A 57,671-nucleotide genomic window follows, 5' to 3' on the forward strand; every position below is an offset into this window, starting at 1 on the left:
CCTAATGATCCTGCACTTGGTGTGCGCTTCCCAGATATGTCGACCGCCTACAGTCGCCGCCTGATCCAGGTAGCGAAGGAAACGGCAGCTCAGCAGAATTTCGAGTTCAAAGAAGGCGTATATGCAGGTCTATTGGGACCTTGCTACGAAACGCCTGCTGAAATCGTAATGCTTCGTACACTAGGTGCCGATGCTGTGGGCATGTCTACTGTATCGGAGACCATTGTTGCTCGTCATGCAGGTATCGAGGTATTGGGCATCTCCTGTATTACTAACATGGCCGCGGGAATCCTGGATCAACCTCTCAATCATGAAGAGGTGATGGAAACTGCAGAACGTGTGCGTGAACGTTTCTTGAAACTGGTCTTAGGCTTTATTCCGAAAATGTAATTTCGGGCACTGCATTTTGAATTACTGGGAGGTCATATTTATGACACAAGTGATTAAATTTAAGCTATTGACGCATGAACAGGTAGTTAATTTAACTAAACCAAAATATATCGGATTTGCTCGCGCAAATGTCCGTGAAATGCAGGTGTAAAATGAGAGCTGTCGACATTATTCAGAAAAAAAGAGACGGTGGAGAGCTGAGCCGTGAGGAAATATCCTTTCTAATTCAAGGCTATAGTAAAGGTGAGGTTCCTGATTATCAACTTTCCGCTTGGGCCATGGCGGTTTATTTTCAAGGCATGAACGCACGGGAGACCGGTGATCTAACGATGGAAATGGCGATGTCCGGTGATCAAGTGGATCTGAGCCCAATCGCAGGCATTAAGGTTGATAAGCACTCCACAGGTGGAGTGGGAGATAAAACCACCGTGGTGCTTGCACCGTTGGTAGCCTCTGCTGGAGTACCGGTAGCGAAGATGTCCGGCCGCGGACTTGGGCATACAGGAGGTACACTTGATAAGCTGGAGTCGATCACTGGCTTTTCTATAGAGATGGATCGCGAGCGTTTCTTTGATCAAGTAGGGGAGATCGGAGCTGCCGTGATCGGCCAGTCGGGCAACATTACACCCGCTGACAAAAAGCTGTATGCCCTTCGGGATGTAACAGCAACTGTTGAATCCATCCCTCTTATTGCAAGCTCAGTGATGAGCAAGAAGATTGCAGCGGGTGCAGACGCCATTGTACTGGATGTCAAAACCGGCAGCGGTGCTTTTATGAAGACGCTTGATGATTCTATTGCGCTTGCCCAGGCTATGGTGGATATCGGCACCCATTTGGGTCGTAATACCGTTGCGATCATCAGTGATATGGATCAGCCACTGGGTTACGGGATCGGAAATGCGCTGGAAATTAAGGAAGGAATCGAGACCTTGAAGGGTCACGGTCCTAAAGATTTGCAGGAAGTCTGCCTTATTCTGGGCAGCCAGATGCTTGTTCTTGGCGGTAAAGCCAAGGATGAAGCGGAGGCTCGTTCGATTCTGATGACACATATTGAAGATGGCACAGCGCTGGAGAAATTCAAACAGATCGTGAGTGCGCAAGGCGGAGATGTTTCGCAAATCGATGATCCGGAGAAACTCCCTGCTGCTAAACGGTTCATTGAAGTGAAAGCGAAGACTAAGGGTTACATTGAGGGCATTCAAGCAGAAGAAATCGGCATTGCTGCTATGCTGCTTGGTGCAGGACGTGAAACCAAGGAATCTGTAATAGATTTGGCTGTAGGTATTCAACTCTCTAAAAAAGTTGGAGATGCTGTAGAGATTGGTGATACACTTGCAGTATTGCATATCAATGATGCCAGTGATAAGAAAGTAGAGGAAGCTGAGGGTAAGGTGTTAGAAGCTTACCGTATTACTTCTGAATCGGTTCCAACATTACCACTGGTATTCGCGCTTGTTACGAAGGATGGAGTAACACGGTACTAGCCAAGGAAATGTAATTATTGTCATGACAAAGACCTGAAATAGACAGTACAATAGCGAGCCTCCCGTATTAGGAGGCTCGCTATTTTGCGTTTTTGATGGAGCAGCTACAAATGCTTATCGATAAGATTGAAAATCTGAGAAGCCCCGCTGCTTGTATTACATAATACGACCACAGTCTCTCCACTAGCCGGATAGATAGCCGATCGGAAGGAAACACCGGGATCGTAGCCCATAATGTGGAATTTGAACACTTTTTCTTCTCGGAGGGTGATCCATACACCATAACCATAATATCCTTCACCATTCACATGTATGTGGGGAGTAAGCAACAATGAAGTGAGTACTGGACTCAAAAGGGTATGGTTCATTAGCCCGTTCCAGAATAACTGCATGTCGGGAGCAGTTACGAAAGCTCCACCGTCAGCGCCTCCTTTTACCGGGATTGAATAGATGTTGCTTCTCCAGCTACCGTTCTCTTCCTCTATGTATCCTAGTGCACAGTTGGCTGGTAAGGCATCTAACGTAAAGTAACCGGATTGCTCCATTCCGCAAGGCTTAAAGATGTGAAGCTCCACATAATCGGAAAAGGACATTCCACTCAATTCCTCCACCAGAAGACCTAGCACGATATATCCGGCATTGTTGTAGTGAAAACGTTCACCAGGGGTCCACATCATGGGGAGGTTTCTAAACATCGGTACAAAGTCTTCCAGTTGCCGTAAAGTGTACATAGGTTGTGTCTTCCACAGTTCTTCGAAGTCATCCATGATTGTTTCATCAAAATAATCTGGAATCCCAGAGCTATGCGTAAGTAACTGATGTATGGTGATTTCAGAACTAAAGAGAGGGAACTCTACCTTCTTCAGATAGTCTGATAATCTGCTTTCGAAAGAAATCAATCCCCTTTCGACCAGTTGACAGACGGCAATTGCTGTAAATATTTTACACCCGGAAGCGATCCCGAACCGAGTATGAATATTGTTTTCGCGCTTATCCGACTTATTGGCATAACCGTGACAGCTGCTGGCGGTTTCTTTATCATATTGTTTTGCTAGTACTACACCTGAGAAATCGTTCTGTTTTGCTTCTGTCTCAATATAAGTTTCAAGTGGGTTCATTCGTATATTCACTCCTCTGTAAGACAGTATAGGTTCTTAGTTAGCATTCGTTGAAAGTCTACGATTTACCTTTAAAAGTCCTAAAATGAGAGCTAAAAAAATGGAAATACTTTAAATTTGAAATATTATTTAATCTCCCCTATAATAAAAATGCTCTGCAACTGCTGCTGGGCTTTTTTTAATTGATGACATCCTTACTTCTTGAGATAAATAATTGTGGTTATTTCCTTAAAAATGGAATAATTTTCACCCTTTCTGACGAAACTGGAATACAGTACCTGTGATATGAAGGTTAACGTTCAGGAGGGGAACCATTGTGAGAAAAATGCGTTTTGCTGTGCTTGTGCTCTGTATCGCTGTATCGGTTCTAGGACCTATGTCAGGCGCTTATGCAGAAGAAAAAACCAAGGACTCTGGCAGTAATGCTGCCGCTGTAGACCTCGCACCGGGAGCACGTTCTGCTATTTTGATGGACGCTGGTACCGGAACTGTTATTTATGAGAAGAACAGCCATGATAAGCTGCCTCCCGCAAGTATTACGAAGATTATGACGATGTTACTAACGGTGGAAGCGCTGGATGAAGGAAGGCTGCAGCTGACTGATAAGGTGCGAACAAGTGAATATGCGGCTTCTATGGGCGGATCGCAGATTTTTCTGGAGCCTGGTGAAGAAATGTCGGTAGACGATATGCTTAAAGGTATCGCTATGGCTTCTGGTAATGATGCTTCTGTGGCGATGGCGGAGAAAATAGCTGGTTCAGAGAGTGCTTTTGTCGATCTGATGAATAAACGTGCAGAGGAACTGGGTCTAAAAGATACCCATTTTGCCAACTGCAACGGTCTTCCAGCCGCCAATCACTATTCCTCAGCTTACGATATTGCGGTCATCAGTCGTGAGCTTTTGAAGCATGATCAAATTATCAAATATACCGGTTCCTATCAGGATTACTTACGTAAGGATTCAACCAAACCGTTCTGGTTGGTGAACACGAACAAGCTAGTGCGTTTCTACACTGGTGCTGATGGTTTGAAGACAGGTTATACTGCTGAAGCAAAATTCTGTCTGTCCGCTACAGCAGCAAGAGATGGCCTACGTGCTGTCGCTGTTGTGCTAGGCGAGCCGAACACAAAGACGCGCAATAGTGAAGTGTCAGGCATGTTCGATTATCTGTTCTCGCAATATAAAGTACACACGATCCACAAAGAAGGGGATGCCATAGGCACCCTAAAGATTGAAAAGGGCGTAAAATCCGAGTTGCCGATAACGGCCAAAGAGACGTACAGTGTTCTTTTGAAAAAAGGTGTGACTCAAGAAGGCATTCGCCACGAACTAGTATTGCCGGAAAGCGTAAAGGCTCCAGTAGCTGAAGGTCAATCTGTGGGCAAGCTAGTGGTCTACCAAGGAACCCAAGTGATTAAGGAATATGAATTAAAAGCAGGGGAAGCTGTGCCGAAAGCAGGCTGGTGGAAGCTCTTTAAGCGCACAACAGGCTCGATGTTCGGCGTAGATTAAAAACAGTTTTTTTGTAGATTACCCCCATGTACTCTGTAGATTCATAGGGGTTTTCTTCTAGTTTTGTCGTGAGGCAGGATTCCTGATTTGCCGCGTAGAAAACCTTGTCCTTGAAGGGAATAGGTACTGTCTTTCAAGGTCAGTTTTCAAAGCAACGAAGAGGAGAGTGGCAAGCATGAATTCTCATGTGGAGATGGAGCATCACAGGGGTGTGTTGATTGTCCGTTTATCAGGGGAGTTGGATCATCACGCAGCCGATTTTGTAAGAATGGATATGGATGAAGCGATTATGCGTGGTCAGGTATCGCATTTGGTTCTTAGTCTTAAGCATCTGCAGTTTATGGACAGTTCAGGCCTAGGCGTGATCCTGGGAAGGTATAAACTGATCCACAGTAAAGGTGGAAAAATGGTTGTGTGTGACGCAACGGCACCTGTGAAGCGGCTGCTGGAAATGTCAGGCCTGTTCAAAATCATGCCCCTATATGACGACGAGAGTACTGCACTCTCGGATTTGGAGGTTGCGTTATGACAAATAGTAAGGCTGGTAACTTCATGAACGTGCAGTTCGCTGCACGCTCGGAGAACGAATCGTTCGCACGTGTAGTCGTAGCGGCGTTCGTTTCCCGGCTTGATCCTACGATGGACGAGCTGAATGATCTGAAGACAGTCGTGTCGGAAGCGGTCACCAACTGTATTATTCATGGGTATGATAGTGATCCGGAAGGTATTGTGACCATTTCGGCATCGCTGGACAACGAAACGGTACATCTAACCATTGAGGATCAAGGACGGGGCATTGAGGATTTGGAGCTGGCGCAACAGCCGCTGTATACCTCTAAGCCAGAGCTGGAGCGGTCGGGCATGGGCTTTACTATTATGGAGAATTTCATGGATGAATTTGAAGTCACTAGTGAACCGGGACACGGTACTTCTATCTCAATGAAGAAAACCATCGTCTCGAAAAAAGCTTTATACAATTAGGGGTTGGAGCCATGGATGCAGAGTCAAAAAAAGCTCCGCCGACCTATTTGGACGATGCGGAGGTCAAACGTCTTATCGCGCTCAGTCAGGCCGGAGATAGTCTTGCCCGCGACACGCTTGTAAGCTGTAATATCCGACTGGTCTGGTCGGTAGTACAGCGGTTTATGAACCGCGGGTATGAGCCTGACGATTTGTTCCAGATCGGTTGCATTGGACTCCTGAAGTCCGTTGATAAATTTGACCTCAGCTATGAGGTCAAGTTCTCCACTTATGCGGTGCCGATGATTATCGGTGAGATTCAGCGTTTCCTTCGTGACGATGGCACCTTGAAGGTCAGTCGTTCCCTTAAGGAAATGGCTAATAAAGTTCGTAAGATGAAGGACGAAATGTCTAAAACGCTTGATCGTCTGCCTACGATTGGTGAAGTTGCGGAAGCGCTAGGGGTTACACCCGAAGAAGTGGTATTCGCTCAAGAAGCCAATAAACCACCGACCTCTATCCATGAGACAGTGTTTGAGAATGATGGAGATCCGATCACGCTGATTGATCAAATCGCTGACGAATCACAGGAGCGTTGGTTCGATAAGCTGGCATTAAATGAAGCTATCGGAGGTCTCAGTGAACGTGAACGTCTGATTGTTTATCTTCGCTACTATCGTGATCAAACGCAGTCGGAGGTCGCCAGTCGTCTAGGGATCTCTCAAGTGCAGGTATCCCGGCTGGAGAAGAAAATATTGCAGAATATCCGTGAGCAGATTGCTCAGTAGGATAAAGTTATTCATGTAATGACGCTTGTGAAATAGCGAATTAGAACAAAAAGCCGCCCCGAAAAGGGGGGGCTTTTTATGTGGAGGTGATCTCAATATGCATTCACTCGGTGACGAGAATGTGATCACATGGTCTATGGATATGGAAGAAAATCTGTTGACGATGTCGAGAATTTTAGAGGAATGGGCTGGTTGTACAAGTAAGACTAAACCGCACAGCCCTAGTTTTTTACGGGAACTTGTGAATGTAGTAGATCGTGATCGATATGATGCCTACATGGAAAGATTAAATGCTGGTCATATCAGTAATCTTGAGTATCGGATGCAATTACCTACTGCAGGACTGAAGTGGGTTCAAAATATCGGCACGCCTATCCTAAATAAGAAGAACAAGGTCTGCCGAATAGATGGAATTATGCTGGACATTACTGAACAAAAAACGGCACAAATTCAATTAGAAAGCACATTTTCTTTGTATCAACAGATGTTCTCTAATCTAGATGTGGCGGTTTGGTCTTACGATTACGTATCTAAGAAAGTGTTATTTATATCGGATGCCATTCTCAATATCACCGGTTATTCCGTTGAGCAGGCGAAAGAGGATGATTTTTGGCTTCGTATTGCTTATAAGGAAGAAAATCCCTTGATTCAAGAGATCATATCATCAGTTGGTCAAGGGATTCCACAACTTAGTGAATATCGAATTATCCACGCAAGTGGTGAGCCTCGATGGTTACAGGTTAGAATCATACCCAGTCTAGATGAATCCCAAGCGGTAGTTCGGCTAGATGGGATCTTGGCAGATATCACTGAAAGAAAGTTAATGAAGGAGGCATTACTCAAAAGTGAACAGCGCTATAAATCCTTATTTGACTATAACTCAGACGTCGTATGCGAGGTGAATCTGCAAGGTAATATTTTGGCAATCAATTCTGCAGCAGAGCAAATTACTGGAGAAGCTTTAAATATGGTCGGAGAGAACTTGTCCATCATGAATCTATTTGGAGTAGAAAATATAACGAGGATGTCGGATTATTTCGGAAGAACAGTACGGGGATCTGCTCAGCATTATGTTGTGGCCTCTTCGCGTAAGGATGGATCAGTGAGCCACTGGACTATGAAAAACATCCCAATTTATGTGAATAGTCGTATTGTGGGTGCTTTTGTTGTCGCTAAAGATATAACATCAACAGTAGAAGTAGAACAAAAGCTGGCACAGCGAGAAGCAGAGTACAGACTAATTATTAATAACATGAAGGATATGATGGGGGTTCTGGATCAGAAAGGAAACTTCATTGTAGCCTCCCCCTCCTGTGAGACCCTAATCGGTATTCCTGTAGGTTTAATCAAGGACACTACCATCTTAGAGTATATCGATCCAGATGAGCAAGAAAGCTTGCGTGAACAAATAACTAATATTTTTCGGACAAAAGCAAGTAAGATGTTTTACAATCGTTTTATTCACACAAAAGGTTATATCTTAAATTTAGAATGTCTTGCTACTCCCGTTCTAGGTGAGGATGGAGAAGTAATGAGTATCGTAATTGTAGCAAGAGACATTACCAAGAGAGTCCAAATGGAACAAGAATTAAGGGAAAGCGAGGAATTCAATCAGCAGCTGATCAAGATGTCGCCTGAAGCGGTCGTTCTGCATAGCGATTATAAGTTTGTTTATGTAAATTTCTCTTGTCTTGGATTATTTGGAGTTAGCGATGAGAGTCAATTGATCGGTAAAAATATTTTCAATTGGGCGCATCCGGAGTATCTGCCGCTGGCGAAAGAACGCATGCGTGAGATCTATAAAGAACCCTATAAGATCTTAGTTCCTATTGAACAAAAGGTCGTACGTTCAGATGGGACGATTATCGATGTAGAGGTAACAGCTAGCTCCATTTTGTACAAAGGAAAAGTCGCATGTATCTCTATATTTAGGGATATTAGTGATCGAAAAAAAGCAGATGAGGATAGACAACATACAGAGCAGATTATTCGAGAGAGTGAGGAACGGTATTTTCACCTGCAAACGAGTCTCGATCAGTTCTCCCAAGATCTTTTTGGTGTGATGAAGATTAGTCATATGGAACAGCGGTTACTTAGAGAAGTCAGAGAAACTCTGCAGATAACAAATATAAAATTTATCGCAGTTGAATCTAACCATGATAAATTATGTGAAATTATCGAGACGGAGCAAGGGTATTCACTCAAGATCGGGGAGTCCCGAGGAAAGAGCTACTTGCTATCGATTAACGAGAAGACGCTTTTACTAGAAATCGGCTCTATTCGAGTGTGGCTGGAGACGATTACCCGTTATGTCAGTGTTCTCTTTGATCACTTTTTGCTTATCGAAGATTTAACGAAGGATCTTGAGCTAGCGGCTTCTAAGCAAGTGGCCCCTACATGGCTTCTTCGCTTTATGTTTAATTTATCCGAGAATGAGCGAAAAAGACTTGCTCAGGACTTACACGACTCAGCGCTTCAAGAACAGATTATCTGGTATCGTAAGCTGGATTTTCTCTTAGGTGAAAGGTCCATTAATGGGGAACTTAGAGAACAACTAGAACAGATCTCAGAAGGTTTACTTGATGTTATTTATCAACTGCGGATTATTTGTAACGAGCTCCGACCTCCTGCATTAATCAATGAAGGTCTTATCTCCTCGCTGGAGACGTTGTTTGAATTTACGCAGCTACGTACCAACTATCAGATTTATTTCGAGTCTGAAGGATTCACGCATAAGTTAGATGATGAAGTGCTTATAGGTCTGTACCGTATTGTGCAAGAGCTTTTAGCTAATGCAGCAAAGCACTCTTTTGCGACAGAAGTCCACATCACCTTAGCTAGTGAAGACAATCATATTCATTTGGATTATAAAGATAACGGAATCGGAATGAATTTATTTGGTGAGGATTCACTTACAAGTATGGGGATTTATGGGATGAAGGAAAGGGTTCGAAGTATGGATGGGTCAATAGTATTCCGATCGCCAGATAAAAAGGGATTAGCGGTCAATATATCTATACCTGCAGATTAATCATGCGGCATAACAATTGGATAGAGGGGTAGTCATAGGCATGATTCAAATATTGTTAGTGGATGATCATCCATCTGTTATGGAAGGGACTAAAATGATATTAGAGCAAGAGGGAGACATGAAGGTTACTCTAGCTAATTCAGCGAATGAAGTGCTTGAAATGGTGAGTAGTCATTCCTTTGACGTAATGTTATTTGATCTTCATATCGCGGATGTGAATGGGATTGATTTGGCGAAGCAAGTATTAACAATGAACGCGGATGCGATTATCTTAATCTACACCGGATATGAATTTACTAACAAATTTAACCTGATGATAGAATCGGGGATCTTTGGGTTTATCTCAAAAACAACCAATAGAGAGCAGTTGATTACAGCGGTACGATGTGCATTAAGAGGGGAAGTCATTCTGCCGCGGACCTTAGTCAAGCAGTTAAGAAAAGTACCGCCTAAAGGATTAGAAATCAATGATGAACAAGCAACCTCCATGATTAGCAAAAGGGAACATGAAATGCTGACGGAAATCGCAAAAGGAAAAAGTAATAAGGAAATAGCGGAGATTGTGCTTATGAGTCAGCGGTCACTAGAATATAGTTTAACGAATTTGTTCCAAAAGCTAAATGTGAAATCTAGAATTGAAGCGGCTATAAAAGCTAAACGGCTCGGAATATTGAAGGAATCAGATTTTACTAATTCATTGTGAAAATACGTAACAACCCTATAGATTGAAATCCCGATCACTAGATAGTGAGGCGGGATTTTTTGTTTTGCGCGTCATTGCGGAGGTACGCAATAATTTTGCGTGATCACGCTATTTATTTTCGGTTACCATATTCTTCTTACCGTTTATGATGAAATAGTTCCTAAGAATTACTAAAAATTGACTAACGTAATGAGGTGCAGAAGGATGAAATGGTTTTATAATTTGAGAACAGCAGTGAAGCTAATCTCAGCATTTGTGTTGGTATCAGTCATTTTATGCTTTGTAGGATTCTATGGAATAAGTAATTTGAGTAAGATGGATGAGTCCATCGAGGATATGTATAAAAATCGCTTAACACCGATTGCCTATCTCGGTGAAGCGAATGAACTTTTTTTAACGAATAGAATAAACATCCGGGATATAAATACGATGGCCCAAACCGAGGTGAAGAAAAAAGAATATCGGGATAAATTACATAAGAATGTCCAAAGCATTGAAGACATCATGAGTAAATATAGTAAGACAAGATTGAGAGAAGAAGAATTAGAGAAAATGAAGGATTATCCTGAGATCTGGCAACGCTATACCACCAGCGTGGATCATGCAATTGAATTGGATAAGAAGATCATTAGTAATGAAGAATATACGAATTATTTGCTGACAGGAGATTTACAGTTGGCCACTACGGAGATGACCGATTTCTTGCAAGGTTTAATTGACATCAATATGAAGCAAGCACAGGAATCCAGTGATAACGCCAATGAATTATATCAATCCTCTCGGTTGATTACCTTTAGTGTTACTATCATTGCACTTTTAATCAGCGTGGGTTTTGGCTATCTAATCTCGCAAATTATAGCACGGCCTCTTAATCAAGTGATGCGCCTGCTAGGTAAAGTAGCTAATGGAGACTTAAGCGAAACTTCGAATCTAAATTCTAAGGATGAGATCGGAAAACTTGCGAATTCTGTGAATGAAATGGTTCTGAACTTAAGGCATACTGTGGGGGGGATTTTGTCCTCTGCGGAAAGTGTCTCGGCGGCAGCACAGCAAATATCAGCAAGTACTGAGGAAGTAGCTAGCGGCAGTATGAGTCAAGCCACTGCAGCGCAAACGATGAATGAGTTGTTCCGAGAATTGTCTGAAGCGATTAATTCAGTAGCTCAGAGTGCAGAGCAAGCCTCAGAGCTGTCAGATCATACGATGCGTATTGCTCAGGATGGAGGTGCGGTGGTTACTGACTCCATTCAAGGGATGACGTTACTTAACAACCAAATGTCTAGACTAGAAGAAGGCTCAGATAAAATTGGCGAGATCATTGCGGTCATTGATGATATTGCAAAACAGACCAATCTGCTGGCTCTTAACGCAGCTATAGAAGCGGCTCGTGCAGGTGAACAGGGCCGAGGTTTTGCCGTTGTAGCGAATGAAGTAAGAAAGCTAGCAGAGCGGAGCAGTGAGGCTACTAAGCAAGTCACGGACATTATTAAAGAAATGCAGAAGAATACGCAGCATAGCGTGAAGGCTGTAGTCGAAGGCGTAGCTTTTTCACAAAAAAATGGGGAAGCCTTTGATCATATTCTCTCTATGGTGAACGATACCGCTCATAAAGTAACAGAAATCGCTGCTGCCAGTGAAGAACAGGCCGCGCAGTCATCAGAGGTGTTGTACTCGATTGAGAGCATATCGGCAGCAACGGAAGAAATGGCGGCAAGCAGTAGTGAAACGGCAACAACGGCTAATGCATTAGCACAGCTCGCGGAGGAACTAAATGCACTCGTATCTATTTTTAAAGTTAAATAAACTGTGTCATGGGGATCATCATTGATAGGAGAGGAGAAGTAGTGCAAAAGTTAAAGGTGCTCGTTGTAGCTACTTCAGTAATGATGCGTAAACAGATCTCGAACCTTATTGCGGAGGATTCAATTATCGAGGTCATTGGAGCAGCTCGAAATGCATCCGAAGCGGTTAGTATGGTTCAAGAACTCAGGCCTGATGTCGTGACGATTGATATAGAAGTGCCAGAATTGAATAGTTTAGTAGCACTCTCTAGTATTATGTCACAACGTCCAACCCCTATCCTTATCCTAAGCTCGGGATCAAAGGATGGAATAACAGCAACCATCACAGGTCTACAGAACGGAGCAGTGGACTTTATATCCAAGCCAACTCAGTTACATGGATCTGATTTATCCCAAATAAAAGACGAGCTAATATTCAAGCTTAAACAAGCTGCTCAAATTCCTTTGAGAACCCTTATCCTTAACAATATTACTGTTTCGAAAGTGATGACAGGACAACAGGCAGAAGACAACTCTAAGAACGGTGGTATGGAAGAATTCGATCAAATCGTAGCCATAGGATGTGGAGTTGGTGGCCCGAAGGCGCTTGAAATCGTAATTAGCTCGCTCCCGGCAAACTTCTCATATCCTTTGTTAATCGTTCAGCATATGCCACCCAAGTATACGAAAGTATTAGCAGAACGATTGAATCGATTCTCAAGTGTACGGGTGGTTGAGGCGAAAGATGATCAATTGGTACATGGCGGAACGGCATATATCGCACCTGGTAATTGTCATATGACCGTAGTTCAGCAAGGGCAAGTATGTAGAATCAAACTTCACAAGAAAGCTCCTGTGAACGGATACCGTCCATCCATTGATGTATTGTTCGAATCGATTACTGGACTGAAAAGCTTGAAGCAGCATTTGATTCTAATGACCGGAAGGGGAAACGATGGCGCGAGAGGCATGCTGAATGCCAAACAAGCTGGCGCCCAATCTACCCTTGTAGAGTCGCAAGAGACTTCGATTGTAAATGAAATGCCTGAAGCGGCGGGTGAGCTCAAGTGCGTGGATTATGAAGTTCCTTCATTTTTGTTGGCCTCGAAGATTATGGAGGTTACGGGGATGTTGGACGAACAAATTTGATGAAAAATCATTACCATAGGCGTTGGTAGGAGGAAAATCCACCAACGCTTTTTTATGTAAACCTAGGGTTTCATCCCAAGTGGGGATAAAATTCCTATAGATTTATTCCATGTTGACACCTCCAAATGATAACGATTATCATTTGAGTTGTGAATGGCTTTATTTGTATTGGCGAAGAAGGAGAGGCTTTGGATGGCTTTAAAAATATTGAATTTGGAGATTCATGATCTTTTTGAACAATTTACAGAGCGGATAGAAGGGCATGTTGAGCACAACCAGTGGGAACAACGTCTTATCATACCCTCGCATATCGGTCAGGGAAGCATTACACGTACGCGGATTCGTCCAGGTATGGAGATCATGTATACGGATATAACTTACGAACAAGATATGAAGCTCTACATTCAGGAAGCTTGTCCGTTATTCGAACTAAGCTATAACGTGAATGGAGAAATCTATTGCGAATGGAACGGCAAGGAAAGTCACACGGAGAAACAAACAGGCAATGTTCTTTTTTTAGAGGATGTTCAGGTGTATGAAGAGAAAAAAGCTGGTGTCTCCAATCAATTGTTAGAAATACGGCTAGCTCCTAGCGAACTGCTGTATTATGCCGGAGATCTAGCGGAGAAACAACAGATGGAGACCTGGCTTAAACATCATCGTGGAAATATTGACCGTTATCCTGACACTGCGGCGATTCGAAAATGTGTCTTTGAAATGATCCATTGTACTTATCATGGAACATTGAGACGATTATATATGGAGAGCAAAGCGCTTGAATTTATCGCTTTATTTGGGGAGTCCGATGGTTACGGCTCTATGAGCGGGAGTATGACGTTCCGGCCTGATGATATTATTAATCTAAAGCGGGTACATGAGTTGGTGCAAATCCATTTCGAACAACCGCTGTCCATACGTGAGTTAGCCAAGCGGGTAGGCATCAATGAATTCAAGTTAAAAAAGGGTTTCCGTGAGTTATTTGGCATGACGATCTTCGAGCTTGTTCGTATAAAGCGGATGGAGAAGGCACTTTGGTACATGGAGGTAGAAGGTTTGAATATAGGAAAAACAGCCGTTTCGGTCGGATATAGTAATGTCAGCAATTTCACGACAACCTTCCGTAAGCACTATGGCTGCAATCCAAGCGAGTACTTAAAACGTATCGAACAACAGAATTTGGAGCGAAATAGGATCTAGAAGGATTTGTACTTACAGATGGCTTCATGCAGTAGAACATAGGGTTCGGAATCGAACACTATATTCTGCCTGTTTGAGGTTTTTTTGTGTTTGCTCCCTTATCAAGGAGTAAACCTCCCTTAACAGGTAGAGAAAAAGACTATTCTAATTGATAATCATTATCATAGATTTCATGAAGAGGTGGTAATACAATGCAAGAAGTTGATTCGAGACGTTGGTATGCGCTATGGGTTATTCTACTTCCAACATTACTCATTTCATTGAATACTTATATGATTCAAGTCGCTCTTCCATTAATGCAAAATCGCTTGAATGCGAGCTTCTCTGAAGCACAGCTTATCGTCACCGGATTTTCGCTAGGATTAGCTGTGGCGTTGATCATTAGTGGTAAACTTGGGGATATACACGGCAGAAAACGGATGCTGATTATCGGAGTGAGTGGATTTACGATTATGGCAGTGTTGGGTGGTTTGACCTCAGATCCGACACTTCTGATTGTTATTCGCATCATACAAGGTATGGCAGCTGCGCTTATCCAGCCTCAGGTTTTGTCTACACTTCAGGTCAGCTTTCTGCCAAAGGAAAAGGGGCTTGTTTTCGGTATTTATGGTGCAATGATTGGCATTGGATTCGCTTTCGGATTTATTCTCGGAGGCACTATTGTGAATTGGAATCCGTTCGATCTTGGTTGGCGAACGGTATTTTTTTTCAATGTGCCCTTCGGACTTCTCGTCCTGCTGTTAATGCCGATTGTTCCTGAAACAAGAGCCGAGCAGACGCACAATATTGATTGGACGGGAAGCTTCCTACTGCTGATCGGTTTGTTTCTGCTGATCTATCCGTTATCTGAGGGACAAAAACAAGGATGGCCCTTGTGGATCTCAGGCTGTCTAATTATAGCTTTATTCGTGTTGTTTACATTTATCTGGGTTGAAAATCGGAAAGGAAAGCAGGGGAATTGTCCATTAGTCGATCTGTCTATTTTCAGACATAGAACATTTAGTATAGGTCTGGCGACCGTGCTTGTCCTTTATCTAGGCATGTTCTCCTTCTTTTTTGTTTTAAGCTACTATATGCAATTTGGCTTACACTATAATGTTCAAGATACAAGTTTGGTTTTTTTGGCTATAGGTATAGGTTTTTTTCTGACTTCCCTGATATCATCTCGAATGGTCAGAAGATGGAGGATGAGTGTACTTAAAATAGGTGCACTGATAATGGGATGCTCTAGTTTATTACTTATATGGGAGCTAAATGTGGATGCGACGCATCTGCTGGGCGCACGAAATATTTTAATATTATTGATATATGGCTTCGGTCTCGGCATGGCTACTACACCATTAGTCAACGTCACGCTCAGTTCAGTACCAGCAAGAATTACGGGCACAGGGTCAGGTCTGATCACTACATTTATGTATTTAGCAAACTCGTTAGGGGTGGCTCTAATCGGTATTTTGTTCTCCACTTCGTTGAAACATTCTCTTTTGGAAGCAGATTTATCGGATTATGTAAGGGCGTTTTCCTTCTCACTGGCAGCTATCGGAGGACTTGCTTTTACTGGTTTTGTTTGTCTTTGTTTCTTACGAGAGCGGAAATGATAGAGGAGGAATCAAGTTTTCTTGTTCTGTGAGCAATCTAACAACCGTTCTCTTCACTTAGTTTTATAGTATTTACAGGAATAACATAATTCCATTTAATGTTAATCCGCCAAGCTATGAAGGGGACGGTGCGAGCATGCCTATTCTAGAGGTAGAGAATCTCTCAAAAGAATATAAAGGCAAGGGCAAAATGAATGTGTTTCGGGCGCTAAACGGCATAAGCCTGAATGTGGATAGCGGAGAGCTTGTTGCGATTATGGGGCCTTCGGGGAGTGGTAAAACGACGCTGCTAAACATCCTTAGCGGGATCGACACGGAATATAGTGGGGTAGTCCGGATTGCAGAGACTAGTATAAGCGAGATGTCTAAGAATGAGCTTGCACTGTTTCGCCGGCAGCGAATGGGGTTCGTTTTTCAAGATTACAATCTGCTGGATAGCCTGACCCTACGGGAAAATATAATGGTGCCCATGGTTCTGGATGACCAAGAGGTAGACGACATCAATACCAAGACAGATGAGACGTTATTGCTCTTTGATCTGGGCGAGGTGAAGGATAAATATCCGTATATGGTTTCAGGAGGACAGCAACAACGAGCGGCGATTAGCAGAGCGATTATTAATGATCCGGAGGTGATCTTTGCGGATGAGCCGACGGGCAATTTGGATTCCAAATCCTCAAGTATAGTAATGAAGACCTTCGCCAAACTGAATGCTCTGAAAGGAGTAACAATTGTGATGGTCACGCATGATCCTTTTGCGGCCAGCTATTGTAATCGCGTGCTCTTTATCAAGGATGGGAAGACTCTATTAGAGATTACTAGGGACAATAAAGAACGGAGAGCATTTTTTGATAGGATTCTGGAGAGTCTGGCCTTCATTGGAGGGGGAGAAGATGACCTTTAGGAGAATGGCTATTCAGATGTTTAAGGCGAACCTTAGAAGGTACTTGTTATTTTTCCTATGCAGCAGCTTTACGATTATGGTCTTTTTCGCCTTTTACTCCCTGTATATAAACCCTGATTTTAATGACCCCTATCAAGTAAATGGAATGGTGTCTGGTAATTTATATGCTCCTTTCTTGGTTATGAGAGTGTTTGCTGTTCTATTTATTGTATATGCACAAATGGCCTTTTTGAAATTTAGAAAAAGCGACTTTGGGCTGTTAATGGTGCTTGGAATGACGAGCCACAATATCCGTAAAATTATTTTGTTAGAAAATAGCATGATCGCATTAGCTTCGATTCTCACGGGTTTAGGTGCAGGGTCGGTCTTCTCCGGTCTTTTCTTCTTCATCATCTCGTTGTTTGTTAATATAGGGGGCAGTTCTTTTTCACTTACACTGGAAAGTTATCTGTATACCATTAAATTCTTCGGGATTATTTACATAGCTGTGATTGGAATCCAATTAATATTAACGCTGAGATACAACATTGTACGCCTTTTAAAAGAATCCAGAACCGCAGAACGTAGCCTTCTTCATGGTAAAATCACAGGGATCATCGGAGTCGTACTACTGGGGATCTCCGTTTATGATATGATTACTCATTACAGTCCTGATGATGCCCGTATGATGTTAATCAATCTGGGAGTAAGTATGGTGGGTGTCTATTTGCTGCTGTCAGGACTTGGGGACTGGATGAAACTTTTTATATCGCGATCAAGCAGAGCCTATCACAAGCACCTGCTGTTTAGTTCCAATTTGATCTATACCCTTGGTCGCTCCAAAATAGTGCTTTCTCTTATCACCTTCCTCGTCTTCATAACAATTTCTCTAAGCGGTATTATTTTTTATTTGACCTGGAATGCTGAGGATATTCCAGTTGCAAACAATCCATATGATATTGCCTATGCAGAAGTATTCGGGAAAAATAGTATCTCACCAAAAATACTAAGCGAGATCACGGATCATGGCGCCACGCCGCTGCTTTCACACCAAAAGCTGGAGTATATCGACTTGTTTAATTTCAAAATATTTCTGGACCAGAATATAAATGCATTAATCGGCACTGATTATCATGTGGAGAAAGATCACTTTCTTAATCTTGCCTTAGTTGCTCGAGGAGAAGAATGGAAGAATCAAAGACCAGAGATGCCCAGCTTCGAAATGAAGCTTTCTTCTGGGAATCATACGTTGTACTCACAAGGACTTATATTTAAAATGCTATTTAACCCTGTGCCGAATCTTATGAATGGTCTTCATGTCATTGTTAACGAAGAGGATTATATGGCGCTGAAAGCGGAAAATAAAAAAGCGATCGGTAACCTTCAGCTCTTGAATTTTAAGGATTGGAAAAAAACTACGGATATAGATGCTAAGTTAAATGCCGCTTTAGCCAAATATAACAAAGACAATACAGAGTCCTGGTATGGCAATGAGCGGCAAGAGGCCCTCGTATTCTCTACGAAGTCTAGAATAAGTGACTATCTACAGTTACAGGAGTCTGGCCGATTTGGAATCTTCGTAATTTCATTTGTTGGTTTAATATTTTTCGGCGCCTCCGGGATAGTGCTGCATTTCAGTATTCAGACCGATTTAGAGCGTGAGAGGATCAAATTCAGGAAGCTGAACAAGATTGGAATTACTTCTAAGGACGTGGCTCGCATTATAGGCGGCCCTTTAAAAGTGCTGTTTTTTCTCCCGTATGCATTAGGTATTGCATTGTCTTCTTTTTATGTTGTTAGTTCTTCCAGAGTTGAAATGTCTACAGCTCTGGAGCCGATGTGGTTTTGTTTGTTGGTAGGCGGAGCATATCTTTTATTTCAAGTCCTTTTTTATCGTATATACACCAAATTATACACTCGCAATATGCTGGCTCATATCGGACTGCTTGATGTTCCCACAACGAATAATACAAGATGTAAATTTAATTCCAATTATGATAATATTAACAAATAAAATCGTGGGGGGATTCCATTTGAAAAAGATTTTTTCCAGAATTGCAGTCGCATTAATGATCTTGATCCTTGTTGCGATAGTCACTTGCTTTTATATTGGTGAATTCACCTATGCGTATGGATTAATTTTGGTGCTGTTTTTCGTATTTGCGGGGATGGGGCAGCTCTATAAGCTTAAAAATGATGAGTATATGTACAAAAAATTAAATAACACTGATGAGTATAATGAATATACTAGATGATATAAATTTAATAGAAACTTCTTATGTATAACCAAAACACCCCACTTTAGGCGATGCCTAATAAGTGGGGTGTTTCTTTATGTGTCTATTCTTATTTCTTACCGTTGCGCTCAAGAATCATATCAACGAACAGATCGATTTGTGCGGTAATGGCAATAGGATCATAGCGATAAAAAGTATCAAAATCGTTGTAGAACAGATGGTCGTTCTTCGCAGCAGCAAGTCCGTTCCAAACGGGTGATTCCTTCAGCTCTTTCAGCTTATCACCTTTTTTATCAGGATCATAAGTAGTTAGGAACATGTAATCCGCTGCATATTCTGGCAACAGCTCCATGGATAGCTGCAGTGTTTGGTTGTCATTGCTGTTCTTAGTAGGCATTTTCAGCTTAAGTGCATTATAGAGGGCTTGTCCACCACGGCCCGCATTGTTACCGAAGGTCCATAGCTCACCTTTGTCAGTCAGCTCATAAATTCCGAATGTATCATTTTCATTCACGACACCTTTAAGCTTTTCGCGGCCTTCAGCAGCCTTTTTCTCAAAGTCAGCAATGAATTGCTCAGCTTTATCAGGTGCTCCTACAATATCTCCAAACAGTTTTACGGTTTCATAGATGTTCGTAGCAGTTCCGTATGGAATATGAATGGTTGGAGCGATTTTGGATAATGCATCATAGTTGTCATCGTACATAACTACAATTAGATCAGGTGCAAGTTCTAGTGCTTTCTCAGCATTGACTGGAGCACCAACATCTTGTGTGTTTTTGAGCAGGTCTTTCAAGAAGGGGTTATCAAAAGTACTAGGTTCAACGCCTATGACGTTAGCTCCAACGGAGAGTAATTCCCCACCATAATAATCTGTAACGATCCGCTGAGGTTTAACTGGGATTTGAACAGTACCTTTAGTAGTTTCATAGCTGCGCATTTCGGCAGCGGAAGCATCAGGAACAGCTATTGCCTCTGCACTCGGGGCTGTTGTTGCTTCAGTTGTCGCTGTTGGTGTATTAGATGAAGCCTTGTTGTTTCCCCCGCAAGCCGTCACAAATACAGACAATAACATTACGAGTGCCAGGATGGGGAAAAGGGTCTTTCTTTTTAGCATGGTAAACCTCCCTAAGTATATGTACCAAATAATAATAATGAGAATCATTATCATCGTTATTATCAATTTGAACTGTATCAAAGCTTAGAATTTCTGTCAATGCAATAAATTAAATGGTACCAATTAAATCTATCTATTGCCAAACCTAGGAAATGTAATTTACAATAGTCTAATGATAATGAGAATCAATTTCACAGAAATAGGGTGGCATTCATGAATCAACAGATAACTACCAGGATAGGAGCCGATAAAGGAGTAGTTAAACGAGAATTTCGTTCACGTCCTTGGGCGGCAACATTAATCTTGGTCGGCGGTCTGGCACTATTATTATTAGGAATCGCTGTTTCCGTCTCCTTCGGTGCAGCAGATATTAAGCTGTCTGTGGTATGGTCAGCTGTGTTTCACTTTGATCCGGAGATCATGGATCATCAGATTATTAGAGAATTAAGATTACCTCGTGTACTTGGCGGAGCAATGATAGGGGCTAGCTTTGCAGTTGCAGGGGCCATTATGCAAGGGATGACGCGAAATCCATTGGCTGATTCAGGTCTGATGGGTATCAACTCAGGCGCAGGATTTGCGCTCGCATTATGTTTTGCTTTTTTTCCAAATTTATCGTTTATGTATTTGATTCTATATTCTTTCGTGGGTGCCGGCGTAGGCGCGGGTGTCGTATACGGAATAGGATCACTTGCTAAGGGAGGATTAACTCCTGCTCGTTTGGTGCTGGCCGGTGCTGCTTTTAGTGCGCTTTTGTCGGCGCTGAGTGAAGGGGTAGCTTTATATTTTCACATCGGTCAAGATTTAGCTTTCTGGTACGCGGGAGGCGTGGCTGGAACGAAATGGATCCAACTCAAAATCATGTTCCCTTGGATAGGGGCTGCTTTAATTGGTGCAATGGTAATCTCTCGATCGATCACGATGCTCAGTTTAGGTGACGATGTTGCGAAAGGTCTAGGTCAGCGTACAGGGCTTGTGAAGTTGGCAGGTGCATTAATCGTATTGATTTTAGCTGGATCATCGGTTGCCGTAGTTGGTGCAGTTGGTTTCATTGGACTGATTATTCCGCATTTGACACGATTTTTTGTGGGTGTCGATTACAGATGGATTATTCCTTGTTCAGCGATCCTCGGCAGTCTACTTGCTGTATTTGCAGATTTAACTGCGCGGATGATTAATCCACCTAATGAAACGCCACTTGGCGCTATTATTGCACTGATTGGTGTACCATTCTTCCTTTATCTTGCACGTAAAGAAAGGAGGGAGCTGTAATGATGGAAAAGACGACATTCGGTTCCTTCGAAGCCGCCAAAAATAAACGGGGCTTAATTATCATGATTTCTTTGGCGGTACTAATTGTGATTGCTTTTATTATTAGTATGAATACAGGTTACATACGTTTGACTCCTATGGAGTTGATTAATACATTGTTCGGTAAAGGAACCGACAAGCAGGAGTTAATCTTGTTTCAGTTTCGACTGCCACGTATTGTGATTTCCATTCTAATTGGGGCAGGTCTGGCTGTATCCGGTGCTGTGATGCAGGGCGTCTTTCGTAATGCGTTGGCGGACCCTGGTATCTTAGGGATTAATGCTGGTGCAGGAATTATGGTTATGCTGTTGATCTCTTTTTACCCTACGGCAACCGCGGCTCCAGTGTATCTGCTGCCAATGGTAGCGTTCGTCGGTGCGGGGCTTACAGCTGCCTTAATCTATGCTCTAGCTTATAAACGGCACCAAGGAATATCGCCTATGCGTCTACTGTTGACTGGTGTAGCTGTCGCAGCTGGGATGAGTGCAGCTATGATCGTGCTTACGCTAAGGCTTGATCCAGAAAAATACCAATTCGTCGCTACTTGGCTAGCAGGCAGCATTTGGGGAACAAGCTGGAAGTTTGTACTTTCACTCCTACCGTGGATTCTTATTCTGGTGCCTTATGTCATCTATAAGGCAAGGGTGATGAACGTACTGAATCTAGGGGAGCAGACCGCTGTGGGACTTGGTGCCGCAGTAACGAAGGAACAATTTCGGCTTCTTGCGGCTGCGGTAGGATTAGCAGCGGCGAGTGTCGCTGTCAGCGGTGGAATTGGTTTTGTGGGATTGGTCGGACCCCATTTGGCGAGACGGTTAGTTGGGCCGAAGCATCAACTCATGCTTCCGACTTCGGCACTGCTTGGGTCACTACTCGTTATTACAGCGGATACCATTGGACGCTGGATCCTCCAGCCGTCTGAGATTCCTACGGGTATCGTTGTAGCTGTAATTGGAGCACCATACTTTTTGTATTTGTTAGCCCGTACGAAATCTTGATGAAAGTAGGCTGATCTCTCACCAGAAGGAGCGAATTATTAACATGTTGCGTCGTTTTTTTGCTTACTATAGGCCCTATAAGGGATTGTTTATTCTTGATTTTTCTTGTGCGATTGCTGCTGCACTACTTGAACTGGTCTTTCCGTTAGCCGTTAACCGGGTAGTAGATGATCTGCTGCCAAGCGGCAATTGGAGATGGATACTCTATTCATGCCTCGGCTTGCTGGGGATATATATTGTCAGTGCCTTTATGCATTTTGTCGTCACTTACTGGGGGCATAAGCTGGGGATTAATATCGAATCGGATATGAGAAAAAAGCTTTTTGACCGAGTTCAGAAGTTATCTTTTAATTTCTTTGACAACAACAAGACCGGCCATCTAGTATCCCGGATGACAAATGATTTGATGGACATCGGTGAGATTGCCCACCACGGGCCAGAGGATCTCTTTATAGCAGTAATGACGCTGCTCGGTGTGTTCGGCATTATGCTCAGTATCAATTGGCAATTAGCAATTCTGACGTTTGTAATCGTTCCGCTTATGATTTATTTATCCATGTACTTCAGCCGGAAAATGTCTAAAGCCTTCCACATCATGTTCGCGGACATTGCTGACTATAACGCACGCGTGGAGAACAATGTAAGCGGGATCCGCGTTGTGCAAGCTTTTGCTAATGAGAATCATGAAATTTCCCGTTTTGCGGTCAATAACGAACGCTTCCGTATAACAAAGCTGATGACCTATCGAATTATGGCTTGGAATTCATCCTTTAGCTTTGTTCTCATGAAACTGGTCTCGTTATTTGTTCTCGTATGCGGAACCTATTTTGTAATCCAGAAGCAAATGACCTACGGTGAATTTATTGCTTTTGTGATGTTGTCCAATGTATTTTTAGGACCATTACAACAGATTAACTCGGTCATTGAGACCTATCCCAAAGGCATTGCAGGTTTTAAACGTTATCTCGAACTGCTGGAGACGGAGCCGGATGTTGATGATGCGATTGACGCTAAGACAGTTCATGATCTTAAGGGGAATATAACCTTCCATGATGTGGCTTTCGCCTACAGCGATAAAGAGAACGTACTCCAAAATGTGAATCTGTCGATTCAAGCAGGAGAGACCGTTGCTCTGGTCGGTCCATCTGGTGCGGGTAAGACAACGCTTTGTAGTCTACTACCTCGCTTCTATGATGTAAGTGAGGGTAACATTAGCATTGATGGAATTGATATTCGTTCCATGAAGCTTGAATCTCTTCGTTCACACATCGGGATTGTACAGCAAGATGTATTTCTGTTTGACGGAACCATCCGTGAGAATATCGCTTACGGGCGGTTGGGTGCCTCCGATGAAGAAATCTGGGAGGCTGCACGGCGCGCCCAACTGGAAGAGCTGATCAAATCCCAGCCTGCTGGGCTGGATACTATGATCGGGGAGCGGGGCGTTAAGCTCTCTGGAGGTCAGAAGCAGCGGCTGTCCATTGCCCGGATGTTCCTGAAGAATCCAACGATTCTCATTCTAGACGAAGCCACATCGGCGTTGGATACCGAGACGGAGTCCGCAATTCAGGAAGCACTTGCGGAGTTGTCACAAGGTCGTACGACGCTTGTTATAGCTCATCGATTGGCAACGATCAAGAATGCCGACCGTATTGTTGTCGTTGCGGAAGGTGGTATCGCTGAGCAAGGCAGACATGAAGAACTGTTACAGACTACCGGAATTTACAGTCGACTACATGAGGCACAATTTGGAGCGTAAGAAGCCAAGGGCATCAATAGAATATACTTTTGGAGGGACATAATGAACAATCAACTGGAATTATACGATGTAACGATTATTGGCGGCGGACCTGCTGGGATGTATACAGCTTTTTATAGTGGAATGAGAGACCTCAAGACGAAATTGATTGAAGCGAAGGATGAGCTCGGAGGAAGAATGCTTATTTATCCTGAAAAAATGATCTGGGACGTAGGCGGAGTAACGCCGACTCTCTGTCATCAGCTGATCGGGCAGCTCAAGGAGCAGGCGCAGACCTTTGAACCCACAATTGTGCTGGGACAGCAAATCATGAATCAAGAGAGACAAGAAGACGGGACATATATCTTAACCTCGTCTACCGGGGAACAACACTGGACACGAACCGTTATTCTGGCAATTGGCTACGGAATCCTACAAATGGCTAAACTCGAAATCGAAGGTGCGGATCGCTATGAGGTGACGAATCTTCATTATACCGTTCAGGAGCTAGAGCCATTCCGTGGCAAAAGAGTGCTGATCTCCGGCGGAGGAGACTCTGCAGTAGATTGGGCAAATGAACTGGAGTCCATTGCAGCAAGTGTAACGATTGTTCACCGTCGTGAACAGTTTGGGGGTCATGAGAAAAATATTGTGCGGATGAAGGAATCTTCAGTCAATGTCCGAGTGCCCTATGCAGTAAGCCAATTACACAGCAGTAATGGGGAAACGATAGATCAGGTGACGATCAACCACATAGAGACAGGTGAAACAGAGCAATTTGAAGTGGATGCAGTGATCGTAAACCATGGTCTTAAGAGCGATTTTGGTCCGTTAAAAGAGTGGGGCCTTGATATGGGCGAATGGTGTGCGAATGTATCTGATAAGCTGGAGACCAATCTCCCAGGCATATTTGCAGCTGGTGACTTTGTGGATTATACAAGTAAGGTACGTTTAATTGCCGGTGCTTTCACCGATGCAGTTCTGGCGCTTAATAGTGCCAAGCTGTTCATAGATCCAACTGCGGCTAAAGTTGCTTATGTGTCTTCTCACAATGAGCGGTTCAAAGAGAAGAATAAGGCGCTTGGTGTCGTTGACGACCATTAATAGCGGTAAATTCTTAAGGAATAGGTTTGATTTTAATGTTGAGCGTATAGGGCTTCTTATCCATTTCGAGCGGAGAGAAGCCTTATGCGCCTTCTTTATATTTCAAGGTTTAATAGCCTGATGATCTGGAAGGGAGCAGGAATGAAGCTATCTAATAATAACCTGGTATACAGAATTTATATGTTAAAAGAGGCTGGGAAACGCCAATGGGGCGGTGGTCACATCAGTAATCTCCAGATGGCCCAGTCCCCACTCTTCCTGACACCAATAGAAGCTACCGTTCTAATAACCATTGAAGGAGAGACAGTAGCTCTTAAAATAGGTGAAATTCTTTTTTTAAGTGCAGGTACGACTTATCATATTAATGTTAATGCTACATTAGAGACCGTTATCTCTGTTCTAGCAATCTCCTATGAGGTATATGGGCTAAGCAATAGCACGGAGCAAGAATTGGTCTATGGACTTTGCCGTGAATTTTTTCCGGTCAATGGGATTTTACCAGTACGTACGACGAATAAAATAACCCGCTTATTCAGCGAATTGGAAGACGTTGCTGCCAATAATTTAGAAGCACAGGCAGATAGAATTCAATCCTTGCTGCATCAGCTGCATCAACTGGTTGTAGAGGCTGATACTGAAGCAGACATTACGGATAGTTCATATTTCAGAATGCTCTCTTATATTCACCAGAACATCCAAAAGGAGATTACGCGAGAGATGATGTCTAGAATGATGGGATTTAATCCTCGCTATTTCTCAGTATGGTTCCGCAAGCAGACGGGGTGGAGCTTCACCGAATATGTAGCTCATTTAAGAGTGAATAAAGCGAAAAAATATTTGATGTCCAGCCAAGCAACAATCCAGCAAATTTCTCAAAAAGTAGGCTATTCAGATGGACTATATCTGAGCCGGAAATTCAAGCAAATCACCGGGATGACTCCAACAGATTTCCGTTTGCGTCCCAAACCGATGCGGATAGTTGCGTTGCAATTTTTCGGGGATTTACTTGCGCTGGGAGTGAAGCCTGTCGCGGTTGAAAAAGATGTGATGAACTACTCATTGCTTTTACAGCCGGAACTGGCGGATGTACGATCGTTTGAGTTGCAGGGATGTCCGGCGGAAGCGGACTTGTCTGGACTGGAAGCTGATATAGTCATTGCACCGACCTATCTGAGCCCCCGTCAGCTTAAATGGATGGAAAAGTTGGGTCCACTAGTTACGGTGGAATGTGATGAAATGGACCGCTTAGAACAGATTCGTTTATTCGGCAGACTGCTGGGAGAAGAGGAGAGGGCAGAAGCATGGATAAGACACTATCATTTGAAAATAGATTTGGCCAAGCAGCGCTTGTCCTCACTAATTGAATCTGGTGAAACGGTAGCGGTGTATGAGATTAGGCAAGATAACAGTATTTATATCTGGAATCATACAGCCCGAGGTGTGTACAATCTGTATCCAATGCTAGGGTTAGCTCCGCCGGACAAGGTAAGGTCAGATGTTCTGGAGCGGAATGATCATCTATGCATCTCACTGTCGGAATTGCCAATATACGCGGCTGACCATATGTTTGTGGTTGTATCAGGACAAGAGGACTGGATGTCGAGAACACGTAAACGCATTAGCAAGAGTGTGGTTTGGCGTAGTCTTCCAGCATTCAGGAATGAACGCACATATTACCTCAAGCTTGAGGAATTTTGGGGCAGCGAAGGGCTTGCACTCGAACGTCAGTTGGAGATACAGACAGATTTGTTAATCGGCCATAAGTTAAGCTGACAATCGTCCATAGCCAAATTGATGTATTAGCGTGTATATATGTTTTCCCACGGAGACGTTATATTAAACAAGGATCTAAATGATATTGATAATCAATATCATAATAATATAAAGTCTCAAGGGGGATTTACATTGTACAGAGTAATATCGTTAGGAAAAACAAGCATGATAGCCGTTGTGCTTACGCTGGTGCTAATGTTGAGCGCATGCGGACAAGCTGCTAATCAGGGGAATGCTTCAGCTAACACGTCTGCTGAAGTGGCTAAAAGCACTAATGATCCTGTAGTTGCCAGCACGGAGCCGGCTGCTGATGCAGAGTACTGGACATACGAAAGCGACAAAGGTCCGGTGCAGATCCCACGCAATCCACAAAGAATTGTAATTCCGGTACAAGACTTTATCGGTGATCTTCTGACGCTGGGGGTGACGCCCATTGCCGTAGCTGGGAATGACATCTTGAACCATCCATATTTCAAAGAGGCGCTTACAGGTGTAGAAGTAGTGGGCGATGACATAACGGTGTCCCTGGAGAAAATAACGAGCCTGGAACCGGATTTGATTATCACTTATCAGGAAGATACCTATGAGCAAATCTCCAAGATTGCTCCGACTGTCTTTATTCCTTGGGGCAAATACGACTATAAGGAACGATTGATCGAGATCGGGAAAATCTTGAACAAGGAGCAGCAGGCTGTAAAATGGGTGGCGGATTTCAATCAGAAGCTGGAAGCGAAGAAAGCGGAATTGGCCGATCTGATCGCAGCTGACAAAAAGGTGGCAATCTTTGAAATTGCCGGTAAAGAGCTGTATCTATACGGTTCGTCATATGGGCGTGGTGGAGAGATTATATACAACGGATTGGGGCTGCATGCACCTGATCTTGTCGAAGAGGTAGCCTTTAAGGAAGGCTGGGCTTCCCTTTCTCTCGAAACGCTGCCCGAGTATCTAGGAGAAGCTGATTATATATTCCAAGGCTTCAGCCGTGGTGTGGAGCAGGACAAGCTGGACATTCTGGATAGTGTCTTCTGGCAAAGTCTACCTGCTGTTAAGGCGGGGCATGTGTTCACTTACGATCTCAAAACTTATTATCTCTCTGATGCTTATGCGCTGGACAAGCAGCTGGATGAGATAGTCACGTTGTTGAAGTCTCTACAATAAGTTAAATTTGAAGCGTGAGATAAAACCACTCACAGATAAAACGCCTTTAGATACTTATAAGTTATCTTAGTAGGAATTTTGTACAACAATAAAGGGATGTCCGCTTAGCCGCTATGGCTTCGGACATCCCTTTTCCTCATGCATTATTTATTATTTATTAGCCAATCGGCCAGCTCTTCGGTCTGGGTTAATACCGCGATAGGGTCATAATACCAGGAACGTTCTTCTTTCCAAACATAGAGGTGTCCATTTTTGACTGCAGGAAGGTTGCCCCAAAATGAATCAGCCTTGTAATCAGCTTCTGTAAGGTTATTTGAGGTTAAGATAATATAATCTCCGGCATACTTAGTTAACGCTTCTTTAGATATTTCCGCCCATTGCTTCTCCATAATCTCCGCTGCTACTTCTGTAGGCGGCTTGCGACCAAGCGCTTGATAGATGGGCTGTCCGCCTCGGCCAAAGTTATCGCCATAGACCCAGATGGATTTTCCACCGTCTTCCATGATGGAGAAGGTTGCATCTGCCGGGAGGACCTTGTCCACTTTTGCTTTAGCTTCGGCTATCCGTTTGTCATAATCTGCAAGCCAATTCTTTGCTTCTTGCTCCTTTCCAAGGAGTTCTCCGAAATAGGTTAATTCTGCATGAGCATCTTTTAAATCCCCGTAAGGCACAATGATGGTAGGAGCAATTTTGCTAAGCGTTTCATAGCTTTCTGCTTGTCCCGAAATAATCAAGTCAGGATTTAGTGTGATGATTTTTTCAGGTGACATTTTACCGTACGCTCCTGTGTCTGTAACACCGGTAAGAGCCTCCTTATAATACATATTCTCTAAGGTCAAGCCTGGAGCTCCGATAGGAATGGTATCAAGAGCTATTAGACTTCCCAAGTATTCCTCAGCGACAATTCGTTTAGGATGAACAGGGATTTCAACATCACCTTTTACGGTACTTACTGTCTTGACAGTAGGGGTTTCAGCACTTTCTGCTTCTTGATTAGTTTCGGTTGGTGCTTGTGTTGCTGCTGTTGTATTACTGGTACCACCTGTATTCTCCACCGTAGTATTGGAATTTCCACAAGCTGATAGGACTAGAATTAACGTCAGCATGAAGGGAAATAGAAGCCAATGATTCTGTTTCGAAGTATTCTTTTGTAGATTATGCAATTTGTTGTTCCTCCTATGGTAATTGATTATCATTCTCAATAAGAACTTTACAATCTTCTCTGGTTATTTACTATGGACGAATATGATCTTCGTTTGTGCATATTTATGATGTCATCACACGCAGCAATTCTTTAAGCTGTGCTTGAGAAGACAGCGGATCAAATCCATAGAACATGTCACCCTGGTTCAGGATGTATACCCGATTGTTACGGACTGCATCTAACTGCTTCCAATCACGAGAACGCAGAAGGCGAGAGAGGCGTTTTCTTCCCTCAGAAGATGATGGGATGCTAGTGATAATAATATAGTCTGCAGGATAGGTTCCGATTTCCTCAATAGAAGACACTAGATACCCTGAATCCATTATTCCGTTCTCCATAATGATGGATGGTGGCTTGAATCCAAGATCTCCGTACAAAATCTGACACCCCCTACCGTAACTGCTACTGAAACAATAAGCTGCTCGGGAACTAAGCTCCCAAACGATAGCTGTCCCTCTTTCCGATCCTATCGAATGGTTCAGTTTCTTATTGGCAGCATGGCAGAGCCCATCGTAATGACCTAACCATTCTTCTGCTCGCTGTCGCCGGTTGACTACATCAGCGATCAAACCAAATTGCTCTCGCCAGCTCATTTGCATAAAGGGTAATTCAATGACCGGAGCAACTGGAGTCAGAATCTTATTCTCAGGAATATTGTAGCTGATAATGATATCTGGTTCTGCTAAAGCTATCGAATCAAATAGAAGGGAAGAGTTACCTTCGTTCATCGTAAGTTGTTTGGAGGCTGGCACTTGCTCTAAGCTCCGATGCCAATCCGAATAAACACCGAGTTGAGGCATAATTTCCAGTACCCGTAGGATAGCTGTGTGATTGTAGTTTAAAGCAACAATTTTTTTGTTCTTATTCTGATAGGCTGTAGGTGAAAGACCCACAAGCTGCTTGAATTTACGGCTCAGATAAGTTCCTTCTTCATAACCAACCTCATGCGCCAGAGTTGTTAGATTTGGGGAACTGGTGAGGATTCGTTGCTGTGCTCTGCGGATTCTTAACAGTGTAATATAAGCGCTGAAAGTTTGACCCATAATTTTACGAAAGGTACGTGAGAAGTGTTCAGGGCTTACCCCAGCTAACGTAGCCATCTGCTCCCGAGTAATATCTTCGTTGTAATGAGCTTCTATGTATTCAAACACATTTTCAATCCAGCTTCCTGACGTCTCCTTTTTTGCAGCCAGTTCATGATGAAGATCCACGATGAATTGAGTGAATAATTGCTGGACCTTAAACGGTTTCCGATCATTGGGTTCTATCCAAGCACTGTAAAGCTCACCAGACAGTGCGATCAATTGTGTGGAGGCGTGGTGTAAGGCTGGGCTGCCATTTAGAAAATACTGCTCTTGCCTACGGTTGGGCATACTGGTGTACTCTATCCACATCCCCTGTAACTGTTGCTCAGTCTCTAGCTTCAAATTTGAAGTTGCAGCAAAGGTCATGATGCTTCCGGATTCGAGGCTATGAAGTTCGCCATCTATCTCAAGCTGACCTTTACCTTCCCAGACAAACATAATACAGGAATTCGTAGCTGGGATGTTATCGGTTGCGTAGTGGGAAAGACTTGTTAGGCTACTAATCTTAACAGGCATATAAAAAGGATGGGAATGATGTGGCATCCCGCCGGATTGGATGGGCATGGTAGAAATCGCTCCCTTTTTTCAATGATAATCATTCTCAATTATAGTATACCAGTCTTTCTTTCTATTGACTATAATGGCTCTTATGATAGTGTTTAGAATAATCCGCTAACGAATATTTTTAGGTATGAAAGGAATGGGGATTTCATGACAACTTGGAATTTACAAGGAACCGTAAGTCACTTGTTGATATGTAATGGTAGCAGCTGCAAGAAACACAAAGGTGAAGAGGTAGCTGAAGCGATAGAAGATGAGATTGAAAAGCAAGGTGCACAGAGTCTTATACATACAACGGTAACCCGTTGTAATGGTAGATGTTCAGATTCCTGCATCGTGATCGCGTACCCTGAAGGTGTGTGGTATAAAGAGATCACACCTAAATCAGCGAAATCGCTAGTACGGAAGCATTTACAGGGCGAGAGACTTGAAGATCATCTGCTGTATACATATGATGGTCAGCTGATGGCTGCAAATGACAAGGGGGCTAAAGGGAAGAAGAAAAAATAGCTGTCTACTGATCGAAGCTTCGCAGCTAAGTGAAATCAAAGTAGAAATGATTGAAGTACCGTCAATGCGCTGGCGGTATTTTTTGTCTTTTCAGGAAAGCAACTTCGTTTCTTTTTGTTTAGTAGAGGATTATGATTGAATGAAAGGAAGATCTAGGGGGAATAGACATGTTTAAGAGGTTTACAGTGGATGATCATGCAGAAACGGCGCAGTTGTTTGCGGAATCTTTTTGTGAATTACATGAAGAAATTTTTCATACATATATGATGCTTGCGACTGAAGAATACAGTACTACGATTGCAGAATTCATGGCGTAGCAGATGCCAAAAACCCGGATTCTAACAAAGGATATCAATCGATTGGTTTTGTGGAGGCGGGCAGAATTGCAGATATCAAATTTGACTTGCGCCCCTAACGTTGACTATGCTATTAAAAAGTGAATAAAATAACACTTCATATAAGGTGGCGCATGGGGGAGAGGGTTCGATGGAGAGGCTGCAGGTGTGGCCGGGGAAGTTTAAGAAGTTTTTTCTGAACAATAAATTTGTGGTAACCTTGCTTATTTTATTGTTAACTGGGGTAACTATCCTGGTGTTCTCAAAGATACCGTTTATTTTTACGCCTATATCTGTATTGCTGCACACGGTGGCTGCACCATTGTTACTATCCGGTATCGCTTATTATTTGCTGAATCCGTTAGTAGACCTAATGGGAAAAAGATTCAGGATGAAACGTGTGTATGCAATCATCATTCTTTATCTGTTAATTGCGGGTATAATTACGTTGATTCTGGTGATGGTGATTCCGATTCTTCGAACGCAATTATCTGGTTTGATTGACGATTTTCCAAGGTACAGTGACTTGATCCAGGAACGATTTATGAATCTTACGGGAAGTGAATTCTTTGGTCAAGTTCAAGATAGTATAGGAACCAACCTAAGTGAAATCACTAGTAAAATTACGGCTTGGGGCACTTCTTTTCTGAATAATGCGCTAACAGGTGTAGGGAGCTTCGTCGGAGCCGTTACGGAGATTGTGCTGGCGGTGGTGACGACACCGTTTATTCTATTCTACTTGCTTCGTGATGGAAAAAGATTGCCAGATTACATTTTGAAATTTGTACCTACCGCGCTGCAGCCGCAGACTCGGATGGTAATGTCGGAAATGAACGCCCAGGTATCATCCTATATTCGAGGGCAAATTATAGTAAGCTGCTGCATTGGTGCGCTGCTCTATATTGGCTACTTGATTATTGGTCTGGAGTATTCACTTGTTCTTGCCATTGCTGCTGCATGTACAGCAGTTGTTCCCTATTTGGGTCCGGCAATTGCTATTACACCTGCCTTAATTGTGGCCATGGTCACTTCACCGTTTATGCTGTTGAAGATGATCATCGTTTGGACGGCTGTACAGCTGATTGAAGGAAAGTTTATCTCTCCGCAGATTATGGGCAAGACACTGAAGATTCATCCGATCACGATCATTTTTGTGATTATTTTTGCCGGCAAAATGTTTGGCGTTCTTGGCATTATCCTTGCAGTTCCTGGTTACGCGGTGCTCAAGGTTGTATTTACACATATTTTTCAATGGTTCCGGTTCCAGTCCGGATTGTATAAGCAGATTGAAGAGAATAAGGAATAATGTGGAAGGGTGAAATGTAATGGTAGGACCGATAGCAGTAACCTCTTATGGTAAGCTTCAAGGACGAGAGGAGGATGGCGTGAACGTTTGGCGTGGAATCCCTTTTGCCGCTCCACCAGTTGGAGAGCTTCGATTTCGTGCGCCGCAGCCACCAGAAGCTTGGAGCGGAATTAGAGATGCTTCTGATTTTGGTCCAGTTAGCCATCAGCCAGCGGATACGAGAGGTACGCGTTTCGGTGGCGTAACACCTCGTCATTCTGAAGATTGTTTATATTTAAATGTATGGTCACCTGCATCCCCAGGCGAGGCACTTCCTGTAATGTTCTGGATCCACGGGGGTACATTTGTGACTGGTGCTGGAAGTCAGCCACAATTTGATGGCACTAGCTTCGCGAAGAACGGTAATGTAGTCTTGGTGACGATTAATTATCGACTGGGACCATTAGGTTTTATGCATCTGTCTTCGCTTGGTGATGGATTTGCGTCTAATCAAGGCTTGCTGGATCAAATTGCCGCGCTGGAATGGGTAAAGCTTAATATTGCCGCCTTTGGAGGCGACCCTCAGCGAGTTACGGTATTTGGAGAATCAGCTGGCAGCATGAGTATCGCTGCCCTTCTGGCTATGCCTGCTGCAAAGGGATTATTTGCTGGAGCGATCATGCAAAGTGGGGCTGCTCAAACCTTGCCAAATCAGCAAGGGAAAGATATTGCTGTAGCATTACTTACTGAACTAGGCATTTCTCCTGAAGGAGATACCAGCCTACTTAATACGTTCTCAGTGGAACAAATTATAGAAGCAGCCACAAGAATGACCATTAAATTAACTGGTGGTTCAATAGGCATGTTATTTCAGCCTGTCATTGATGGGGATACGCTTCCTGTAGATCCTGCACAGGCTGTGGCAGAAGGATCGGCCCAGGGGATTCCTTTGTTGATTGGAACCAATCGAGATGAGGGGAATTTGTTTTTCAGGGGAGAAACACCAGGTGCAGACTTTGATGAATCGCTCAAGGCGCTGGAGCAGATGATGGGAACTGGAAGTCTGGCGGAGGTTGCCAGCCACTATTCTTCTACATGGGAAGGACAGGCGGAGATTCTAACGGATCTATATTTCTGGGGAACCTCTATATCCTTAGCTGAGAATCAATTGGCCTATGCGCCTGTTTGGATGTATCGTTTTGATGGGACGGTCCCTGGCCATCCATTGTTAAATAAAGCTGTACATGGTGCGGAAATTGTCTATGCTTTTAACAATTTGTCTCATGTAACTCGCTTGGGTGCGGAAATTACACCGGCGATGCAAAAATTGGCTGAAAGTATGCATACGGCATGGATTGCCTTTGCTCATCGAGGAAACCCAGCTACATCTGAGCTATCATGGCCTGAGTATAATCTGGAAGAACGTCCTACACTGATCTTTGATGAAGAGATGCGAGTAACTCAAGATCCAGATTCAGAGAAACGCAAGAGAATTGTCTCTATTCTGGTTTGAGAAGTCTGAGGAGATGAACGGGGATGAAGGTCCAAGGATTTAATCATGTGACGGTAAATGTGAGTGATTTATCACGTTCATTGAATTTTTATACTGGTATTTTGGGTCTTCAGCTAATACACAAAGGGAATACAGATGCCTATCTGGAATGGGGAAGCGCATGGATTTGCCTCATTGAAAAGCCAGAATACACTGAATTAATGGGCAGTGTAATTGGTATAGACCACATTGCCTTTAGTATAGCGAAAGAACATTTCGAGGAGGCTGTACAGGTACTCCGTACCCACGAAGTACGAATCATTAGAGGACCTGTTAAAAGGGGAGTAGGCTGGACCGTCAACTTTCTCGATCCAGATGGGATTCAGTTAGAGCTACACACCTCTAATCTAAGAGAACGAATGAGTATTTGGAATAACAAACAAGAATAAAATAGAAAGGGGAGCTTCTTAGCCAATTGGCTAAGAAGCTCCCCTTTTTTCTATCGACCTAAATATTCCTTAATCCCTAGAACTACTGCTTCGGCTATCCTATTCTGTACATCCACCGTGAAGAGTAATGCTTCGTCCTTGGTATTACTTAAGTAACCACATTCTAATAAAATAGCTGGCATTTTAGTTTCTCTTGTTACATGATAATTTGCTTGACGAACCCCTCGATCCTGAAGACCTGTAGCAACAGTAAGATATTTATGAACGGTTTGCGCGAATAATAAACTATCTTTACGTGTGTAATAGGTCTCTGTACCACTAGGATTGCTCTTACTGCCCACTGGGATACTATTGGCATGGACAGAGATAAACAAATCTGCTTTTACCTTATTGGCGAGGTTGGATCTGTCCTGCAGGGTCGGGTATGTATCATCACTTCGAGTGAGCACAACCTCAATATTTGGCTCTTTCTTTAGTAATTCTGCAATTTTTAGTGCTGTTGGCAAGGTGAAATCTTTCTCTTTGCGGTTACTTCCAGTGCCAGGATCTTTCCCACCATGTCCTGCATCAATAACGATTATCTTCTTGTCTGTGTTGCCAGTAGAAGGTGGAGGCGTTGTGACCGGTACTTCAGGTACAGTGGTTGCAGGAGGCGCTGTGCTTGTCCCATTTAGATCCACTATAATAAGTCCATCGTTAGCATTCGTTACACTGTAGTTATTCGCACTGTTCAGATCAATCACGATCCGGATCGTAGAGGGAGAACTACTGAATAATGAATAACGAATGGTTGAGACGTTAGGATATTCAGTAATCGTCAACTGCCCACTTTGGTTTTTTCCGACAGAAAGGTTCTGATGAAAGCTGTCGCCAAAGCTGGTATTCGGTAAATCTACGACAATTCGGTCTTTATCTGTCATTGTGAATACATTTGGTGTTACACTGCCGTTCATCGCGATGATGAGCTTGTTATCGATGAAGCTAAGATTTGTGACTGCTGCCGTCGAGGTGTTTCCATCAGTTGTTGTGTTACCATTCGATCCATTATCAGAGGGTGCGGTTACAGATGTGTCTGGAACTGTAATTTCTGGTTCGCTTCCGCCAATCTCTGGTACTGGAGAAGTTAAGTATACCGTTTTGGTCACATTATCCCAACCGACAGTAGTTCCTGTCTGTTCACCAACAAATCTTAAAGGAACTAGGGTCGTGTTGCCACTGAGAAAAGGAGGGTTGTCCAGTTTTACCTGTTTCCCCGAAGCCTCTGCCATCGCATTATTCACGATAAGCTTTAATGTCGTTCCCTTTTGCTCAATGGTTGCAGTCTTGGTCACATTATCCCATTTCACGGTATAACCAAGCTGCTCCGTAACGAGGCGAAGTGGAACCATCACGCTTCCATTTACAATTTGGACTTGTGCTTCTTTTGAAATCTTAAGATCATTGCCGTCTAGATTGATGTGTGTCTCTGCAGAGCCGGCATAACCAGTTCCTGGATGAACCAGCACCAACAAAAGCAGCAGTAACGCCAAAAAACCAAACTTCTTCATCTGCAATCCCTACCATCCCCGTTTCTTGGTTTCTAGCAATTCTTACTTTTTCTTCCTATGATGCAGTTTCGGGCTTATATAAATCTTAAACGACAATAGTTTCCAAAAGTTGCGCTCTTTTAGAGTGAAAAAGGAAAAATTTCGGTAGAAAAAGCGAAAAGAGAGCTAACTCAAACATTTGGGTTAGCTCTCTTTTCGTAACAATATTTTATTGCAAAGAAGTATAACCCGTTTTTTCTACCAATTCCTGACCTTGAGCAGATTGCATCCAATCTAGAAAGGGCTGAATATTGGGGTTGTCACTTCCAGCAGTCACAGCATAAAATTCTGTAGCCAAAGGGTACTGTCCACTGCGAATACTCTCTTTGTCGGGCTTAACACCATCGATGGCGAGTAGTGCAATTTCCCCACTTTGATTCATTTCTGAGGCGTAAAATAAAAAGCTGTACCCGAGTGCATTTTTATAATTGCGATAACTGGAGGTTTGTTTAATAATTCCGCTCATAATATCCGCCACGTCTTCCTTAGGAGGTGTCATGAGTGTAGTGTCTCCCATAAACTTTTGCAGCATCGTCTGGCTCCCACTATCCTCTGGGCGTTGAAAAGCGCGAATACGGTTATTAGCTCCGCCTACATCTTTCCAATTGGTGATCATGCCTGCGTAGATATCTTTAAGCTGGGCGGTGGAAAGTCCAGTTACTTCGTTTCGTTTATTCACAAAAAATACGAAAGCCTCGCGGCCGATGGGTGTGAGCTTCAGCTCGACGCCTTTTCGCTTCGCATGTTTCTGTTGGGCAAGAGAAGGAGCAGCGACAAAGATAATATCAGTTTCACCTTCAATTAGTCTTTTGTAAGCTTCCGGTGTGCTACTGCAAATCACTTGACTTGTTTGAAAATCATATGGATTATAACTGGCCGCAGGATAAGCAGATTGCACGAAAGCTGAATACAGTGGGTATAGTGCGGTTGCGCCATCCAATTTTGGTAAGTTGTTATCGATATGATATGAAGAAGGTTTATCCAAATTCACTGCTTTGGTATTCTCAGCAAAAGGTTCGTATTGTACCAAATTAACTTCCCGATCATCAACCGTGGCAATGCTGTTGATATATGCTTGTTTGATCTCATATCCTGCGGTTACGAGCACACTAAGTCCGAGGATGGATAGCAATATAATATTGCTTGTTTTTCGGGACAATACATTAAATATAAGGAGTACAACATAAATAGCTATTACAACAGATAAAATCGCCACAAGTGGAGTATAAAACATTAGTCCCCCGTAAAGCGCGATAATTATCGAACCTATGAATCCTAAAAAAGCTATGACTCCGACAGCAAAAAAGGAGAACAATAACTTCGTCCAAAATGACTCCTTCATCCAAAATGATTCTTTCATAACAACCTCCTTAGAAAAATTCCTAAACTATGGAAAAATAAACATAATTTCATTATACAGATTTTTTTGGATGAGACAGTAGAACAATAACGAAAAAATATGTAAGAAAAGCTGTGATACATGAAAATTTTATGTATATTTTCATAAAGTACTGGACGAATGGCAAGAAGAGGTTTATTCTGAGATTGTGAAAAAAACAACGGAATACAAGATTCTCGGGGTAGGGTGAAATTCCCAACCGGCGGTAATGTTCAAAGCGAACTGAGCCCGCGACTCACTTGTTCTGCTTGCAGAGAAGTGACTGATCTGGTGTGAATCCAGAGCCGACGGTAAAGTCCGGATGGGAGAGGATCATAAGATAAAGGCGCTAGGAGTCTATCCTGTACGTCTTTATTGATAATGCCCCCGAGTCGACCTTTTATGGTGATTCGGGGGTTTTTGGTCTCTTATCGAGGGTTTGTATCGACAAGGAGAATGGAATTATGAGTAATGTAACAGCTTCATCATCAGCTAATAAGGTAAGCAGCACGTCGCCGTTACGCAGTGGGTTTTGGCTCGTTGTGTTCGGTGCAGCACTATGGGGCGTTGATCCGCTCTTTCGTATTATCCTCTTAAAATCTTTGACCTCATCGCAAATTGTTCTTTTGGAGCATGTGGTGCTTTTCTTGGCTGCTTCCCCTGTTCTTTGGCGTCACCGGGCGGAGCTAAAAGGTATTGGATTTCGCCAGATTGGAGCTTTGCTAATTGTTTCCTGGGGAGGTTCTGCCGGGGCGACAATTCTATTTACGATGGCACTCTCCAGTGGGGATTTAAATGCTGTGCTGTTGCTGCAAAAGCTTCAGCCGATATTCGCTATCGGTCTTGCAGCCTTAATTCTTAAAGAACGTCTGCCTAAAAATTTCGGAATCCTCATTTTTGTGGCACTGGTAGGAACCTATCTGCTGACCTTTGGCTGGAGTATTCCATTCGGACATGTGAACAACTTTATCGGTGTTAGCAGTCTGATGGCCTTAGGAGCGGCCGCATTGTGGGGTGGCTCAACAGTAATGGGACGTTATCTGCTTGGGTCTATGAAATATGAGACCGTGACTTCCCTAAGATTTATATTGGCGCTGCCGTTGCTTTTCGTTATCACCACATTAGAAGGTGCTCCTTGGCAGATTAATGGTGGATTTGGTGCATCTGCTGCCATAGCCATTAATTTGTTGCTGCAGGCTCTGCTGCCAGGACTACTCAGTATGCTGATGTATTACAAAGGACTAAGCACTACCAAAGCTTCCTTTGCTACATTGGCTGAACTAAGCTTTCCTATGACGGGAGTAATTATTAACTGGATCGTATTCCAGCAGCTCGTCACCCTACCGCAAATTATAGGGTTCGCGTTGATCTGGACCGCTTTATTTTTCATATCGAGTCAACAATCTAAAGCACAAACGCTCTGAACAGACACTGATTGTATAGATTGAACTAAATAAAGTATAAAGGGATGACTGGAATGCCTAGAGGCTTTCGGATCATCCCTTTTTGTATGTCTCTACAATACATTAGACTGCAAAAACTGCAGAAATGTTTCGTACGTAGCATATAGCGTGATAATTTAAGCCTTTACAATAGAGAGGACGATAACAGTGCTTGAACAAGCTATCACCTGTCTACCTCATTTTGCAGGCAGAAATTATCTATGCGTTAATGAAGATTATTTGTACAATAGAGGCTATGACATTTGAGTCGGAGTGTGAAGGAAAGTGTATAGATATAATTTATTTACCAAAATCGTAAGTATCATGGTCATCATGCTGATTCCTATTACGATCCTCTATTTCTATTCCAATAAGACGACCACGGATGTGCTACGTACGGAGTTAAATACTTCGAACAGCAATCAGCTCAGTTTTTTTCAGAATCAAGTAGAGAGCAATATGGAGCTGTTGTCCTCCTGGCCGATACTGCTCATTCATGATCCTGATATTTTGAGCTTGAAGGATACTTATTTGAAGGGAACACATTTGAACCTGGATGCGATTAACCTGATTAAGCGGATTCAGACCAAAATCAGTATTCAGGAAAGCTCCTTCAACTGGAAGAGTAAGTTGTACCTCTATTCACCGTCCATCCACCGAATGGTGTCAGAGAATGATGCTATACCGTATTCGGATGAGGATTTGAAGCGGGAAGTTAAGTCAGGCTGGCATGTAGAAAAGATCGTTGAGCAAGATGGCGACCATTTTGTGTTCTCTTGGTTTTCTTTTACCCCCTTCATGTCAGAGTTCACTCCTGAAAAGGTCAATACGATTATGAAAGTGGAGTTTGACAGCCGAAACATTGAAGATATGCTGGATAAATTCAAAAGTGATGGCAGGAGAGATCCTTTTTATTATAAACAGGGTACTGGACTTATCTTTAACCGTAGTGCTGACAAGCAGCTAGCTAATGAATTGGTAAAAAGGCTGGAGCAAGAGCAGCTGAAGCAAAGTGAAAATCGTACAGTGAACATTAATGGTGAGTCCTACAGTGTAAACATAGTCTATTCGGATAAAATGGGCTGGTATTTGATCGACTATATGCCGCTGTCAGAAATACTGCATCCGATCCAAACCTCCAATCGCTTATTTTATTTTGCTATTGGTGCATTGTTATTAATGAGCTGTCTCGTAGCCTATCTACTATATGTTCAGGTGCAGGTGCCTGTTAGATTATTGGTTGGAGGCTTCCAGAGGTTGAAGCAAGGAGACTACTCTGCACGGGTGGAGATCAAAGGTAAGAATGAGTTCAGCTTCCTGTCCGGAAGGTTTAATAGCATGGTGGAACAGATTCAGAAGCTGATTGAGAATGTGTTAATGGAAAAAATCCATGTTCGAGAAGCTAGATTAAAGCAGCTTCAATCCCAGATCAATCCGCATTTCTTCTATAATTGCTTCTCGTTTATTACGAGTATGGCGAAGCTCGATAATATGGGTGCTGTCGTCGGTATGTCGCATAATCTATCCCGGTATTACAGATATACGACCCGCCAAGAACGCGATCTTGTCGCTTTATCTGAAGAAACGGAATTTGTGACTCACTATCTGGAGATCCAAAAAATGAGGATGAGCAGACTTCAATATGAAGTTCTTATCCCGCCGCAAATGCGGAAAAGAGATCTTCCTCCGTTGGTTCTTCAGCCTTTGGTCGAGAATGCGGTTATCCATGGGATTGAGCCTGTTTCTAAAGAGGGGCTGGTGCGAATTACGGGCACATGTAACGGAAGAGTTATGACATTAACGGTTGAGGATGACGGAAAAGGCATGACCCCGGAGGAAATTATCGTATTGGAAAATAAGCTAGGCAAAGCGATGGATGAAGAAATGGGCTGCGGGCTTTGGAATGTGCATCAGAGAATGCGGCTGCGTTTTGGTGAGGATGCAGGATTGACGATTGCACCATCATCACTCGGAGGATTGCAGGTTAAACTTCAGTGGTTGTTACCGCTAACTGACAATAATATGGATGACATCTAGGAGGGAATATGATGATAGAGATATTGTTAGTCGATGATGAGCCTTATGTAACAGAAAGTCTGGCCCGCACGATTCCGTGGGACGAGATTGGCGTAAAGCAAGTGCATCAGGCGGCATCGGGTGCCGAGGCTCTGGAAATATTGGAACAGCAGGACATAGATATCATGGTTACTGATATTTCGATGCCTGGAATGTCCGGTTTGCAATTAATTGAAACGGTGAGCGAGAGATGGCCGGATATCCGGTCCATTCTGCTGACAGGTTATTCTGATTTTCAGTACGCTAAGAAGGCGATTCAGCTACAGGCTTTTGATTATATTTTGAAGCCAGTAAGTGATGAGGAATTTATCAATAGTATCTCCGGAGCGATAGAGTCTCTAAAAGACGAATGGGAAGCACATGATAAATATCATTTACTACTCTATAATCGCAAAGCCGATTACAGTGTTTTACGGGCCAACTTGATGCATGAGTTACTACTTGGTAGAGTGCTGTCTGAGCGGACACTTGCATTAAAGCTTAAGGAATATGAAATCTCTTTCGAATCAGATGTTGAAGCGGCGATGTTATTGATTCAGCTGGGTAAACATTATGCCGCAATGGATCATCATTCGGTTTCCCTAATGGAATATGCCATCGGCAATATTGCCGAGGAGCTCTTTAAGGAGCAGTTCCATGTCTGGTTTTGCAAAGCACCCCATGATTGTTTAATTTTGCTTGTGGAACTGAAGCCGGTCATTCAGCGAGAGTTAGAGAAGTCGAATAATTACGATGCTGCGAGACAACAAATCCTTAAGTCAGCCATTGCTAACTTCAGAATTAGTGTGAGTAACTACCTGAAGGGTGAGATATCTCTTATCGTAACGGAGTGGTTTGCTTTTCCCGAAGGGATGACGGCTGCCTATCGAAGTGGCTTAAGTTCAATGTATTTGACAACACATAATGAAACAGGCTCGGTACTTTATCTGGGGGATCGTCATCTTCAGGAGATGATGAGCATCAAATCACTCGAAAGCCTTTATCGTCCGCCAACGCTCATTCATTTGCTGGAATCTAAGCAATGGGATACAGCCCGCCAGAAGATAGCTGATGTGTTCCGAGATATGGAGAATGCACGCTTTTCAAGTGAGCATCTGTATGAAGTCTTTCTGTCCATTACTAATGCATTCATGTACATTGCCCACAAAGGGGGGCAGTTCATCTCACAAATCGACCAATATGCGTTCGATCCGATGTTGACTCAGAGCATCATTGTTTCTTTTGACAAACTGAAGGACTGGGCGTTCGATATGCTAAACAAGCTTCAGAAGGAACTCTCAGAAAGTGATCAGAACACGAAAAGTTATATTATTAAGCAGGTACATGAGCTGGTAGGGAACCATTCTGGGCATGATCTGTCGGTCAAGACGATAGCGGATCATGTGTATCTGCACCCCGTATACTTATCTAAAATATATAAGGCAGAGACAGGAGAAGGGCTCGGAGACTATATTATCCGCATGCGGATGGAACGTGCACTTTATTTACTTAAGAATACGAATAAAAAAATCTATGAAATCACTACCGAACTCGGATATCAGAATCCGCAATATTTCAGCAAAATGTTCAAAAAGCATTACAATATGACACCAAATGAATTTCGTGACGGATAGAGAGGTTGAGAAAGGTGCAGAAACCTTGTTTAAATGACGTATTCGACATCATCTTCGTTCCCTATAATTAAGTTATAACCAACACTTAAGGAATCTAAGGGGGAACAAAATGAGCGCGATGAAGAGAAAAAAATGGCTTCCGCTCCTGTGTATGAGTATGCTTTTGGTAGGTAGTCTCGCAGGTTGTTCGGGCAATAATGCCGCTGATGGAAAGAATACAGCCGGTGATACGACTACCAATACAACATCTAATTCTGAAAACGCCTACAAGGATAAATATGATCCTGAGGTAACCATTACAACGGTATGGGGTGTTGACCCTGAGCTTAAATTCAAGAATGGGGAAAGCATTGAGAATAACGTTGCTACGAAGTGGACAAAAGAAAAGTTCGGCATCAATATTAAATCACTTTGGTCCATCACAGATACGAATGGTGCTTTTGGAACCAAACTGCGCCTGTCGATGTCATCTGGTCAGGAAATGCCCGATGTTGTAACGATCGGTACGGGTGATAGCACGATTGCTCAGGATTTAATCGATTCCGGTATGTATGCTGAAGTGGGAACACTATTTGATAAATACGCTTCAGCTACTTGGAAAGAAGCCATGGCACAGGATCCGAACGTATGGAACCAATACAGCCGTGATGGCAAAAGAATGGGTCTGCCTGTACTCGATTACGCGTACAATCATGATTACATTCTTTGGATCCGCCAAGATTGGTTGGACAAGCTAAATATGCAAGCACCTAAAACGATAGATGAGCTAGAAAAAGTTATGGATGCATTCAAGAATCAGAACCCTGATGGCTTGGCACCAGACAAGGTAACTCCGCTTAGTATCGGCTTTAAGACATCGATGAACACTTGGATGGGCGATCCTTCTTGGATCTTCGGTGCTTATGGTACGCTTCCGCAGCAATGGAATCTTGATGCTGATGGTAAATTGGAATACGGCTCTGTAAATGCAGGTATGAAGCAAGGGCTGGAAAAAATGAAGGAATGGCTCGCAAAAGGTTACATTCCTCAAGAAGCAGCGCTTTGGGATGAGAACAAAACAGCTGAGCCAGCAGTGGCGGGTACAGCAGGTATTCTCCCAGGACCTTACTGGATGAGCGGTTGGCCGCTTCAAGATACTGTGAAGAATGCTCCGGATGCTGTATGGGCTCCAATTGAAATTCCAGCGGGACCAGATGGTAAAGTTATGCGTCATGGAACACAGTTCACCAACGGTGTAACTCTGATTAGCACTAAGATGAAAAATCCAGAAGCATTCTTCACCTATCAAAACTATCTGTTCGATAACTTCGCTGATCCAAAGCCGGGTAGCGAGCTGGATAATGGCCTCTTCGCAGGATATGACTATGAACTAGATGCAAACGGTAAGATGATTGAAAATGATAAAATTGCTGGTGGTTATGTGAACAGCGTTCGTTATATGCTGGTTCGTGACGGTGCCCGGATTCCGGATGCCCAAATGAAAGCTCTTCTTAATCTTGCAGATGGTGCTGAACCAACCACTCGTTTAGAGAAGGATGTAGCTGTGAACTATGGTAAGGATACCCCTGCAGCTGCAAAGGTTCTGCTGGCACAAGAGGATAAATCCTTCAAAAATATGTTCACCGGTCCTACTACTGAAACTATGAAATCGAAGATGGATTATCTGAACAAAATCGAGAACCAAACGTTTAATGAGATCATCTATGGCAACAAGCCACTAGAAGCTTTCGATACCTTCGTAGCGACCTGGAAATCAGGCGGCGGCGACCAAATCACTAAAGAAGTAAATGAATGGTATGACAGCGTAAAATAATGCTCTGTTAAGGGTATAAGTAGCACAATTAGGGACTGTTTCCTCAGCTGTTTATTTAGCTGTGGGAACGGTCTCTTTTTGCGTTAGCGGTTATCTGAATTCGTATAAATTAGCTTCTGCTTCTATACGGTAAAGAGATTGGTTTTGTACCATATATATTGGTTTTGCTCGCTATTTGGGGAATCCTGTCGTTGCTATAATTTGAGTATGGTTACAGAAGAACTTGACACGATATGGGGGACCAAGGATGAGAACACTTAAAAAAACATGGCCATTTCACTTAATGTTGCTGCCGGCGATGATCTTCCTGATCATCTTCAGCTTTATACCGATGGGCGGAATTGTGATGGCGTTTCAGGATTATAAGCCATGGCTAAAAATTTCGGGATCAGCGTGGGTTGGATTAGATAATTTCCGCTATCTATTTGAACGTAATGACAGCATGCAGGTCATTTGGAACACTTTGATTATTGCCGTTCTGAAGATGATCTTCAATTTGGCTGTGCCGTTTGTGTTCGCCATTCTATTGAATGAGATTCGCAAGGTTTATATACAGCGTACAATTCAGACATTGGTTTATTTACCTCACTTCTTGTCTTGGGTCATCCTTGGCGGGATCTTGCTAGATTTGCTTGCTACAGATGGCTTCGTCAATCAGATCCTCGGCAGTATGGGGATTAAACCGATCTTTTTCTTAGGAGATAATAACTGGTTCAGGTTCACGGTCATTCTCACGGATGTATGGAAGGAATTTGGTTATAACACGATCGTCTTCCTGGCTGCTCTAGCAGGAATTAACCCTTCATTATATGAAGCTGCTGAAATAGATGGTGCAACCCGCTGGAAACAGACACGTTTTATCACAATGCCTTCTCTACTGCCAATGGTTGTTGTGGTAGGTACTCTGGCTCTCGGAAATGTATTGAATGCAGGGTTTGACCAGATCTTTAACCTCTACAATCCGCTGGTCTATCAGAAAGGCGATATTATCGACACCTTCGTATACCGGACAGCTATTCTGAATGGTGAGATGGGCTTTGGTACAGCAATTGGACTGTTCAAGTCAGCCATTAGTATGGTCCTAATCCTTGTATCGTACAGTCTGGCTAAAAAATGGGCAGGATATCGCATTTTCTAAACTACCAAAGGAAGAGGGAGACCTATGTATTACAAAACTAGAGGTTATCGTATTTTCAACATATTCAATACTTGTTTTCTGATCATACTCGCACTCATGTGTATTGTTCCTCTGATTCACGTATTAGCTGTATCTTTCAGTGCCAAGTCTGCGGCTGACGCCAATCTGGTGGGCTTGTGGCCAAAGCAGTTCTCTCTGGAAGCTTATAAAAAGACAATGAATAATCCGATATTCCTACACTCTATATGGGTATCCGTACAAAGAACTATACTCGGAACCGGACTTACGCTTCTGATTACTTTTCTGGCAGCTTATCCGCTATCTAAGGAAAACTCAGCCTTCAAAGGCCGGAATGTTTATTCCTGGTTGTTCGTGTTTAGCATGGTGTTTAATGGTGGTCTGATTCCATTCTATATTGTTATTCAAAAGATTGGCTTAATGGATTCCTTCTGGGTACTCGTTCTGCCAGGTGCGGTGAATACATTCTTGGTAATTCTAATGCTGAACTTCTTCCGCGGTATTCCTAAAGATTTGGAGGAAGCTTCGCTAATTGACGGCGCAGGACATTTCCGTACCTTGTTCAGCATTTACTTACCGATTTCATTACCATCGATTGCGACAATTGCACTGTTTAGTATGGTGTTCCACTGGAACTCCTGGTTCGATGGACTATTGTATTTGAACAATTCTAAGCAGTTTCCGCTGGCGACCTTTCTGCAGACCGTTATCATTCAACGGGATATGAGCTCCATGAGCATTAATCCGAAGGAGATGGAATTAATCTCGCAGACAACGGTTAGAGCCGCGCAAATCTTTATCGGGGCTGCTCCTATTCTAATCGTATATCCATTCTTGCAGAAGTATTTTGTTAAAGGAATGACACTTGGTTCTGTAAAGGAGTAGGGATGATGATAACGACATTTATCAATGGAATGGACATCTCATTTTTGGATGAAATAGAGCAGGGCGGAGGCAAATTCCATAGTCGCTCTGTTCGGACTGCTGAGGAAGGTGAGGATTTACTCCACATCCTTAAGGACAATGGAGTAAATGCCATACGGCTGCGGATTTGGAATGACCCTCCAGGCGTCTTTTGCAATTTGGAACGGACACTGGTTATGGCAAAGCGGATCAAAGAAGCAGGGCTGGATTTTCTACTAGATTTTCATTATTCAGATAAATGGGCGGATCCAGCTAACCAATGGAAGCCAAAAGCTTGGGAGGCACTTGACTTCAGTGGTTTGACATCCGCCGTGTATGATTATACACGCGAGACACTTGAAGCTTTACAGTCCCAAGGCACACTGCCCGATATGGTGCAGATCGGTAATGAAATTACGCCAGGCATGTTATGGGGAGAAGGCAAGGTTGATGGAGATTGTGATACTCCGGAGCAGTGGGAGCAGTTCACTACGCTAGTTAAAGCAGGTATAGCGGGCGCGAAATCCGTCGATTCTGACTTGTCTATCATGATCCATATTGACCGGGGTGCTGATCATCCGGCGAGCCGTAACTTTTTTGATCGTTTCTTAGAACATGGTGTAAATTATGATGTTATCGGATTATCATTCTACTCTTGGTGGCATGGTACTTTGGACGACTTGCAGCTTAACCTGAACGAATTAGCGCTTCGTTATAACAAGGATATCATTGTGGTGGAAACAGCCTATCCATGGACACTGAATGCACCTGAAGGATTTCCAGTAATTGTGAATGAGGAAGCCCAGCTCCATGATGGTTATCCAGCCACAGAAGAGGGTCAAGCTAAGTATATGAAGGATTTCATAAACGTAATTGAGAATACACCTAACGGAAAAGGAATCGGTTTTTATTACTGGGAGCCTGCTTGGATTCCTTCGCAAAAGGAATGGTCTGTTGGGCATGAGAATGGGTGGTCCAATTTAGCTCTGTTTGATTTTGAAGGTAAGAAACTGGATTCGCTCCATTTCTAAAGATTATTAGGATAGAAAAGAAGACAGCCAATGGTTAAGCACCGTGGCTGTCTTCTTTTTTAATTCAAAAAGGCATCTAAAGCCACCGTAGGCTTACCAGAAGAATCAAAGGCACCTTTTGTGTAAGCGTACCATGTACCATAACTCTCCGGCTCCCAATAGAACACGCCAAGCCCTTTACCGCCACTTACCGATTTTGTTTTGCTAATGATGTCGGTAAGAAAAGCTTTCGCCGTTGTTGGAGCACTAACGTCCATGCCGACCTCTGAAATGATCACCTCTTTACCATACCGGGCAACCATATCATTCATATTCGTTAATGTCTGAGCATTCAGTGTAGACCAGTTGCTTGTAGTGGGATAGAGTGACATGCCGATCACATCATAGTTGGCACCGTTAGACTTCAGACCATCAAACATCCAGCGGAATAAGGAATTGTCGTAGCCGTTAGAGAGGTGGACGATGACTTTTGAACTACTACTGACCGCTTTTACTGCACTATATCCTGAATTGATCAACGCGGCAAAATTACTCATACTTACAGAAGCCTTTCCATCCTCCCAAAGCATTCCATTATTCGTCTCGTTCCCTACCTGTACCTATTCTGGCGTAACACCGCTAGCTTTGAGTGTATTCATAACATCATACGTGTGGTCATATACCGCTGTCTTTAGAGCTGTAAAGTTCTTGCTGGTCCAGGCAGTAGGTTTCTTCTGATTGCCAGGATCTGCCCATGTATCACTGTAATGAAAGTCAATCATGATTCGGAACCCCATTTTCTTGGCCCGAACGGCCTGTTTCACAACATCGGCTTTGTTAGAGAAATTAATGGAAGGGTTAACCCAGACCCGTAGTCTAATGGAGTTCATTCCGTGATCTTTGAGAATTTGCAGTAGGTCTTGTTTCACACCGTTATCATTGTAAAAAGACCAATTATAGTACTCCATCTCCGATAGCCAGCCTACATCAGCCCCTTTTGCAAAAGTCGTAGCAGCTTCCGCTGGTTTGTTATTCCCAAAGTTGAAACACATACTAAACACGAGAGACAGGCAAACGAACAATTTGAACGTAGTTTTTGAGTTCTGTTTGTTCAACAGGCGCCCTTAGCATAGCGATGTTTGTATCCGTTTACCTTAAACTCCTCCCTTTCTCTTTTATAACAAGATTGTAAGGTGGGGTAAGCATTCCCGATACCAATAAAAATTCAACATTTCAGCATCTTTCGAAATTGATTCAGGGCTACAAGAGTAAAAATAAGGCTTTACTCCCATACTACCGTTATCTTGCACCGGAGCTACTTGACCACAACCTTTAGGAGGAATGCGGATGAAACAACATTCTGCTCCCGCCATCTATATACAGCTTAAGAACCGGGTGACGGTGCCCAAAGGTAAAGGTGTCACATTGGGTGATATTGCATTTTTGATCGCGGAGCCAGAGCTGAAAGAGTCGTTGGAATCGATTCTGCTAATGAAGCCAGAGCAAAGTGACGGTAATCTAATTTTGATTGACCTTCTGATGGTTATTCCCCGCATTTATGAGCTGGTGCCCGAAGCGGACATTGAGCCGATTGGTGAAGGCAGAACGATTGTGCAGATTGAAAGTTCGGTGGAGAGGCGGAGGCCTTCAGTAGCGATGTTTGTCTTAGTGTGGCTGCTGCTGTTCTTCGGATCTGCGCTGACAATCATGAATTTTCATGCTGATGTAAACATGCAGGAGGTTCAAATCCGAATTGTGGAGATGATAACCGGTCATCGGGATGAACATCCGGTTGTATTTCAGATTGCGTATTCTGTAGGAATCGGCTTTGGGATGGTCATTTTTTTCAACCATTTATTTAAGAAAAAGTGGAATGAAGAGCCTACACCGCTAGAAGTGGAAATGTACCTGTATCAGAAAAATATCGACCAATACGTCATCAATGAGGAGTATAGCAAAATGAGGCGCCGTGGAGAAAATCAACCAGAGAACGTGGAGGACGGAAGATGACGGCACCTATAACACTAGGGTTGAATTTGCTGCTGGGTATTGCAGGGGGGATCGCTGTAGGTGGCGGTGTGATCGCTTTATTTGTGGTTCTCGACATGGTGCCCCGTCTGGCTCAATTAACTTCTTCTTACGATAAAGTACATTGGTACGAGGGTGCGATGGTAGTTGGATCATTGCTAGGAACCGTAAGTGATTTTTGGAATTGGAAAATATCCTCAGGTCCTTTAGTTGAACTTGGTATAGGACTTTTTGACGGGATTTTTGTCGGGATGCTCGCTGCAGCATTGACCGAGGTATTAAATGTGCTGCCGATACTCGCTAAACGCTTGAACATGACACATTATCTTTTCGGGCTGTTAATGGCGATGGTAAGCGGGAAGGTCGCGGGTTCTTTGTTCGACTGGTTTGTATACCGACAGTAAACGGGGGTTATGGAATGAGCAAATTTATTCACAGCGGTGATTCTGTGCCAGAAGAGGATCATCAGGAAGAAAACGCTGCGGCTGCAGCAGCAATGAAGAATACCGCAGAGGATCTAGTTGATGACCATACCGAGGTTAACGGAGCTTCTATGACCAGTGATGACGCAGATCCGGCGGAAAATACTACAGCAGCTGATCCGAGTCAAGAACAGCAGGATGCAGAAGCATCTGCGGAGCTAGGGGCAGAAGAGCAGAGCACCGAAGCGTCAGCACAACCGGATTCCGGGCAACAGGATGCAGAAGCGTCTGCAGAGCTAGGGGCAGAAGAGCAGAGTACCGAAGCGTCAGCACAGCCCGATTCCGGGCAACAGGATACAGAAGCATCTGCGGAGCTAGGGTCAGAAGAGCAAAGCGCTGAAGCATCAGCTCAGCCGGATTCCGGGCAACAGGATGCAGAGGCGTCGGCAGAGCTAGGGTCAGAAGAGCAAAGCCCTGAAGCTGCACAGCCGGATTCCGGGCAGCAGGATGCAGAGGCGTCAGATGAGCTCGGGAATCAGGAACAGAATGAGCCTAGTAAAGGATTTTTTGCCAGGTTATTCGGCTTAGATTCAGACTCGGAATCCGAAGATGAGGCGCAAGATCAGAATACCCAACAAGCAGGCGGATCAGAGTCCGCAACAGAGTCAGGGGAAGAATCTCAAGCCAAAGTGACGCCAAAGTCCAAACTATCTAAGAAGCAAGCGCAACAAGAGTCACAAGACAGCAATAAAAAGGGAAGCAGCAAGCTACAGAAGAAACGAGATCGCGAGCACTCCAACTCATTAAAAGAATCCGTCATTTACTGGCAAGGTAATGATGAAATCCCAATGTCCTTGCAAGATACGAAACAAACACTTACTGAGGTAATGGGACTGGGCACAAGCTTTGATGTAACGTTCAGACAGATGTCCTTTGGCGGACATAAGACAGCTCTACTCTGTTTAAGTGGTTTTACCAACACAGATGTGACCGATGATATTCTAAAACGTCTGACCTATCTCACCTCTGAGAATCTGTCTACGGGTGTGCTGTCTAGCTTTATGAATGAATATGTCCCTCACATCCAGGTGGAAGAGGGGAATTCTTTAAGCGAAAGTATTGAGAAGGTACTTGAAGGTTTGAGCGTGCTATTCGTCGAAGGTGAGAACAAAGTTATCATCATGGATACTCGTTCTTACCCTAGTCGCAGTCCAGCCGAGCCTTCGATTGATCGGGTGGTGCGCGGTGCGCGCGACGGTTTTACAGAGACTTTACTGAGCAATATCTCGCTTGTCAGAAGACGGGTTCGAGATCCAGGGCTGAAATATGAGCTATTTCGGGTTGGACGACGGACACAAACAGATGTATGCGTGGCTTACATTGATGATATCGTTGATAAAACACAGGTTATGTCTGTTATCGACAAAATCAAAAGCATTGATATTGATGGTATTCCTCTGGCAGATAAACAATTAGAGGAGGCGATTATCGGCGGTGGATGGAATCCATATCCTATGGTGCGTTATTCTGAACGCCCCGACGTCGTAGCTTCCAATTTATTGGAGGGACGGGTAATACTGTTTGTAGATACCTCACCAATTGTTATTGTTCTTCCGACTACTTTTTTTGATCTTTGTCAGCATGCAGAGGAGAATCGTCAGACTCCTTTTATGGGAACGTACTTGCGGTGGGTCCGTTTCATCGGTATATTTGCGTCCATGTTCCTGCTGCCGCTATGGATGTTGCTTGTCATTCATCCTGAACTAAAGCCGGCTATGCTGGATTTCATTGGACCTCAAAAGACCGCCAGAATTCCAATACTCGCCCAGTTTCTAATTGTGGAGCTTGGGGTTGATTTACTGCGGATGGCTGCAGTACACACACCAACGCCTTTAGGTTCGGCGATGGGTCTGATTGCAGCTATATTGATTGGCGATATAGCGGTTCAGAGTGGTTTGTTTGTAAACGAGGTAGTTCTGTATATGGCTGTAGCCTCCATTGGTATGTTTGCAACCCCGAGTTATGAGCTGGGTCTTGCGAATCGAATCGTCAGGCTTGCGTTGCTAGTTGCCGTAGCGGCATTCCAGGTGCCAGGATTTATGATTGGCACGACGCTACTGACTATTTTCCTAACTACCCATCGCTCCTATAACTCGTCTTATATGTGGCCGTTTATACCTTTTAATGCAAAGGCAATGAGTGAAATTCTAGTGCGTAAGCCAGTCTTAAGCTCGAAGACAAGGCCGTCTTTCAACAAAACTAGAGACAATACAAGGGTGCCGCCTACTCAAAAGAATGATTAACAATCGTAGGAAAATACAAAACTACTGCAAATTAGTCCATTCAATGGAGTTCCCACTGTCTGTTATACTGAATACACTAAAGACAGGGTGGAACCTTGATATTCCACAGAAATTGGAGGACTAAAGAATGTTTCTACACGGTACTAGCCGAATTAACGATGCTGGGCATTTGGAGATCGGCGGATGTGATGTAACTGAATTGAAGGCGGAATATGGAACCCCGCTATATATATTGGACGAGCAATTGGTGAGACAACGTTGCCGGGAATATATGGATGCTTTTAAATCCTCTGGACTGGGGTTCCAAGTAGCTTATGCAAGTAAGGCGTTCTCAGTAATGGCTATGGTTCGTTTGGCTGATGAAGAAGGCTTATCGCTTGATGTTGTATCTGATGGCGAACTTTATACTGCTTTGCAAGCTGGCTTTCCTACAGAACGCATTCATTTTCATGGCAACAATAAGACTTCTGAAGAGATCGAAATGGCGATTGATGCCGGGATCGGCTGTTTTGTAGTCGATAATCTGGTAGAGCTTAATCTTTTGCAGTCGATTGCATCACGTAAAGAAGTTAAGGTTAACATCTTGTTACGTGTGACACCAGGTGTCGAAGCTCATACGCATGAGTATATAACAACAGGCCAGACCGATTCCAAATTTGGATTTGATATCGGTAATGGATCGGCTTATGAAGCAGTTAAAGCGGCAGTCAGCAAAAAGAATTTAGTGCTGCTTGGCGTACATTCCCATATTGGTTCTCAAATTTTTGAAACGGATGGATTCCAGCTTGCTGTTGAACGTGTAGCGAGTTTTGCTCGTAGTGTTAAAGAAGGTTTGGAAGTGGACTTCCGTGTAGTAAACCTAGGTGGAGGTTTCGGTATTCGTTATGTTGAGGGGGATACCCCATTACATGTTTCTGAATATGTAACTGCAATTACGGATGCCGTGAAGACTCATTTTGCTGGAATCTATAATGCTTTGCCTGAAATTTGGGTGGAGCCGGGCCGTAGTATTGTTGGAGATGCAGGTACTACACTTTATACAGTAGGTACGAACAAGGATATCCCAGGCGTGCGTAAGTACGTTGCCGTTGACGGTGGGATGACTGATAATCCACGTCCTGCATTGTACCAATCTAAATATGAGGCATTACTTGCTAATCGTGCGAATGAAGAGGCTACAGAAACTGTTTCCATCGCTGGAAAATGCTGCGAGAGCGGAGATATGCTGATCTGGGATGTAGAGCTGCCTGAGGCTGAAAGCGGCGATCTGTTGGCTGTAGCCTGCACAGGCGCTTACAATTACTCCATGGCGAGCAACTACAACCGGCTTCGTCGTCCGGCTTTAGTGTTCGTTCAGAACGGACACAGCGATCTTGTAGTGCGCCGCGAAAGCTATAATGATCTTATTGCCAACGATATTGTTCCTGAGCGTATCGCTAAACAAGCTGCTGTTGCTAAGTAACAGCCGTTAATGTTAGGTAGGGAAAACTGGTAAGGCATAAAGAGCAAGCAGGAATTACTCCTGCTTGCTTTGCTTTGTGCGTAGTTTCATAGTAATATAATTGAGGTATTCTAAATTTGTTAATTTTGAAAGGGGTCATTTACATATGGCAAAGCAAGCGAAAATTACTCTTGAAAATGGCGGCGTAGTGCTGATTGACTTGTTCGATCAAGATGCACCAAACACTGTAGCTAACTTTGAAAAGCTAGCAAAAGATGGTTTCTACAATGGATTGACATTCCACCGTGTTATCCCTGGTTTTGTAGCTCAAGGCGGATGTCCTAACGGAACTGGATCTGGTGGTCCAGGATACACAATCAACTGCGAAATCAACCCAAACAAACACGAGCGCGGAACACTTGCTATGGCACATGCGGGTAAGAACACAGGCGGAAGCCAGTTCTACATCTGCTATGCACCGCAACCACACTTGGATGGAGTTCACACTGTATTCGGTAAAGTAGTTGAAGGTATGGATCTTGTTGATACTTTCAAAGGACGCGACAAAATGACTTCGGTAGAAATCATCGAAGCTTAAGAATTCTTAATTTAAAAAGGCTAGTCTCCGGATTATCGGAGGCTGGCCTTTTCTTATTTAATAAGGAATCCGGCTTGTTCGTTTACGTCTCGATTTACGCTGCTCTGGCATCCAGAAGAATACCAAATACATGAGCAGAAACACAATGAAGGCAAATAACTCTTCAACAAGCAGGTAATAAGGATAAGGCCCGAAATAATCCAATACAGAATAAGTGCTGGGCTTATGAGATAGGAACATGTAGTTAGATCCTAGGATGTAATTGGCGATCCACACACAAGCGGCCACAATGTTTAGTCCAAGCATGGTGAACAGGAGAGAATTCCAAGTGGGCTTATAGCCCTCAATCCAGGTCATATAAAGAGAAGCGAGAACAATACCACCATGTGCTATAAAGAACAGTAGAAATCGGAAATGAGGGAATGGATAGACCAGATTCGGTGTGAGTAAAGCAATGAATGCTCCACCAATCCCAGCAAAATACAGAAAGGAATATAGTGCTCGGCTGCGAGTGATCAGCATGATAACGGATAGTAGTAAAGTAATTCCGCATAGTTCGAGCGGGAGTGAGCTGCTGGATTGCCATACGCCTTGAGAGAGGTACCATATTTGAAGTCCTGTTTCTGAGAACAAAAGAATAATAATCAGCAGCAAGCGCACACTTTGCCGAAGTCTCACATCAGTCCGAATCTCGAATCTTAAACTGTAAAACAGTATACAGACCAATGTAATGATAGACAGAGCAATCCAATGTGAAGGGGAGAACATAATGAAATCCTCCGTACGCTGTAGATCAAAATAAGATGAAAGATGCATGAACCAACCTCCTTCGTACCTAAAAAGCATTTCAAAAAACAACTTTGTAAATTTTTGATATTTTCTGTTTCGTAACATCCATAAAATGGTTATATATGTATGCGTTCTGTCAGCTAACCCACAAAAGGATGGCTTTTCATTATTTTAACATAAGATGGGGCAATGGGCGCGGAATTACATAAGAAGCATTCGAGCATGAGGAATGGCAGAGATTACGCTTCAAGAGGAGATACAAACACAGAAAAATCAAATTGGAGAAGGAATTGGAGGCTTTAGGATAATGTTAAAGAAAAGAATAAGTGTGATGATCGTTATTCTGATGCTTGTAGCGCAATATGCCTATGGCATCGGGTTCACTCCACAAGTACAAGCAGCGGCAATCGATCAAGAGCGGAATATCATCACCAGTGTCTCAATGGCTGTATATGGTGAAGACGGGCAGACGGTTACGGATAGCGTCTATGAGCAAGAAGCTAATGTAACATTAGATTATACGTGGTCTCTTCCTAAAGCTCATCCGTACAAGCAAGGTGACACCTTTACCTTTCAGCTTCCAGAGCAGTTTCAGCTTTTTAATGATATTAGCGGCTTGTTGGTCTCGGAGGATGGAGATGTAGGAACTTTTACAGTTGAGCAGTTATCACACCAAGTAACAATGACCTTTAACGACTACATAGAAACGCATGATGATGTGCAAGGAACGCTTCGGATCAATACTAAGTTTGATAAACAAACAATCTCAGGAAGTACTGTTCAGCAGATTTTATTTCCGGTGAGCGGTGGTGTTCAGACGGTTACTGTGAATTTTAGACCGAATGTAGGATCGACCATTGAGAAGAGGGGGATTCCTCAGGGTTATAATGCAGACCATATTCTATGGTCTGTTGACGTAAATAAATCATTAAAAACTGTTGGAAATGCAGTCGTAACGGACGCTATACCAACAGGGTTGTCACTTAGCACTCCGGTTACTGTGAGTGTGTATCAACTGAGTATCCAGTTGGACGGTTCGGTAACACAAGGTGCACTACTCGATACCAGTAAATATTCTACAGAGTTCACTGGAGGATCGTTAAATGTTCGTTTCACTGATCCTGCGATTTCGAGTGCTTACCGTATTGAATACTCCACAGCTATTACTGATGAGGATCGGCTAAGCTTCACGAATACAGCGACTTTTACAGGAGATGGGCAAGTTCCTGCAAGTTCTTCTGCTACTGTTCAAGTAGAACGAGGAGGAAGTTTGAACAAATACTCTAGCGGATATGACTGGAGCAATCAAATCATTTCCTGGGCAATCGAATATAACTATAATAAAAAAACAATTCCGCAAGGAAATGCTGTACTAAAGGATTTGTTTAATGATTCTCAAGCGTTAGTAGCCAATTCTATAAAGGTATACACGGTGCAACTGGATTCAGCGGGTACAGCAACGTTGAGTAATCTTTTGACCAAGGATATTGATTACACTGTAGTTGCAGCTTCAGACGTGAATAAGTCAGGGTTCACCTTGCAATTTAAACATGATGTAACATCTCCTTATCGAATCGAATATAAGACCAAAGCTATAAAGCGTGTGTTTGAAGATACCATAATCACTAATACAGTTACGGACAGTACCTATACTGGAGAAGCTACACGCTTAATACGGTCAGCCATTTTGTATAAGAACTTATCAGGCGTAGATTATCAGAATAAAACGGTTGGATGGAAAGTCACATTAAACAGTGATAACTATCCAATGGGTCAGGTTGAAGTTACGGAGTCATTCCCGTTTGGCGGTCTGAAGTTTATTCCGGAATCACTCGTAATTAGAAATTCTAATGGGAATGTATTGAATCCTTCCAAATATAGTTTGGTTTACAATGCTCCTGTTCAGGCTAATAAAGGATTCAAGGTTGTCTTTAATTCGCAGATTACTGGTCTTTATACGATTAGCTATACAACGGAATTTAATAAGGATTGGATTTGGTCTAATACTGAAAATTTCAATAACAAGGTTAGGATGGACTGGTTAGACACGTCCGAAATTCCTCGCACAACAGAAGCAGAAGGGCTATTTATTCCAAGAACTGAAGCGAAAAGCAATGGTTTGAAGTTTGGTTCTTATAATGCTTCAACTAAAGAATTAGCT

Annotated in this window: 46 protein-coding genes, 1 pseudogene and 1 riboswitch (2 of these 48 running past the window's edge); of the genes and pseudogenes, 39 read left to right on the top strand and 8 right to left on the bottom strand. The window is 43.3% G+C overall.

What is annotated here, in order from left to right:
• On the top strand, window positions 1-390 hold the final stretch of the coding sequence (locus tag MKY52_RS18000) for a purine-nucleoside phosphorylase (RefSeq protein WP_076284512.1). Its footprint begins 435 nt before the window's first position; the window shows 390 of its 825 coding nt (coding positions 436-825); its start codon lies off the left edge, out of view; it ends in the stop codon at window positions 388-390.
• Between the two features lie 152 nt (window positions 391-542).
• A complete protein-coding gene (locus MKY52_RS18005; protein WP_341052630.1) occupies window positions 543-1,874 on the top strand; it encodes a pyrimidine-nucleoside phosphorylase in 1,332 nt (443 codons plus the stop codon).
• Between the two features lie 104 nt (window positions 1,875-1,978).
• Here MKY52_RS18005 and MKY52_RS18010 read toward each other — a convergent pair whose 3' ends face one another.
• Window positions 1,979-2,992: a serine hydrolase domain-containing protein gene (locus MKY52_RS18010; RefSeq protein WP_341052632.1), complete on the bottom strand. Its 1,014-nt coding sequence runs from the start codon at window positions 2,990-2,992 to the stop codon at window positions 1,979-1,981.
• A gap of 376 nt (window positions 2,993-3,368) precedes the next feature.
• Here MKY52_RS18010 and MKY52_RS18015 point away from each other — a divergent pair, with 376 nt between their 5' ends.
• The 13 genes from MKY52_RS18015 (at window position 3,369) to MKY52_RS18075 (ending at window position 18,850) form a co-directional block, all read left to right on the top strand.
• Window positions 3,369-4,505, top strand: coding sequence for a D-alanyl-D-alanine carboxypeptidase family protein (locus MKY52_RS18015; RefSeq protein WP_231573502.1), 1,137 nt, complete (start codon window positions 3,369-3,371; stop codon window positions 4,503-4,505).
• A 175-nt stretch (window positions 4,506-4,680) separates the two neighbouring features.
• Window positions 4,681-5,034 carry an anti-sigma F factor antagonist gene (gene spoIIAA / locus MKY52_RS18020; RefSeq protein WP_042129729.1) on the top strand — a complete coding sequence of 118 codons (354 nt, stop codon included), beginning with the start codon at window positions 4,681-4,683 and terminating at the stop codon, window positions 5,032-5,034.
• Window positions 5,031-5,486 carry an anti-sigma F factor gene (gene spoIIAB / locus MKY52_RS18025; RefSeq protein ID WP_042129726.1) on the top strand — a complete coding sequence of 152 codons (456 nt, stop codon included), beginning with the start codon at window positions 5,031-5,033 and terminating at the stop codon, window positions 5,484-5,486. The genes spoIIAA and spoIIAB overlap by 4 nt, the downstream gene beginning before the upstream one ends.
• Window positions 5,487-5,497: 11 nt before the next feature.
• Complete coding sequence (sigF, locus tag MKY52_RS18030; protein ID WP_042129724.1) at window positions 5,498-6,253, top strand: RNA polymerase sporulation sigma factor SigF; 756 nt, start codon at window positions 5,498-5,500, stop codon at window positions 6,251-6,253.
• Between the two features lie 97 nt (window positions 6,254-6,350).
• Window positions 6,351-9,284, top strand: coding sequence for a sensor histidine kinase (locus tag MKY52_RS18035; protein ID WP_341052633.1), 2,934 nt, complete (start codon window positions 6,351-6,353; stop codon window positions 9,282-9,284).
• 40 nt (window positions 9,285-9,324) lie between these two features.
• Window positions 9,325-9,987 carry a response regulator transcription factor gene (locus tag MKY52_RS18040; RefSeq protein WP_339242807.1) on the top strand — a complete coding sequence of 221 codons (663 nt, stop codon included), beginning with the start codon at window positions 9,325-9,327 and terminating at the stop codon, window positions 9,985-9,987.
• A gap of 204 nt (window positions 9,988-10,191) precedes the next feature.
• Window positions 10,192-11,790 carry a HAMP domain-containing methyl-accepting chemotaxis protein gene (locus tag MKY52_RS18045; protein ID WP_076284517.1) on the top strand — a complete coding sequence of 533 codons (1,599 nt, stop codon included), beginning with the start codon at window positions 10,192-10,194 and terminating at the stop codon, window positions 11,788-11,790.
• A 41-nt stretch (window positions 11,791-11,831) separates the two neighbouring features.
• Entirely contained in the window at window positions 11,832-12,917 is a 1,086-nt protein-coding gene (gene cheB / locus MKY52_RS18050) for a chemotaxis-specific protein-glutamate methyltransferase CheB (RefSeq protein WP_341052634.1), read from the top strand.
• A gap of 192 nt (window positions 12,918-13,109) precedes the next feature.
• On the top strand, window positions 13,110-14,114 hold the full coding sequence (locus MKY52_RS18055) for a helix-turn-helix transcriptional regulator (protein ID WP_341052636.1): 1,005 nt from the start codon (window positions 13,110-13,112) through the stop codon (window positions 14,112-14,114).
• A gap of 191 nt (window positions 14,115-14,305) precedes the next feature.
• A complete protein-coding gene (locus MKY52_RS18060) occupies window positions 14,306-15,712 on the top strand; it encodes an MFS transporter (RefSeq protein ID WP_341052639.1) in 1,407 nt (468 codons plus the stop codon).
• 136 nt (window positions 15,713-15,848) lie between these two features.
• Window positions 15,849-16,616 carry an ABC transporter ATP-binding protein gene (locus MKY52_RS18065; protein ID WP_341052641.1) on the top strand — a complete coding sequence of 256 codons (768 nt, stop codon included), beginning with the start codon at window positions 15,849-15,851 and terminating at the stop codon, window positions 16,614-16,616.
• Window positions 16,606-18,609 (top strand): ABC transporter permease, encoded by a 2,004-nt coding sequence (locus tag MKY52_RS18070; RefSeq protein ID WP_341052643.1) that lies wholly within the window; start codon window positions 16,606-16,608, stop codon window positions 18,607-18,609. The genes MKY52_RS18065 and MKY52_RS18070 overlap by 11 nt, the downstream gene beginning before the upstream one ends.
• Window positions 18,610-18,628: 19 nt before the next feature.
• A complete protein-coding gene (locus tag MKY52_RS18075; protein WP_339266252.1) occupies window positions 18,629-18,850 on the top strand; it encodes a hypothetical protein in 222 nt (73 codons plus the stop codon).
• 91 nt (window positions 18,851-18,941) lie between these two features.
• Here MKY52_RS18075 and MKY52_RS18080 read toward each other — a convergent pair whose 3' ends face one another.
• Window positions 18,942-19,949, bottom strand: coding sequence for an ABC transporter substrate-binding protein (locus MKY52_RS18080; RefSeq protein WP_341052647.1), 1,008 nt, complete (start codon window positions 19,947-19,949; stop codon window positions 18,942-18,944).
• Between the two features lie 213 nt (window positions 19,950-20,162).
• Between MKY52_RS18080 and MKY52_RS18085 the strand changes: the two genes are divergently transcribed.
• From MKY52_RS18085 to MKY52_RS18110, 6 genes are all read left to right on the top strand, one after another.
• Window positions 20,163-21,221, top strand: coding sequence for a FecCD family ABC transporter permease (locus tag MKY52_RS18085; RefSeq protein WP_042190334.1), 1,059 nt, complete (start codon window positions 20,163-20,165; stop codon window positions 21,219-21,221).
• A gap of 2 nt (window positions 21,222-21,223) precedes the next feature.
• Window positions 21,224-22,258: a FecCD family ABC transporter permease gene (locus MKY52_RS18090; protein ID WP_445671024.1), complete on the top strand. Its 1,035-nt coding sequence runs from the start codon at window positions 21,224-21,226 to the stop codon at window positions 22,256-22,258.
• A gap of 43 nt (window positions 22,259-22,301) precedes the next feature.
• Window positions 22,302-24,017, top strand: coding sequence for an ABC transporter ATP-binding protein (locus MKY52_RS18095; RefSeq protein WP_042190332.1), 1,716 nt, complete (start codon window positions 22,302-22,304; stop codon window positions 24,015-24,017).
• A gap of 42 nt (window positions 24,018-24,059) precedes the next feature.
• Complete coding sequence (locus MKY52_RS18100) at window positions 24,060-25,100, top strand: NAD(P)/FAD-dependent oxidoreductase (RefSeq protein ID WP_341052652.1); 1,041 nt, start codon at window positions 24,060-24,062, stop codon at window positions 25,098-25,100.
• Between the two features lie 141 nt (window positions 25,101-25,241).
• Window positions 25,242-26,873, top strand: coding sequence for an AraC family transcriptional regulator (locus MKY52_RS18105; RefSeq protein ID WP_341052655.1), 1,632 nt, complete (start codon window positions 25,242-25,244; stop codon window positions 26,871-26,873).
• Between the two features lie 132 nt (window positions 26,874-27,005).
• Entirely contained in the window at window positions 27,006-28,031 is a 1,026-nt protein-coding gene (locus tag MKY52_RS18110) for an iron-hydroxamate ABC transporter substrate-binding protein (protein WP_341052657.1), read from the top strand.
• Between the two features lie 143 nt (window positions 28,032-28,174).
• Here the strand turns inward: MKY52_RS18110 and MKY52_RS18115 are convergent, their stop codons facing one another.
• The gene (locus MKY52_RS18115) at window positions 28,175-29,194 is read right to left on the bottom strand and encodes an ABC transporter substrate-binding protein (RefSeq protein WP_341052660.1); all 1,020 of its coding nucleotides are present in this window, start codon (window positions 29,192-29,194) and stop codon (window positions 28,175-28,177) included.
• 103 nt (window positions 29,195-29,297) lie between these two features.
• Window positions 29,298-30,884 (bottom strand): ABC transporter substrate-binding protein, encoded by a 1,587-nt coding sequence (locus MKY52_RS18120; RefSeq protein ID WP_341052662.1) that lies wholly within the window; start codon window positions 30,882-30,884, stop codon window positions 29,298-29,300.
• Between the two features lie 147 nt (window positions 30,885-31,031).
• Between MKY52_RS18120 and MKY52_RS18125 the strand changes: the two genes are divergently transcribed.
• The 5 genes from MKY52_RS18125 to MKY52_RS18145 all read left to right on the top strand — a co-directional run bounded on the left by MKY52_RS18125 (window position 31,032) and on the right by MKY52_RS18145 (window position 34,952).
• Window positions 31,032-31,391 (top strand): (2Fe-2S) ferredoxin domain-containing protein, encoded by a 360-nt coding sequence (locus MKY52_RS18125; RefSeq protein ID WP_341052665.1) that lies wholly within the window; start codon window positions 31,032-31,034, stop codon window positions 31,389-31,391.
• A gap of 167 nt (window positions 31,392-31,558) precedes the next feature.
• On the top strand, window positions 31,559-31,708 hold the full coding sequence (locus MKY52_RS18130; RefSeq protein WP_341052667.1) for a hypothetical protein: 150 nt from the start codon (window positions 31,559-31,561) through the stop codon (window positions 31,706-31,708).
• A 169-nt stretch (window positions 31,709-31,877) separates the two neighbouring features.
• Window positions 31,878-33,032: an AI-2E family transporter gene (locus tag MKY52_RS18135; RefSeq protein WP_042190319.1), complete on the top strand. Its 1,155-nt coding sequence runs from the start codon at window positions 31,878-31,880 to the stop codon at window positions 33,030-33,032.
• Between the two features lie 19 nt (window positions 33,033-33,051).
• The gene (locus MKY52_RS18140) at window positions 33,052-34,524 is read left to right on the top strand and encodes a carboxylesterase/lipase family protein (RefSeq protein WP_341052670.1); all 1,473 of its coding nucleotides are present in this window, start codon (window positions 33,052-33,054) and stop codon (window positions 34,522-34,524) included.
• Between the two features lie 23 nt (window positions 34,525-34,547).
• Window positions 34,548-34,952 (top strand): VOC family protein, encoded by a 405-nt coding sequence (locus MKY52_RS18145; RefSeq protein ID WP_341052673.1) that lies wholly within the window; start codon window positions 34,548-34,550, stop codon window positions 34,950-34,952.
• Between the two features lie 50 nt (window positions 34,953-35,002).
• Here the strand turns inward: MKY52_RS18145 and MKY52_RS18150 are convergent, their stop codons facing one another.
• A complete protein-coding gene (locus MKY52_RS18150; RefSeq protein WP_341053453.1) occupies window positions 35,003-36,499 on the bottom strand; it encodes an N-acetylmuramoyl-L-alanine amidase family protein in 1,497 nt (498 codons plus the stop codon).
• Between the two features lie 208 nt (window positions 36,500-36,707).
• Entirely contained in the window at window positions 36,708-37,898 is a 1,191-nt protein-coding gene (locus MKY52_RS18155) for a PstS family phosphate ABC transporter substrate-binding protein (protein WP_341052674.1), read from the bottom strand.
• 207 nt (window positions 37,899-38,105) lie between these two features.
• Window positions 38,106-38,254: riboswitch (FMN riboswitch) on the top strand.
• A gap of 126 nt (window positions 38,255-38,380) precedes the next feature.
• On the opposite strand from MKY52_RS18155, the gene MKY52_RS18160 reads away from it, so the two are divergent.
• The 7 genes from MKY52_RS18160 to MKY52_RS18190 all read left to right on the top strand — a co-directional run bounded on the left by MKY52_RS18160 (window position 38,381) and on the right by MKY52_RS18190 (window position 47,950).
• Window positions 38,381-39,340 (top strand): DMT family transporter, encoded by a 960-nt coding sequence (locus MKY52_RS18160; protein ID WP_076284531.1) that lies wholly within the window; start codon window positions 38,381-38,383, stop codon window positions 39,338-39,340.
• Window positions 39,341-39,643: 303 nt separating this feature from the next.
• Entirely contained in the window at window positions 39,644-41,395 is a 1,752-nt protein-coding gene (locus MKY52_RS18165; RefSeq protein WP_341052675.1) for a sensor histidine kinase, read from the top strand.
• An 11-nt stretch (window positions 41,396-41,406) separates the two neighbouring features.
• Window positions 41,407-43,047, top strand: coding sequence for a response regulator transcription factor (locus MKY52_RS18170; protein ID WP_149647061.1), 1,641 nt, complete (start codon window positions 41,407-41,409; stop codon window positions 43,045-43,047).
• Between the two features lie 109 nt (window positions 43,048-43,156).
• Entirely contained in the window at window positions 43,157-44,860 is a 1,704-nt protein-coding gene (locus MKY52_RS18175) for a sugar ABC transporter (protein WP_339266231.1), read from the top strand.
• A 247-nt stretch (window positions 44,861-45,107) separates the two neighbouring features.
• On the top strand, window positions 45,108-45,998 hold the full coding sequence (locus tag MKY52_RS18180) for an ABC transporter permease (protein WP_042129685.1): 891 nt from the start codon (window positions 45,108-45,110) through the stop codon (window positions 45,996-45,998).
• Window positions 45,999-46,022: 24 nt separating this feature from the next.
• Window positions 46,023-46,901, top strand: coding sequence for a carbohydrate ABC transporter permease (locus MKY52_RS18185; RefSeq protein WP_341052677.1), 879 nt, complete (start codon window positions 46,023-46,025; stop codon window positions 46,899-46,901).
• Between the two features lie 2 nt (window positions 46,902-46,903).
• Entirely contained in the window at window positions 46,904-47,950 is a 1,047-nt protein-coding gene (locus tag MKY52_RS18190; RefSeq protein ID WP_341052678.1) for a glycoside hydrolase family 53 protein, read from the top strand.
• Between the two features lie 59 nt (window positions 47,951-48,009).
• Here MKY52_RS18190 and MKY52_RS18195 read toward each other — a convergent pair.
• Window positions 48,010-48,981, bottom strand: a pseudogene (locus tag MKY52_RS18195) (glycoside hydrolase family 53 protein).
• Window positions 48,982-49,276: 295 nt separating this feature from the next.
• On the opposite strand from MKY52_RS18195, the gene MKY52_RS18200 reads away from it, so the two are divergent.
• The 5 genes from MKY52_RS18200 (at window position 49,277) to MKY52_RS18220 (ending at window position 54,721) form a co-directional block, all read left to right on the top strand.
• Complete coding sequence (locus tag MKY52_RS18200; protein WP_341052680.1) at window positions 49,277-49,939, top strand: stage V sporulation protein AA; 663 nt, start codon at window positions 49,277-49,279, stop codon at window positions 49,937-49,939.
• A complete protein-coding gene (locus MKY52_RS18205; RefSeq protein ID WP_076284537.1) occupies window positions 49,936-50,361 on the top strand; it encodes a stage V sporulation protein AB in 426 nt (141 codons plus the stop codon). The genes MKY52_RS18200 and MKY52_RS18205 overlap by 4 nt, the downstream gene beginning before the upstream one ends.
• Before the next feature lie 707 nt (window positions 50,362-51,068).
• Window positions 51,069-52,682 carry a spore germination protein gene (locus tag MKY52_RS18210; RefSeq protein ID WP_076284655.1) on the top strand — a complete coding sequence of 538 codons (1,614 nt, stop codon included), beginning with the start codon at window positions 51,069-51,071 and terminating at the stop codon, window positions 52,680-52,682.
• A gap of 127 nt (window positions 52,683-52,809) precedes the next feature.
• Window positions 52,810-54,144, top strand: coding sequence for a diaminopimelate decarboxylase (lysA, locus tag MKY52_RS18215; protein WP_341052682.1), 1,335 nt, complete (start codon window positions 52,810-52,812; stop codon window positions 54,142-54,144).
• Between the two features lie 145 nt (window positions 54,145-54,289).
• Window positions 54,290-54,721, top strand: coding sequence for a peptidylprolyl isomerase (locus MKY52_RS18220; protein WP_042190291.1), 432 nt, complete (start codon window positions 54,290-54,292; stop codon window positions 54,719-54,721).
• 57 nt (window positions 54,722-54,778) lie between these two features.
• Here MKY52_RS18220 and MKY52_RS18225 read toward each other — a convergent pair whose 3' ends face one another.
• Window positions 54,779-55,537, bottom strand: a complete 759-nt coding sequence (locus tag MKY52_RS18225) for a YwaF family protein (protein ID WP_341052684.1) — start codon at window positions 55,535-55,537, stop codon at window positions 54,779-54,781.
• 280 nt (window positions 55,538-55,817) lie between these two features.
• Here MKY52_RS18225 and MKY52_RS18230 point away from each other — a divergent pair, with 280 nt between their 5' ends.
• Window positions 55,818-57,671, top strand: the 5' portion of a protein-coding gene (locus MKY52_RS18230) for a collagen binding domain-containing protein (RefSeq protein WP_341052686.1). 1,590 nt of this gene lie beyond the right edge of the window; the window shows 1,854 of its 3,444 coding nt (coding positions 1-1,854); it begins with the start codon at window positions 55,818-55,820; its stop codon lies off the right edge, out of view.

Source organism: Paenibacillus sp. FSL P4-0184 (assembly GCF_038004625.1).
In the GTDB taxonomy this organism is placed as follows: Bacteria; Bacillota; Bacilli; order Paenibacillales; family Paenibacillaceae; genus Paenibacillus_AQ.

What these genes read in the sequence shown, in the direction of transcription:
- MKY52_RS18005 (WP_341052630.1), top strand. Translation starts at nt 543, where the DNA reads ATGAGAGCTGTCGACATTATTCAGAAAAAAAGAGACGGTGGAGAGCTG.
- MKY52_RS18010 (WP_341052632.1), bottom strand. Translation starts at nt 2,992, where the DNA reads ATGAACCCACTTGAAACTTATATTGAGACAGAAGCAAAACAGAACGAT.
- MKY52_RS18015 (WP_231573502.1), top strand. Translation starts at nt 3,369, where the DNA reads ATGTCAGGCGCTTATGCAGAAGAAAAAACCAAGGACTCTGGCAGTAAT.
- spoIIAA (WP_042129729.1), top strand. Translation starts at nt 4,681, where the DNA reads ATGAATTCTCATGTGGAGATGGAGCATCACAGGGGTGTGTTGATTGTC.
- spoIIAB (WP_042129726.1), top strand. Translation starts at nt 5,031, where the DNA reads ATGACAAATAGTAAGGCTGGTAACTTCATGAACGTGCAGTTCGCTGCA.
- sigF (WP_042129724.1), top strand. Translation starts at nt 5,498, where the DNA reads ATGGATGCAGAGTCAAAAAAAGCTCCGCCGACCTATTTGGACGATGCG.
- MKY52_RS18035 (WP_341052633.1), top strand. Translation starts at nt 6,351, where the DNA reads ATGCATTCACTCGGTGACGAGAATGTGATCACATGGTCTATGGATATG.
- MKY52_RS18040 (WP_339242807.1), top strand. Translation starts at nt 9,325, where the DNA reads ATGATTCAAATATTGTTAGTGGATGATCATCCATCTGTTATGGAAGGG.
- MKY52_RS18045 (WP_076284517.1), top strand. Translation starts at nt 10,192, where the DNA reads ATGAAATGGTTTTATAATTTGAGAACAGCAGTGAAGCTAATCTCAGCA.
- MKY52_RS18055 (WP_341052636.1), top strand. Translation starts at nt 13,110, where the DNA reads ATGGCTTTAAAAATATTGAATTTGGAGATTCATGATCTTTTTGAACAA.
- MKY52_RS18060 (WP_341052639.1), top strand. Translation starts at nt 14,306, where the DNA reads ATGCAAGAAGTTGATTCGAGACGTTGGTATGCGCTATGGGTTATTCTA.
- MKY52_RS18065 (WP_341052641.1), top strand. Translation starts at nt 15,849, where the DNA reads ATGCCTATTCTAGAGGTAGAGAATCTCTCAAAAGAATATAAAGGCAAG.
- MKY52_RS18070 (WP_341052643.1), top strand. Translation starts at nt 16,606, where the DNA reads ATGACCTTTAGGAGAATGGCTATTCAGATGTTTAAGGCGAACCTTAGA.
- MKY52_RS18080 (WP_341052647.1), bottom strand. Translation starts at nt 19,949, where the DNA reads ATGCTAAAAAGAAAGACCCTTTTCCCCATCCTGGCACTCGTAATGTTA.
- MKY52_RS18085 (WP_042190334.1), top strand. Translation starts at nt 20,163, where the DNA reads ATGAATCAACAGATAACTACCAGGATAGGAGCCGATAAAGGAGTAGTT.
- MKY52_RS18090 (WP_445671024.1), top strand. Translation starts at nt 21,224, where the DNA reads ATGGAAAAGACGACATTCGGTTCCTTCGAAGCCGCCAAAAATAAACGG.
- MKY52_RS18095 (WP_042190332.1), top strand. Translation starts at nt 22,302, where the DNA reads ATGTTGCGTCGTTTTTTTGCTTACTATAGGCCCTATAAGGGATTGTTT.
- MKY52_RS18100 (WP_341052652.1), top strand. Translation starts at nt 24,060, where the DNA reads ATGAACAATCAACTGGAATTATACGATGTAACGATTATTGGCGGCGGA.
- MKY52_RS18105 (WP_341052655.1), top strand. Translation starts at nt 25,242, where the DNA reads ATGAAGCTATCTAATAATAACCTGGTATACAGAATTTATATGTTAAAA.
- MKY52_RS18120 (WP_341052662.1), bottom strand. Translation starts at nt 30,884, where the DNA reads ATGCCCATCCAATCCGGCGGGATGCCACATCATTCCCATCCTTTTTAT.
- MKY52_RS18125 (WP_341052665.1), top strand. Translation starts at nt 31,032, where the DNA reads ATGACAACTTGGAATTTACAAGGAACCGTAAGTCACTTGTTGATATGT.
- MKY52_RS18130 (WP_341052667.1), top strand. Translation starts at nt 31,559, where the DNA reads ATGTTTAAGAGGTTTACAGTGGATGATCATGCAGAAACGGCGCAGTTG.
- MKY52_RS18135 (WP_042190319.1), top strand. Translation starts at nt 31,878, where the DNA reads ATGGAGAGGCTGCAGGTGTGGCCGGGGAAGTTTAAGAAGTTTTTTCTG.
- MKY52_RS18140 (WP_341052670.1), top strand. Translation starts at nt 33,052, where the DNA reads ATGGTAGGACCGATAGCAGTAACCTCTTATGGTAAGCTTCAAGGACGA.
- MKY52_RS18145 (WP_341052673.1), top strand. Translation starts at nt 34,548, where the DNA reads ATGAAGGTCCAAGGATTTAATCATGTGACGGTAAATGTGAGTGATTTA.
- MKY52_RS18150 (WP_341053453.1), bottom strand. Translation starts at nt 36,499, where the DNA reads ATGAAGAAGTTTGGTTTTTTGGCGTTACTGCTGCTTTTGTTGGTGCTG.
- MKY52_RS18155 (WP_341052674.1), bottom strand. Translation starts at nt 37,898, where the DNA reads ATGAAAGAATCATTTTGGATGAAGGAGTCATTTTGGACGAAGTTATTG.
- MKY52_RS18160 (WP_076284531.1), top strand. Translation starts at nt 38,381, where the DNA reads ATGAGTAATGTAACAGCTTCATCATCAGCTAATAAGGTAAGCAGCACG.
- MKY52_RS18170 (WP_149647061.1), top strand. Translation starts at nt 41,407, where the DNA reads ATGATAGAGATATTGTTAGTCGATGATGAGCCTTATGTAACAGAAAGT.
- MKY52_RS18175 (WP_339266231.1), top strand. Translation starts at nt 43,157, where the DNA reads ATGAGCGCGATGAAGAGAAAAAAATGGCTTCCGCTCCTGTGTATGAGT.
- MKY52_RS18180 (WP_042129685.1), top strand. Translation starts at nt 45,108, where the DNA reads ATGAGAACACTTAAAAAAACATGGCCATTTCACTTAATGTTGCTGCCG.
- MKY52_RS18185 (WP_341052677.1), top strand. Translation starts at nt 46,023, where the DNA reads ATGTATTACAAAACTAGAGGTTATCGTATTTTCAACATATTCAATACT.
- MKY52_RS18190 (WP_341052678.1), top strand. Translation starts at nt 46,904, where the DNA reads ATGATGATAACGACATTTATCAATGGAATGGACATCTCATTTTTGGAT.
- MKY52_RS18200 (WP_341052680.1), top strand. Translation starts at nt 49,277, where the DNA reads ATGAAACAACATTCTGCTCCCGCCATCTATATACAGCTTAAGAACCGG.
- MKY52_RS18205 (WP_076284537.1), top strand. Translation starts at nt 49,936, where the DNA reads ATGACGGCACCTATAACACTAGGGTTGAATTTGCTGCTGGGTATTGCA.
- lysA (WP_341052682.1), top strand. Translation starts at nt 52,810, where the DNA reads ATGTTTCTACACGGTACTAGCCGAATTAACGATGCTGGGCATTTGGAG.
- MKY52_RS18220 (WP_042190291.1), top strand. Translation starts at nt 54,290, where the DNA reads ATGGCAAAGCAAGCGAAAATTACTCTTGAAAATGGCGGCGTAGTGCTG.
- MKY52_RS18225 (WP_341052684.1), bottom strand. Translation starts at nt 55,537, where the DNA reads ATGCATCTTTCATCTTATTTTGATCTACAGCGTACGGAGGATTTCATT.